The 55,639-nt window shown below is 69.7% G+C and carries 54 protein-coding genes (1 of these 54 only partly in view); 34 read left to right on the plus strand and 20 right to left on the minus strand.

Annotated features, from left to right (window positions below; all coding sequences use genetic code 11):
* The 3 genes in view from ACWIDW_RS06330 to ACWIDW_RS06340 are tightly spaced (at most 43 nt apart) and all read left to right on the plus strand, a layout consistent with a single transcriptional unit that may run on beyond the window.
* Positions 1–48: the final stretch of a DUF4407 domain-containing protein gene (locus ACWIDW_RS06330; RefSeq protein WP_454123844.1), read on the plus strand. Its footprint begins 1,545 nt before the window's first position; only the last 48 of its 1,593 coding nucleotides appear in the window; its start codon lies beyond the left edge, outside the window; the stop codon is at positions 46–48.
* Positions 49–60: 12 nt separating this feature from the next.
* Complete coding sequence (locus tag ACWIDW_RS06335) at positions 61–540, plus strand: hypothetical protein (protein ID WP_454123846.1); 480 nt, start codon at positions 61–63, stop codon at positions 538–540.
* Positions 541–583: 43 nt separating this feature from the next.
* The gene (locus tag ACWIDW_RS06340; RefSeq protein ID WP_454123848.1) at positions 584–1,597 is read left to right on the plus strand and encodes an aldo/keto reductase family protein; all 1,014 of its coding nucleotides are present in this window, start codon (positions 584–586) and stop codon (positions 1,595–1,597) included.
* Between the two features lie 80 nt (positions 1,598–1,677).
* Here the strand turns inward: ACWIDW_RS06340 and ACWIDW_RS06345 are convergent, their stop codons facing one another.
* The 4 genes from ACWIDW_RS06345 to ACWIDW_RS06360 all read right to left on the minus strand — a co-directional run bounded on the left by ACWIDW_RS06345 (position 1,678) and on the right by ACWIDW_RS06360 (position 6,039).
* Positions 1,678–2,187, minus strand: coding sequence for a glycine cleavage system protein R (locus ACWIDW_RS06345; protein WP_454123849.1), 510 nt, complete (start codon positions 2,185–2,187; stop codon positions 1,678–1,680).
* An 18-nt stretch (positions 2,188–2,205) separates the two neighbouring features.
* Complete coding sequence (locus tag ACWIDW_RS06350; protein WP_454123851.1) at positions 2,206–3,255, minus strand: PLP-dependent cysteine synthase family protein; 1,050 nt, start codon at positions 3,253–3,255, stop codon at positions 2,206–2,208.
* Positions 3,256–3,310: 55 nt separating this feature from the next.
* Positions 3,311–3,991, minus strand: a complete 681-nt coding sequence (locus ACWIDW_RS06355; RefSeq protein ID WP_454123853.1) for a FadR/GntR family transcriptional regulator — start codon at positions 3,989–3,991, stop codon at positions 3,311–3,313.
* A 125-nt stretch (positions 3,992–4,116) separates the two neighbouring features.
* Positions 4,117–6,039: a DUF2264 domain-containing protein gene (locus ACWIDW_RS06360; protein ID WP_454123854.1), complete on the minus strand. Its 1,923-nt coding sequence runs from the start codon at positions 6,037–6,039 to the stop codon at positions 4,117–4,119.
* Between the two features lie 126 nt (positions 6,040–6,165).
* Between ACWIDW_RS06360 and ACWIDW_RS06365 the strand changes: the two genes are divergently transcribed.
* Entirely contained in the window at positions 6,166–7,614 is a 1,449-nt protein-coding gene (locus tag ACWIDW_RS06365; protein ID WP_454123855.1) for a sulfatase family protein, read from the plus strand.
* Here ACWIDW_RS06365 and ACWIDW_RS06370 read toward each other — a convergent pair.
* The 4 genes from ACWIDW_RS06370 to ACWIDW_RS06385 are packed head-to-tail and all read right to left on the minus strand — an operon-like array spanning position 7,547 to position 12,524.
* Positions 7,547–8,980, minus strand: a complete 1,434-nt coding sequence (locus tag ACWIDW_RS06370) for a sulfatase family protein (RefSeq protein ID WP_454123857.1) — start codon at positions 8,978–8,980, stop codon at positions 7,547–7,549. The genes ACWIDW_RS06365 and ACWIDW_RS06370 overlap by 68 nt on opposite strands.
* Positions 8,977–10,392, minus strand: a complete 1,416-nt coding sequence (locus ACWIDW_RS06375; protein WP_454123859.1) for a sulfatase family protein — start codon at positions 10,390–10,392, stop codon at positions 8,977–8,979. The genes ACWIDW_RS06370 and ACWIDW_RS06375 overlap by 4 nt, the downstream gene beginning before the upstream one ends.
* On the minus strand, positions 10,389–11,384 hold the full coding sequence (locus ACWIDW_RS06380) for a Gfo/Idh/MocA family protein (RefSeq protein ID WP_454123861.1): 996 nt from the start codon (positions 11,382–11,384) through the stop codon (positions 10,389–10,391). The genes ACWIDW_RS06375 and ACWIDW_RS06380 overlap by 4 nt, the downstream gene beginning before the upstream one ends.
* A 15-nt stretch (positions 11,385–11,399) precedes the next feature.
* Positions 11,400–12,524, minus strand: a complete 1,125-nt coding sequence (locus ACWIDW_RS06385; RefSeq protein WP_454123862.1) for a GntR family transcriptional regulator — start codon at positions 12,522–12,524, stop codon at positions 11,400–11,402.
* A gap of 230 nt (positions 12,525–12,754) precedes the next feature.
* Between ACWIDW_RS06385 and ACWIDW_RS06390 the strand changes: the two genes are divergently transcribed.
* The 6 genes from ACWIDW_RS06390 (at position 12,755) to ACWIDW_RS06415 (ending at position 18,717) form a co-directional block, all read left to right on the plus strand.
* The gene (locus ACWIDW_RS06390) at positions 12,755–14,047 is read left to right on the plus strand and encodes an ABC transporter substrate-binding protein (protein WP_454123863.1); all 1,293 of its coding nucleotides are present in this window, start codon (positions 12,755–12,757) and stop codon (positions 14,045–14,047) included.
* Entirely contained in the window at positions 14,044–15,003 is a 960-nt protein-coding gene (locus ACWIDW_RS06395; protein WP_454123864.1) for a carbohydrate ABC transporter permease, read from the plus strand. The genes ACWIDW_RS06390 and ACWIDW_RS06395 overlap by 4 nt, the downstream gene beginning before the upstream one ends.
* Positions 15,004–15,011: 8 nt before the next feature.
* Positions 15,012–15,935 (plus strand): carbohydrate ABC transporter permease, encoded by a 924-nt coding sequence (locus ACWIDW_RS06400; protein ID WP_454123866.1) that lies wholly within the window; start codon positions 15,012–15,014, stop codon positions 15,933–15,935.
* Positions 15,935–17,278 (plus strand): sulfatase family protein, encoded by a 1,344-nt coding sequence (locus ACWIDW_RS06405; RefSeq protein WP_454123868.1) that lies wholly within the window; start codon positions 15,935–15,937, stop codon positions 17,276–17,278. Before ACWIDW_RS06400 ends, ACWIDW_RS06405 begins: the two co-directional genes overlap by 1 nt.
* Positions 17,279–17,349: 71 nt before the next feature.
* Positions 17,350–17,709, plus strand: a complete 360-nt coding sequence (locus ACWIDW_RS06410; RefSeq protein WP_454123869.1) for a VOC family protein — start codon at positions 17,350–17,352, stop codon at positions 17,707–17,709.
* Between the two features lie 39 nt (positions 17,710–17,748).
* Complete coding sequence (locus ACWIDW_RS06415) at positions 17,749–18,717, plus strand: EamA family transporter (protein WP_454123870.1); 969 nt, start codon at positions 17,749–17,751, stop codon at positions 18,715–18,717.
* Positions 18,718–18,780: 63 nt separating this feature from the next.
* Here ACWIDW_RS06415 and ACWIDW_RS06420 read toward each other — a convergent pair whose 3' ends face one another.
* From ACWIDW_RS06420 to ACWIDW_RS06435, 4 genes are read right to left on the minus strand one after another with little or no spacing between them, the layout of a single operon-like run.
* Positions 18,781–19,548, minus strand: coding sequence for an ABC transporter permease (locus ACWIDW_RS06420; protein WP_454123872.1), 768 nt, complete (start codon positions 19,546–19,548; stop codon positions 18,781–18,783).
* Positions 19,545–20,312: an ABC transporter ATP-binding protein gene (locus tag ACWIDW_RS06425; RefSeq protein WP_454123873.1), complete on the minus strand. Its 768-nt coding sequence runs from the start codon at positions 20,310–20,312 to the stop codon at positions 19,545–19,547. The genes ACWIDW_RS06420 and ACWIDW_RS06425 overlap by 4 nt, the downstream gene beginning before the upstream one ends.
* Complete coding sequence (locus ACWIDW_RS06430) at positions 20,309–20,683, minus strand: DUF1048 domain-containing protein (RefSeq protein ID WP_454123875.1); 375 nt, start codon at positions 20,681–20,683, stop codon at positions 20,309–20,311. The genes ACWIDW_RS06425 and ACWIDW_RS06430 overlap by 4 nt, the downstream gene beginning before the upstream one ends.
* Before the next feature lies 1 nt (position 20,684).
* Positions 20,685–21,041 carry a PadR family transcriptional regulator gene (locus tag ACWIDW_RS06435; protein ID WP_454123877.1) on the minus strand — a complete coding sequence of 119 codons (357 nt, stop codon included), beginning with the start codon at positions 21,039–21,041 and terminating at the stop codon, positions 20,685–20,687.
* A gap of 170 nt (positions 21,042–21,211) precedes the next feature.
* Here ACWIDW_RS06435 and ACWIDW_RS06440 point away from each other — a divergent pair, with 170 nt between their 5' ends.
* Positions 21,212–22,564, plus strand: coding sequence for an MFS transporter (locus ACWIDW_RS06440; protein ID WP_454123879.1), 1,353 nt, complete (start codon positions 21,212–21,214; stop codon positions 22,562–22,564).
* Between the two features lie 74 nt (positions 22,565–22,638).
* On the opposite strand, the gene ACWIDW_RS06445 is transcribed toward ACWIDW_RS06440, so the two are convergent.
* Positions 22,639–23,976, minus strand: coding sequence for an MFS transporter (locus tag ACWIDW_RS06445; RefSeq protein WP_454123881.1), 1,338 nt, complete (start codon positions 23,974–23,976; stop codon positions 22,639–22,641).
* Between the two features lie 32 nt (positions 23,977–24,008).
* On the opposite strand from ACWIDW_RS06445, the gene ACWIDW_RS06450 reads away from it, so the two are divergent.
* The 5 genes from ACWIDW_RS06450 to ACWIDW_RS06470 all read left to right on the plus strand — a co-directional run bounded on the left by ACWIDW_RS06450 (position 24,009) and on the right by ACWIDW_RS06470 (position 29,025).
* Positions 24,009–24,641: a GntR family transcriptional regulator gene (locus tag ACWIDW_RS06450; RefSeq protein WP_454123883.1), complete on the plus strand. Its 633-nt coding sequence runs from the start codon at positions 24,009–24,011 to the stop codon at positions 24,639–24,641.
* A 103-nt stretch (positions 24,642–24,744) separates the two neighbouring features.
* Positions 24,745–25,404, plus strand: a complete 660-nt coding sequence (locus ACWIDW_RS06455; protein WP_454123885.1) for a GntR family transcriptional regulator — start codon at positions 24,745–24,747, stop codon at positions 25,402–25,404.
* Entirely contained in the window at positions 25,401–26,927 is a 1,527-nt protein-coding gene (locus ACWIDW_RS06460) for an MmgE/PrpD family protein (protein ID WP_454123887.1), read from the plus strand. The genes ACWIDW_RS06455 and ACWIDW_RS06460 overlap by 4 nt, the downstream gene beginning before the upstream one ends.
* Positions 26,927–27,838, plus strand: coding sequence for a methylisocitrate lyase (gene prpB / locus ACWIDW_RS06465; RefSeq protein ID WP_454123889.1), 912 nt, complete (start codon positions 26,927–26,929; stop codon positions 27,836–27,838). The genes ACWIDW_RS06460 and prpB overlap by 1 nt, the downstream gene beginning before the upstream one ends.
* Positions 27,835–29,025: a bifunctional 2-methylcitrate synthase/citrate synthase gene (locus ACWIDW_RS06470; protein WP_454123891.1), complete on the plus strand. Its 1,191-nt coding sequence runs from the start codon at positions 27,835–27,837 to the stop codon at positions 29,023–29,025. The genes prpB and ACWIDW_RS06470 overlap by 4 nt, the downstream gene beginning before the upstream one ends.
* A gap of 112 nt (positions 29,026–29,137) precedes the next feature.
* On the opposite strand, the gene ACWIDW_RS06475 is transcribed toward ACWIDW_RS06470, so the two are convergent.
* Together ACWIDW_RS06475 and ACWIDW_RS06480 are read right to left on the minus strand one after the other, a co-directional pair.
* Positions 29,138–29,983, minus strand: a complete 846-nt coding sequence (locus tag ACWIDW_RS06475; RefSeq protein ID WP_454123893.1) for an NAD-dependent epimerase/dehydratase family protein — start codon at positions 29,981–29,983, stop codon at positions 29,138–29,140.
* 73 nt (positions 29,984–30,056) lie between these two features.
* Positions 30,057–30,875 (minus strand): aldo/keto reductase, encoded by an 819-nt coding sequence (locus ACWIDW_RS06480; RefSeq protein ID WP_454123895.1) that lies wholly within the window; start codon positions 30,873–30,875, stop codon positions 30,057–30,059.
* A gap of 53 nt (positions 30,876–30,928) precedes the next feature.
* Between ACWIDW_RS06480 and ACWIDW_RS06485 the strand changes: the two genes are divergently transcribed.
* Both ACWIDW_RS06485 and ACWIDW_RS06490 read left to right on the plus strand, forming a co-directional pair.
* The gene (locus tag ACWIDW_RS06485) at positions 30,929–32,107 is read left to right on the plus strand and encodes a thiolase family protein (RefSeq protein WP_454123897.1); all 1,179 of its coding nucleotides are present in this window, start codon (positions 30,929–30,931) and stop codon (positions 32,105–32,107) included.
* 191 nt (positions 32,108–32,298) lie between these two features.
* Complete coding sequence (locus tag ACWIDW_RS06490; RefSeq protein WP_454123899.1) at positions 32,299–33,375, plus strand: ScyD/ScyE family protein; 1,077 nt, start codon at positions 32,299–32,301, stop codon at positions 33,373–33,375.
* 328 nt (positions 33,376–33,703) lie between these two features.
* Here ACWIDW_RS06490 and ACWIDW_RS06495 read toward each other — a convergent pair whose 3' ends face one another.
* The gene (locus tag ACWIDW_RS06495; protein WP_454123901.1) at positions 33,704–36,481 is read right to left on the minus strand and encodes an immune inhibitor A domain-containing protein; all 2,778 of its coding nucleotides are present in this window, start codon (positions 36,479–36,481) and stop codon (positions 33,704–33,706) included.
* A 281-nt stretch (positions 36,482–36,762) separates the two neighbouring features.
* Here ACWIDW_RS06495 and ACWIDW_RS06500 point away from each other — a divergent pair, with 281 nt between their 5' ends.
* The 5 genes from ACWIDW_RS06500 to ACWIDW_RS06520 all read left to right on the plus strand — a co-directional run bounded on the left by ACWIDW_RS06500 (position 36,763) and on the right by ACWIDW_RS06520 (position 41,948).
* The gene (locus tag ACWIDW_RS06500; protein WP_454123903.1) at positions 36,763–38,286 is read left to right on the plus strand and encodes a CoA-acylating methylmalonate-semialdehyde dehydrogenase; all 1,524 of its coding nucleotides are present in this window, start codon (positions 36,763–36,765) and stop codon (positions 38,284–38,286) included.
* An 11-nt stretch (positions 38,287–38,297) separates the two neighbouring features.
* Complete coding sequence (locus tag ACWIDW_RS06505; protein WP_454123905.1) at positions 38,298–39,488, plus strand: acyl-CoA dehydrogenase family protein; 1,191 nt, start codon at positions 38,298–38,300, stop codon at positions 39,486–39,488.
* Complete coding sequence (mmsB, locus tag ACWIDW_RS06510) at positions 39,485–40,372, plus strand: 3-hydroxyisobutyrate dehydrogenase (protein WP_454123907.1); 888 nt, start codon at positions 39,485–39,487, stop codon at positions 40,370–40,372. Before ACWIDW_RS06505 ends, mmsB begins: the two co-directional genes overlap by 4 nt.
* 353 nt (positions 40,373–40,725) lie before the next feature.
* Positions 40,726–41,502, plus strand: coding sequence for an enoyl-CoA hydratase-related protein (locus tag ACWIDW_RS06515; protein ID WP_454123908.1), 777 nt, complete (start codon positions 40,726–40,728; stop codon positions 41,500–41,502).
* 8 nt (positions 41,503–41,510) lie between these two features.
* Positions 41,511–41,948: a putative immunity protein gene (locus ACWIDW_RS06520; protein ID WP_454123910.1), complete on the plus strand. Its 438-nt coding sequence runs from the start codon at positions 41,511–41,513 to the stop codon at positions 41,946–41,948.
* Positions 41,949–42,120: 172 nt separating this feature from the next.
* Here the strand turns inward: ACWIDW_RS06520 and ACWIDW_RS06525 are convergent, their stop codons facing one another.
* Genes ACWIDW_RS06525 through ACWIDW_RS06535 form a run of 3 tightly spaced genes read right to left on the minus strand, consistent with a single transcriptional unit; the run spans position 42,121 to position 43,579 of the window.
* Entirely contained in the window at positions 42,121–42,570 is a 450-nt protein-coding gene (locus tag ACWIDW_RS06525) for a YdeI/OmpD-associated family protein (protein WP_454123912.1), read from the minus strand.
* Positions 42,571–42,575: 5 nt separating this feature from the next.
* A complete protein-coding gene (locus ACWIDW_RS06530; protein ID WP_454123913.1) occupies positions 42,576–43,043 on the minus strand; it encodes an SRPBCC family protein in 468 nt (155 codons plus the stop codon).
* On the minus strand, positions 43,043–43,579 hold the full coding sequence (locus ACWIDW_RS06535; RefSeq protein ID WP_313355916.1) for a MarR family winged helix-turn-helix transcriptional regulator: 537 nt from the start codon (positions 43,577–43,579) through the stop codon (positions 43,043–43,045). Before ACWIDW_RS06535 ends, ACWIDW_RS06530 begins: the two co-directional genes overlap by 1 nt.
* Positions 43,580–43,694: 115 nt before the next feature.
* Between ACWIDW_RS06535 and ACWIDW_RS06540 the strand changes: the two genes are divergently transcribed.
* From ACWIDW_RS06540 to pntB, 5 genes are all read left to right on the plus strand, one after another.
* Positions 43,695–44,471 carry an electron transfer flavoprotein subunit beta/FixA family protein gene (locus ACWIDW_RS06540; RefSeq protein WP_454123914.1) on the plus strand — a complete coding sequence of 259 codons (777 nt, stop codon included), beginning with the start codon at positions 43,695–43,697 and terminating at the stop codon, positions 44,469–44,471.
* A 1-nt stretch (position 44,472) separates the two neighbouring features.
* The gene (locus ACWIDW_RS06545) at positions 44,473–45,444 is read left to right on the plus strand and encodes an electron transfer flavoprotein subunit alpha/FixB family protein (protein WP_454123915.1); all 972 of its coding nucleotides are present in this window, start codon (positions 44,473–44,475) and stop codon (positions 45,442–45,444) included.
* A gap of 2 nt (positions 45,445–45,446) precedes the next feature.
* The gene (locus ACWIDW_RS06550) at positions 45,447–47,108 is read left to right on the plus strand and encodes a cytochrome b/b6 domain-containing protein (protein ID WP_454123916.1); all 1,662 of its coding nucleotides are present in this window, start codon (positions 45,447–45,449) and stop codon (positions 47,106–47,108) included.
* 134 nt (positions 47,109–47,242) lie between these two features.
* On the plus strand, positions 47,243–48,796 hold the full coding sequence (locus tag ACWIDW_RS06555) for a Re/Si-specific NAD(P)(+) transhydrogenase subunit alpha (protein WP_454123917.1): 1,554 nt from the start codon (positions 47,243–47,245) through the stop codon (positions 48,794–48,796).
* Positions 48,793–50,193 (plus strand): Re/Si-specific NAD(P)(+) transhydrogenase subunit beta, encoded by a 1,401-nt coding sequence (gene pntB / locus ACWIDW_RS06560; RefSeq protein ID WP_454123919.1) that lies wholly within the window; start codon positions 48,793–48,795, stop codon positions 50,191–50,193. The genes ACWIDW_RS06555 and pntB overlap by 4 nt, the downstream gene beginning before the upstream one ends.
* 128 nt (positions 50,194–50,321) lie before the next feature.
* Here pntB and ACWIDW_RS06565 read toward each other — a convergent pair whose 3' ends face one another.
* A complete protein-coding gene (locus ACWIDW_RS06565; protein WP_454123921.1) occupies positions 50,322–50,831 on the minus strand; it encodes an N-acetyltransferase family protein in 510 nt (169 codons plus the stop codon).
* 120 nt (positions 50,832–50,951) lie between these two features.
* Here ACWIDW_RS06565 and ACWIDW_RS06570 point away from each other — a divergent pair, with 120 nt between their 5' ends.
* From ACWIDW_RS06570 to rocD, 6 genes are all read left to right on the plus strand, one after another.
* Positions 50,952–51,512, plus strand: coding sequence for an acyl-CoA thioesterase (locus tag ACWIDW_RS06570; RefSeq protein WP_454123923.1), 561 nt, complete (start codon positions 50,952–50,954; stop codon positions 51,510–51,512).
* A 92-nt stretch (positions 51,513–51,604) separates the two neighbouring features.
* Positions 51,605–52,039, plus strand: coding sequence for a hypothetical protein (locus ACWIDW_RS06575; protein ID WP_454123925.1), 435 nt, complete (start codon positions 51,605–51,607; stop codon positions 52,037–52,039).
* Positions 52,039–52,254, plus strand: coding sequence for a helix-turn-helix transcriptional regulator (locus ACWIDW_RS06580; protein WP_454123927.1), 216 nt, complete (start codon positions 52,039–52,041; stop codon positions 52,252–52,254). Before ACWIDW_RS06575 ends, ACWIDW_RS06580 begins: the two co-directional genes overlap by 1 nt.
* Position 52,255: 1 nt before the next feature.
* Positions 52,256–53,239: an NAD(P)-dependent alcohol dehydrogenase gene (locus tag ACWIDW_RS06585; RefSeq protein WP_454123929.1), complete on the plus strand. Its 984-nt coding sequence runs from the start codon at positions 52,256–52,258 to the stop codon at positions 53,237–53,239.
* A 169-nt stretch (positions 53,240–53,408) separates the two neighbouring features.
* The gene (gene ddaH / locus ACWIDW_RS06590) at positions 53,409–54,305 is read left to right on the plus strand and encodes a dimethylargininase (RefSeq protein ID WP_454123931.1); all 897 of its coding nucleotides are present in this window, start codon (positions 53,409–53,411) and stop codon (positions 54,303–54,305) included.
* A gap of 11 nt (positions 54,306–54,316) precedes the next feature.
* Entirely contained in the window at positions 54,317–55,594 is a 1,278-nt protein-coding gene (gene rocD, locus ACWIDW_RS06595; RefSeq protein ID WP_454123933.1) for an ornithine--oxo-acid transaminase, read from the plus strand.
* The last annotated feature ends 45 nt before the right edge of the window (positions 55,595–55,639 follow it).

Genomic DNA, 55,639 nt, shown 5'->3' on the forward strand with positions numbered 1-55,639 from the left:
ACTCAGCCCATCACCCGCGCCGACATCCGCGAGACGGCGTCGGTCTGACATGATGGCGCCATGAGAGGCACCCGCGTGACCGTCGCCGTCGGCGTCATCGCCGTGATCGTGTACGCCGCGCTCGCCGCACTGCAGATCCTGGTGCTCAACCCCGTGGCGGCCGTGCCGGGCTCATCTCTCGCCGCCATCTACGCCGAGATGGATGCCGCCGGCGAGACCATGCCGGTGACGATGCCGCTGCTGATCCTCGGCTTCGGCGTCGCGGCGGCGATCGTGGTGGCCGTGCTCAGCATCCGGTCGCGGCTGGAGCCCGCGCACAGCGCGCTGCTCTTCCTGCTGCTGCTCGTGCTGGGCGCGCCGGGGTACTTCGTCGCCTCGTTCGGCCCCGGGATGAACCTGGCCGACACGTTCATGATCGGCGGGGGCGACTACAGCAGGTGGTCGCTGGTGCTCTTCGCGGTGAGCCTCGCCGCGGCCGCCGCGGCGGTGATGCTCGCGCTGCGGATGAGAGGGCCGCACCCGGCTGTTGTCAAGGCCTGACCCCACGCTCGGCGACCGCCCCGATGCCGGATAACGTGTGATCATGGTCAACTATCGCTATCTCGGAAACAGCGGACTCAAGGTCTCGGAGATCACCTACGGCAACTGGGTGACGCACGCCTCGCAGGTGGAGGACGACGCGGCGATCGCGACGGTGCACGCCGCGCTGGATGCCGGGATCACCACCTTCGACACCGCCGACACCTACGCGAACACCGCCGCCGAGGTCGTGCTCGGCAAGGCGCTCGCCGGTCAGCGTCGTGCCGGACTCGAGATCTTCACGAAGGTGTACTTCCCGACCGGGCCGAAGGGCCCCAACGACACCGGCCTCAGCCGCAAGCACATCTTCGAATCGATCGACGGCTCGCTGCAGCGTCTGGGCACCGACTACGTCGATCTGTACCAGGCGCATCGCTACGACTACGAGACTCCGCTCGAAGAGACGATGCAGGCGTTCGCCGATGTCGTCCGTCAGGGCAAGGCGCTGTACATCGGCGTCTCGGAGTGGACCGCGGAGCAGCTGCGCGAGGGGCACGCACTGTCGCGTCAGCTCGGATTCCAGCTGATCTCGAACCAGCCGCAGTACTCGATGCTGCACCGGGTGATCGAGGGCAAGGTCGTGCCGACCTCCGAGAGCCTCGGCATCTCGCAGATCGTCTGGTCGCCGATGGCGCAGGGCGTGCTGAGCGGCAAGTATCTGCCCGGTCAGCCCGTGCCCGACGGCTCGCGCGCCACCGACCCGCACTCGGGGTCGCACTTCATCAAGGAGCTGCTGCGCGACGACATCCTCGCCGCGGTGCAGAAGCTGAAGCCGATCGCGGCTGACGCGGGTCTGACGATGCCGCAGCTCGCGATCGCGTGGGTGCTGCAGAACCCGAACGTCGCCGCCGCCCTGGTGGGCGCGTCGCGCCCCGAACAGCTCGCCGAGACCGTGAAGGCCTCGGGCGTGCGCCTCGGCGCCGATGTGATGACCGCGATCGACGACGCGCTCGGTGACGTGGCGAACACCGATCCGCAGGACACCTACGACGTGTCGCCGAAGACCCGCCTGGTCTGAGCCCGGCGCTGCGGGCGGTGCGCAGGATCCCGTGAGCACCGCCCGCGCGGCTGCGGCCGCCGCGCAGGACGCGCCGCGGATCAGAGCGTCGTGATGTCGACCTGCAGGTCGTGGGTGAGCCGTTCGATGTCGGCGCGCAGCGCCTCGAGATCCGCCGACGGCGGCAGCGTCGCCGTGACCGACGACTCGAACAGCCGCCCGCCCGCCATCGCTGCATCCCGGGTCTGGGTGGTCATGCGCTCGATGCTCAGGGCGTGAGAGCTCAGCACCCCCGAGATCTCGCGCACGATGCCCGCCCGGTCGTTGCCGAGCACGCTGATCGAGATGCGCTGTGCGGTGTCGGATGCCGAGGCGCCGGCGCCCGCGCGGACGGTGATCGCGAGCATCCCGTCGAGCGCGTCGAGGTCGCCGCGCAGGGCATCCACGCGCTCGTCGGCGACCGAGATCTCGATAACCCCGGCGAAGGTGCCGGCGAGCTCGGCGAGCTGGCTGTTCTCCCAGTTGCCGCCGCGCGCCGCGACGATGTCGGCGACGGCGGACACCAGCCCGGGTCGATCCGCTCCCGCGACCGTGAGGATGAGCGTGGTCATGCGCTCAGCGTAGCGCGCTCACCACGCGCCGCCATCGAGGAAGCGCTGCATCCGCTCGCGATGCGGAGCCAGATCCCAGCCTTGAGCCGCGACCCAGTCGTCGTCGTAGTAGGTCTGCGTGTACCGGATGCCGCTGTCGCAGATCAGCGTGACGACGCTGCCCGTCTCACCGGCATCGCGCATGCGGCCGATCAGCTCGAACGCGCCGTAGAGGTTGGTGCCGGTCGAACCGCCCGCGAGGTGCAGCGTCCGCTCGCGCAGCAGGCGGATCGCGGCGACGGACGCCGCATCGGGAACGGGGATCATCTCGTCGATGACGCTCGGCACGAACGACGGCTCCATGCGAGGCCGGCCGATGCCCTCGATCATCGAGGGCTCGCCCGTGGCATCCGGATCGCCCCGCCAGGCGGCGTAGAACGCCGAGCCCTCGGGGTCGACGACCGCCACCTCGGTCGGATGCCGGCGGTAGCGCACATAGCGGCCGAAGGTGGCGCTGGTGCCGCCGGTGCCGGCGCCGACGACGATCCAGCGGGGGACGGGATGCCGCTCCAGCGACAGCTGGCTGAACACGCTCTCGGCGATGTTGTTGTTGCCGCGCCAGTCGGTCGCCCGCTCGGCGAAGGTGAACTGGTCGAGGTAGTGGCCGTGGCATCCGGCGGCGAGGCGCCGCGCTTCGGGCGAGATCTCCTCGGCGTGGTCGACGAAGTGGCACAGGCCCCCGTAGAACTCGATGAGGTCGATCTTCTCCTGGCTCGTCGAGCGCGGCACCACCGTGATGAACTTCAGTCCGAGCATCCGGGCGAAGTAGGCCTCGGAGACCGCGGTGGACCCGCTCGACGATTCGACGAGCGTGGTGTCTTCATCGATCAGGCCGTTGACGAGCCCGTAGAGGATGAGCGAGCGAGCCAGGCGGTGTTTGAGGGAGCCGGTGGGGTGCACCGACTCGTCTTTCAGGTACAGGTCGATGCCCCAGCTCGTCGGCAGGGGGAAAAGATGCAGGTGGGTGTCGGCCGAGCGGTTGGCGTCGGCCTCGAGCACCTGGATGGCGGAACTGACCCATTCGCTCATGATTCTCGAGCGTAGCGTTGGGTGACGCGGTTCCCGACTCCGGTTTCTGCGGCGGTCAGGGCGAGATCGCCTGGCGCAGCCAGCGCTCGATCCCGGCGACGTGGGCCATGGCGAGCGAGGTGGCCAGGGCGGAGTCGTGCTGAGCGATCGCCTCGGCGATGGCGCGGTGCTCCGACAGCGTGCGGTCGACGTCGCCCTGCTCGGTGAGTCCTCGCCACACCCGGGCCCGGATCGTCTGGCTGCCGAGCCCGTCGAGCAGGCTGGCGAGGTAGCCGTTGCCGGTGAGGCGAGCGATGTCGCCGTGAAAGCGCACGTCGTGCGCGACGAGGTCGTCGATCGAGACGCGCACCGGATCGACAGAGGACACCTCGTCGACCAGCGCCTGCGCCTGCTCGGCGGTCGCGACGCCGGCCGCAAGACCCGTCGCCTGCGACTCGAGCATGCGCCGCACGGCGAACAGCTCGAGCAGCGAATCGTCGTCGTGCAGATCGACGACGAAGCTGATCGCCTCGAGCAGCAGGTGGGGCTCGAGGCTGGTGACGTAGGTGCCGTCACCGCGGCGCACGTCGAGCACCCGGATGACCTCGAGCGCCTTCACCGCCTCGCGCATCGAGTTGCGGGAGAGCCCGAGACGCTCGGAGAGCTCCTTCTCGGGCGGAAGTCGATCGCCGGGGCGCAGCTCACCGGCGACGATCATCGCCTTGATCTTCTCGATCGCCTCATCGGTGACAGCCATGCCGCCATCTTCGCGTAGTGGTCGGATGTTTCGGGCAGGATGTGAGCATGCGCGTCGTCGACTCCCACCTGCATCTCTGGGATCCCCAGGTCCTGGACTGACCGCAGCAATTCACGCCCCGCCAATCACGGCTGCCGGATCAGCTGCGCTTCGACGTCGGCGGCGAAAGGCTCGGCGAGCGACCAGCGGAACACGAGCCGCTCGTCGTCGGCCGTCACCGTGACGTGATCGTCGACAACGGCAAGGTCGCGCACACCGATCGCGGGTGGCGGGGCGGTGCCCAGCGAGGTCTGCCAGACGATGAGCACGTCGGCGGGCAGCGGGCCCAGGCGCACGGCCGGGCACGCCAGCACGTCGGCACCGTCACGGATCTCGTCGACCACCGGCTCCGGAGTGAGGGCGACCGCTCGCGGGACGTCGCACGGCTGCATCGACCAGGCGCCGAGCAGCCGCACGCTGCTGATCAGTCCGCTCGCGATGGCCGAGGTGCTGGTGACGGATGCCGTCACGGCATCCGTCCCGCCCCGCCCGAAGACGAGCGCCGCGCCGCTCACCCGGCCCGTGAGGCCGACCGCCCCGGTGAGGCGGCCGACATGCAGGGTGACGTCGCCGACGATCTTCGTCGCCACCCGCGAGACGACGTGCCGGCCGCCCGCGTCGAGGGCCCGGGTCACCGCGCCGCCACGCACGCCGACCGTCGCGCGGGTCGCCGCGCGGTGCGACGCCCCCTCGATCGTCAGGTCGCTGTCGCGCAGGACGCCGCCCGAGACCGGCCGGGTGGCGGAGGTGAACTGCAGCCGGCGGTACAGGGGGTCGTCGCGGGTCGGGTGCCCGTCGCTGCCGAAGTTGTGCAGCCGCACGATGCCGTCGTCGCGACGAGCGTCGATCAGCCAGCGCGGGCCGTCGAGCACCCGGCGCACGTCGTGCTGCTCGATATGCAGCGCCGTCTCCCGCGCCGTCCACACCGGGTCGTCGGCGGGGAACGCGAGACCCAGGAAGCCCTTCGCCGCCCAATACGGCGACCCCGGCCCGCTGTACGACTGCACCATGCTCGGGATCGGCTCCCGCTGCCAGCCCAGCGACAGCACGCCGTCGTCGAGGCTGCCGCCGTCGACGAAGTGCTTCAGGATGCCGCTGGTCAGCCGCCGGGTGCGCGACGCGTCGAGCACCTCGAGACCCTCGCGGCGCGCCATCCAGAACGGCGCCGCCGTCGCCCAGCGGTAGATCAGCGAGCGCCCCTGGAACACCGGCGCGCACCGCGCGTCGAACAGATGCTGATAGCCGTCGACGAACGCGGCCAGGCGCTCGCGGTGCAGGGAACGCCGATCGTCGAAGCCGGCGCCCATCATCTCGTCGACGAAGAACGGGTACCAGTGGAACGCGAAGGCGTTGTAGTGGTCGAAGCGCCGGCCGTCACCGTCGGTGTACCAGCCGTCGGCCCGGTGCCAGTCGTCCATCCGGTCGAGCGCGTTCTCGACCGTGTCGCGGCCGTCGGTGAATCCGTCGGCGTGGGTGAACGCCGCCAGGGTGGCACCCAGCAGCACGTGGTTGTTGTCGGCGCACCACGTGCCGCGCGCCTGCGCGAACCAGGTGTGCACAGCCTCACGGGTCACCTCGTCGAGTGCGGCCCAGACGGTGTCGCGCGTGAGATGCAGCGCGATCGCGATGGATGCCGCTTCGACCGTGGCCTGGCTGTGGTCGGTGAGAGCGGGCCAGATGCGCTGCGCGACCGCATGCTGCACGGCCTCGGCGTACTGCGCGATCAGTGGCGCGGAGCCTTCGGTGCCGTCCGGGTCACCGGCGATGCGCAGGGCCGCGAGCAGGAAGGTGCGCGCGAACCCCTCGAGCCGGTCCATCGGAGAGCCCGCGGCGGCATCCGCCGCGCCCGCTCGCGCGGCGAAGTCCACCATCGCTCCGCCGTGCGTCGACCGCTGCCGTGCCGCGTCGAGGATCCGGTCGGCGGCGGCCACCCAGTGCGCACGGGTGTACCCCGTGTGCGGGGCGGAGAGCGGGTCGGCGGGCGGCATCCAGGCGGCGGTCGCGGGCATGCCTCGATCGTGTCGACAGGGGAGGAGAGGATTCAAGGGGCGGCGGTCGCGCGTCTCGATCGTCGCCTCTTGAATCCTCTCCTCCCGACCGCGTTGACTGGCGGGCATCCGAGCCAGGAGGCCGCTTTGCCGCATCGTCCGAACATCCTCGTCGTCATGGCCGACCAGTTCCGTGCCGCCTCCCTCGGCGTCGCCGGGGAGGACCCGGTGCACACCCCGCACCTCGACGCCCTCGCCGAGAGCGGGCGGGTCATGCGTCAGGCGGTGAGCGGGTACCCGGTGTGCAGCCCGCATCGTGCGATGTTCCTCACGGGCATGCGGCCGCAGGTGAACGGCGTGACCGTGAACGTGAACTCCGAGAGCGCGCAGGACGGCGTCGGCCTGCGCGACGGACTGCCCACCTGGGCCAGCGCGCTGCGGGATGCCGGGTGGCGCACCGGTTACATCGGCAAGTGGCATCTCGAGCCCCCGGTCGCCGACGACGAGCGGTTCGGTGAAGGGCGCCGAGAGGACGGCAAGGTGTGGGACGCCTGGTCGCCCCCGCACCGTCGCTTCGGCTTCGAGTACTGGTACTCGTACGGTGCGGCCGACCGACACCTCGCACCGCACTACTGGACCACCGACGCGGGCCGGGAGCAGCGGGTGGACGTGGACCAGTGGTCGGCCGAGCACGAGATCGACGTCGCGATCGAGTTCGTGCGGGATGCCGGCGACGAGCCCTACGCGCTGATGGTCTCGCTCAACCCGCCGCACCAGCCCTTCGACCAGGTGCCCGACCGCTACCGCGCCCGCTACGCCGGCCTCGACGAAGGCACCCTGCTGAACCGCCCGAACGTGCCGCACGGCACCGCCCTCGCGGCCGAGGCCGCGGCGGTCGCCCGCGACTACTTCGCTGCGATCACGGGTGTCGACGAGCAGATCGGCCGACTGGCATCCGCCGTCGCCGCACAGGCCGCGACCCGGCCGACGGTGATCCTGTTCACCTCCGACCACGGGATGCAGCTGGGCAGTCACGGACTGATGTACAAGAACGTCGCCTACGAGGAGTCGATGCGCCTGCCGCTCATCGTGCACGCGCCCGGGCTGATCCCGGCGGGGGAGTCGCACACCGTGGTGGACTCGCTCGACTTCGCGCCCACCATCCTGGGCCTCGCGGGTGTCACCGCGCGCGACGAGCGCGTCGCCGGCCGCGACCGCTCGGATGCGCTGCGCGGCGTGCCCGATGCTCCGGCATCCGCCGACGACGACGCGACGCTCTACACCCGCTTCGCCTCGCGGTCGGATGCGAGCAGCGTGCGCGGGCTGCGCACGCGCACGGCGAAGGTCGTCGCGACCTGGCATCCTGCCTCGGGTCTGACGATGCAGTTCTTCGACCTCGTCGCCGATCCCTACGAGCTCGACGACCGCCCCGACGACCCGCGCGCCGCCGCGCTCGCCGGACGACTGTGCGACGATCTCGAGCGCGCGGGCGACGAATGGGAGGGCGCGGCAGCGCTCGCCGACCGGCTCAGCCCTCGTGCGCCTCGTCGACCGGCAGCCCCACCCGCTCACGCCAGCGCTCGTGCGCGCGGGTGAGCTGAGCGACCAGCCGCGGGCGGCGTGAGGCGAGATTGTCGCGCTCACCGGGGTCACCGGAGAGATCCGTGAGGATCAGCCCGTCGCCGGTGCTGGTGTGCTCGACGTGGCGCACGTACTCGGCGGTCGGGCTGTCGCCGGTCACCGAGAGCAGCTTCCAGTCGCCACGGCGCACCGCCCACTGCCAGCCGCAGTCCCAGTGCAGCTCGCGGACGCCGCTCGTCGCGTCGTCGGACGTCTCGGCGCCGGGCGCCTCGCTGTCGGCCTCACCCGCGAGCAGCGGGCGCAGGTCGCGTCCGTCGTCGTCGGCGTCGGCGGGAAGCCCCGCGGCGGCGGCGAACGTGGCCGCGAGATCCAGCGCGCTCACCGGCTCGCCCACTACGGTGCGCGCCGCGGCGACGCCGGGCCAGCGCACGAGGAACGGCACCCGGATGCCGCCCTCCCACAGCGTGTACTTCGTGCCGCGCAGCGCGCCGTTGTCGCCGTAGTTGCACTGCGACCCACCGTTGTCGGTGAGGTAGACGACGATCGTGTCGTCGGCGACGCCCGAGGCGTCGAGGCTGTCGAGCAGGCGACCGATCGCACGATCCATCAGCTCGAGCTGCGCGAGGTAGAACGCCCGCCCGTCGGGCAGGTTCGGGCTGATCGCCCCGTCGTACCAGTCGAGATATTCGGACGCGCCCGGATGCCAGTCGCCGGGGCTGTCCAGGCCGCGCGCGGCCAGTTCGTCATCGGGCAGCTGCCAGCAGAAGTTGTGCACGGCGTTGAACGCGACCATCGCGAAGAACGGCTGCTCGCCGGCGCGGCGCTCGATGAACGCCCCCGCCCGGTCGGCGATCTCGTCGGTCGTGAACCCGTCGAATTCGACCGGCTCCTCGCCCGACCAGAACGGCTGCACCCCCATCGCCTCGGCGGCCTCGCCGTACTCGGCGACCGCGTCTTCGCTGTGGCGCAGGTAGTGCAGGCGCCCCATCGACTGACCGGCGAGGCCGTAGAACGACTCGTCGAAGCCGTGGTGCGGCGGTGCGCCGCGATCGGCGGCCGTCTCGTCGCCGTAGTGCACCTTGCCGAAGTACCCGGTCGCGTAGCCCGCGTCGCGCAGCCGCTCGGCGATGGTGGGCACGCTGCCGATGTGCGCCGAGTCGAACCACAGGCCGCCCCAGCGCTGCTGGTACTGCCCGGTGATGAGACCGGCGCGCGAGGGAGAGCAGATCGGCGCGGTCACGTACGCGTCGGTGCAGGTCGCGCCCTCGGTCGCCAGGCGGTCGAGCACGGGCGTTCGCACCCCGGGGGTGCCCTCGGCGGAGCGATCGGCGTACCCGTGGTCGTCCGAGACGATCAGCAGGATGTTCGGGCGGCGGGTCATGGGGCTCCATCCCATCCGGGCGGTGCGAAGGCACCGAGGGGGTCGTCGTCGAGGGGGCGGATCTGTCCGGCGCCGAAGACCGGCAGCCCGCGGCCGTCCGCATGCGGGTCCGCGTGCTCAGCGAACCACAGATCCAGCATCCGGCGCATCCGGGCGAGCTCGGCGGCGTGCGCCGGATCGTCGGCGAGATTCACCCGCTCGCGCGGGTCGGCGACGAGGTCGTACAGCTCGTGAGGGCCGTACGGATGCCGGTGCACGTACTTGTGCTCGGCGGTGCGGATCATGCGGACGGGGCCGTACTCGCTGTGCACGACGACCGGGCGCTGCGGGCTCGGGGCGCGTTCCCCGCGCAGCGCCGGGGCGAAGCTGCGCCCCGGGCCCTGCTCGAACGGCTCGGGGTCGAATCCGAGCAGCTCGAGCAGGGTCGCCGGCAGGTCGTACGCGCTGCGCAGCTCGTCGTGCACCTCGCCCTCGGGCCGCACTCCGGGGCCCGCGACGATGAACGGCACCATGACCGACTCGTCGTACATGTTCATCGGGAAGGTGCCGTTGCCCTTGCCCCAGAAGCCGTGCTGACCGCAGCTGAACCCGTTGTCGCTGAGGAACACGACCACGGTGTCGTCGACGATGCCGTGCGCATCCAGCCGGTCGAGCACTCGGCCGATGGCCGCGTCCATCGCCGTCACGGCGGCGAAGTAGCCGATCAGCGCCTCGCGGGTGTCGGCTTCGCCGCCGATCGGCGCGCCGTCGAGGGTCTGCAGCCAGGGATGCGGCTGCTCCTGCGGGCAGGTCTCGAACGCGCAGTCGCGGTAGAGGTCGGTGAACTCCGCAGGATGCTGACCGGCGAACGGCTTGTGCGGCGCGGTGAAGTTCAGGGCCAGGAAGAACGGGGCGTCGTGCTGCTGCTCGGCGTCGAGGAACGCGATCGCATCGTCGGCGATCACATCGGTGAGGTAGTCGGTGACGTGCTCGGTGCGGCCGTCGCCGGTGTGCATCACCGCGTCGTGGTACGGGCTGCCGCCCCCGTCGAGGGCGTACCAGTGCACGAAACCGCGACGCGGCACGTCACTGGCGCCCAGGTGCCACTTGCCCGACAGGCCGAGGCGGTAGCCCGCGTCGGCGAGCGCGTCGGTGAGGGTCGGCATCCCGGCGAGGTGATCGCGGCTGCCGGGGCCCGAATGGGATCCGTCGAGGTAGTCGTGCACACCGTGCGCGGACGGGATCCGACCGGTGAGCAGGCTGGCGCGGGCCGGCGAGCACACCGGTGACGCGCAGAAGAAGCGGTCGAGGCGGATGCCGCGCGCGGCCAGCCCGTCGAGGACGGGCGTGCGGATCTCGGCGTTGCCGGCGGCGCCCAGCGCCCACGGGCCCTGGTCGTCGCTGACGATGAGGACGAGGTTCGGCCGGGTCATGTCAGCGCATCGGCGTCGGCGAGCAGCAGCGCGGAGCCGTCTTCGGCAGAGCGGTACGCCGCGAGGACGAGCTCGACCACGTGCCGGGCATGTGCGATCGGCACGGTGGGCTCGGCCCCCTGCACCACGCGCTGGAAGTCCGCGAGCTGCGCGGTGAAGGCGCTCTGGATGTCGTCCGGGTGGGTGCGGTGCACCAGCTGCGAGCGGCCGTCGGCGTGCACGGTGGTGCCGTGCCGCGGATCGACCTCGATGACGCCGCGGTCGCACACGATGGTCAGCAGGTCGCCGCGGGTGGCCGGGTCGCTGAGCACGACGATGCTCACGGCGACTCCGTTGTCGAGGCGCAGCATCATCGCACCGTCGGTCTCGACCGGCGAGCCGAAGCGGTTGACCGTGGTGGCGAGCATCTCCACGGCGCGTCCGCCGCCGAACCACAGCGAGCGGTCGATGCAGTGTCCGCCGATGTTCATCAGCGCCCCGCCGCCGGCGACGTCGGGTGAGAAGAACCACGGCGAACGGGTGCCGGGGCGGTAGTCGGTGCTGCGGTTGTCGCGCACCATCCGCACCGCACCCAGCTCGCCCGAAGCGAGCACCTTCTCGGCGGCGACCTTCTCGGGCAGGTAGTGCTGGATGTGCCCCACGGTCAGGGCGACGCCCGCGCTCTCGCACGCGCCGATCAGGCGGTCGCAGTCCTCGAGCGTGGTGGCCATGGGCTTCTCGACCAGCACGTGCGCGCCGGCGGCCGCGGCGTGCACCGCGATCGGCAGGTGCGTGGAATGCGGGGTGTTCACGATGACGGCATCCACCGTTCCCGAGTGCAGCATCGTCCGATGATCGGTGAAGACGGCCGCGTCAGGGCATCCGGAGGCCACCCTGCGGGCGGCGGCCTCGTCGATGTCGCAGACGGCGGCGAGCTCGATGCCGTCGAGCGCCGCCGCTGCGGCGCAGTGGTACGGGGCGACCGCCCCGGCTCCGATCAATCCGATCCGCACGTGTGTCTCCCTCTATCAATCCTGGTGAAGTGCGCTCGCGCCGCACGAGCGACGGATGACGATGCGCGGCCGCAGCCGGATCTGGTGCAGCGGGCATTCGTCGCCCTCCACCAGCCGGCGCAGCATGACGTCAGCGGCCATGCGGCCGATGCGGTACTTGGGTGGGGCGACGGCGGTGAGGGGCACCTCCGCGAGGTCGGCCACCTCGTCGTCGTACGAGACGAGGGCGATGTCGTCGGGGATGCGCACCCCCGCCCTGCGCGCCGCGCCCTCGAGCAGGGCGGCCTCCCGATCGCCGAACACGAGCGCGGCGGTGGCCGTGAACTCGCGCAGTGCGGTGAAGGCCGAGGAACCGGAATCGGACTCCCACTCCTGCTTCGTCTGCGCGAACTCGAGCCCCGCAGGCAGTCCGAGGTCGGCGATGGCGCGGTGGTAGCCGCGCACGATGCCGAACTCGGTGACGGTGGCCGAGCGCGTGAGAAGGGCGATGCGCGAGTGGCCGAGGCGGGCGAGGTGGGCGATCGCGTCGTAGGCGCCGCCGGCGTGATCCGAGCAGACGTGCTCGGTGGTGTCGGCGGGCCCGCCGTCGGCCAGACTGCGCTCGACGAGCACGACCGGGACGGGCAGCGCCATGAGCTCGTGGGCGCGGGCGAGAGGGTCGTCGAGCCCGGTGAGGGTGGGCGCCAGGATGAGGCCGTCGACGCCGGCATCCAGCAGCGACGCGATCGCGTCGTCTTCACGCTCGGGCTGATACCTGTACGTGGCCAGCTGCAGCGAGGCGCCGGCCGCCTGCAGCGATTCGTCGATGCCCTGCAGCACCCGCGGGTAGTACAGCTGAGTGTCGGGCAGCAGCACGCCGATGCGTCGGCGGGTGCGCTCCTCCCGCGGTCGCATGTGCGCGACGAAGCTGCCGGCGCCCTGGCGGCGCACGACGATCCGCTCGGCCACCAGCTCGTCGAACGCGCGACGCACGGTGGTCAGCGACAGGCCCGTCTCCTTCGACAGCTCCTGCTCGGTGGGCAGCTTCTGGCCCGCGGTCCAGGTGCCGGCGAGAATGCCGCGACGCAGCTGGTCGGCGAGGAGCTCGAACTTCAACCCTCGCGATTCCGCGTCGCGCACCGCTGCGCGCTTTCCGGCCATGCCGATCCCCTCCGTCGTTCTTCCTTTGATTCTTCGGCGTTTGAAGAGAGGAATAAAGACGTATTTCTCGATTCCTCTTCTCTGTCTCCGGCGTCCTGGGCTCGTGTCTCCGCTCCGGAAGGGAGTGAAACCGAAACCGATCTCGAAATACTCCTTGAATACTCTGGTATCGAGGGGCGAAAGTCGACCCATGCAGGCAACGATGCCGCGCACAGACGAAAGGAAATCCGATGGCGAAGATCCGTAAGGTCTCAGCACTTGCCCTCATCGGCGCGGTCGCGCTCACCGCCGCCGGATGCTCGTCCGCATCAAGCGGCGGATCCAGCGACTCCGGGGAGTTCACCTACTGGGCGATGTGGAAAGAAGGCGAAGCGCAGCAGAAGGTGGTCGCCCAGGCCATCGCCGACTTCGAGAAGGAGACCGGAATCGAGGTGAACGTCCAGTGGCAGGGGCGCGACAACCTCAAGAAGACCGTTCCCACGCTGAACACCAACAAGGTGCCCGACCTCGTCGACGGCTCGTTCGCGAAGACCGCGCCCGTGCTGGCCGAGACCGGGCAGGCGAAGCCCCTCACCGAGGCGTACGCCGCCGAGGTCGACGGCGACACGGTGTCGTCGCTGATCCCCGAGGCGTATCTCGAAGACGACGTGCTCACGGTGAAGGGCGAGGACGCGCCGTGGATGCTGCCCTACTCGCTCACCAGTGACGCGATCTGGTTCAACAAGGCCGCGCACCCCGAGCTCGTCGACAACGCCCCGCAGACCTGGGACGACTTCCTCGCGACCATGGACGAGATGAAGGCGGCGGGCGAGACGCCGATCGCCATCGACGGCGACGTGGCCGGGTACAACGCCTACTGGTACACCTCGGCGATGGTCGGCCTGGCCGGCCCCGGCTCGCTGCGCGAGATGGCCGCCGACAAGACCGGCAAGGCGTGGGACGCCCCCGAGGCGCTCGAAGCCGCGCAGATGATCGAGGAGCTCGTCAAGGGCGACTACTTCGTCGACGGGTACAACGCCAGCAAGTGGCCGGCGCAGCAGCAGGTGTGGGCCGACGACAAGGCCGTGATGCTCTTCAACGGCACGTGGATCCCCACCGAGACCGGCCCGTACGCCGCCGACGGCTTCGAGTACTCGTCGTTCCCGTTCCCGACGCTGGGTGACAGCGCGCGCGCCGACTTCGTCGGATTCGCCGTGCCGGCCCGCGCCAAGAACGCCGAGAACGCGCAGAAGTTCGCCGCGTTCTTCCTGAACAAGAAGTACCAGGACGCCCTGGGCAGCGACGCCAAGATCATCCCGATCCGCTCCGACGCCACCGTGAGCGAGGAGATGTCGACCGTCAAGGAGGCGCTCGACGCCGCGGACTCGTACTACATGCAGAACGACGGCATCAGCTTCCCCGGCTACACCGAGAAGCTGCTGTGGCCCGCGCTGAGCGACCTCGTGCTGGGCAAGACCGACGCGAAGACGTTCGTCGAGACGATGAAGACGGGTCAGATCGACTACTGGGAGCAGAACTCGTGACCGACATCGCCCTGGCGCCTGCCGCACCCCTCCCCGCCGCCCGTCGCGGGCGGCGGGGAGGGGGCAGCACGATCGATCAGGCGCGCCGCCGCCTGTTCGTGCCGTTCGTCGGCCCCGCCTTCGTGCTGTACACGATCCTGTTCGTCGTCCCCTCGGTGTACGCGATCTGGATCAGCTTCAACAAGTGGGCCGGTGCCGGCCCCATGGAGTTCGTCGGATGGGGCAACTACGTCCGGCTGTTCAACGACAAGCTGTTCCTGCGCTCGTTCGGCAACACCCTGCTGCTGCTCTTCGTCGTCGGGCTCGCGATCTTCGTGATCGCCTTCGCGCTCACGCTGGTGCTGCGCGACATGGCGGGCAAGAAGATCGCCCGCTCGGTGATCTTCTTCCCCCACCTGGTCAACGCGATGATCTTCGGTGTTCTCGCCGGGTTCATCTTCAACCCCGGCGGCCTGGTCAACACGCTGCTCGGCGCCTTCGGTGTCACCGATCCGCCCGCCTGGCTCTCGCAGGACAATCTGTTCCCGCTGATCATGGTGATGATGACGTGGATCACCACGGGATACTTCACCACGATCCTCATGGCCGGCGTCGACCGCATCCCGCCGTACTACTACGAGGACTGCGCCCTCGCCGGGGCGAATGCGTGGCAGCGGCTGCGTCATGTCATCCTGCCGCTGACCTGGGACGTGTTCGGCACCTGCGCCGTGCTGTGGACGATCTCGTCGGTGAAGATCTTCGAGATCATCTGGATCTTCGGCGGCTCGACCGGTGCGGGAATGCCGCCCACGCAGACCTGGACCACCGCGGTGTACACGTACGTCACCGCCTTCTCCGGCGAATCCGTGCCCGCCTACGGTGCCGCATCCGCCTCGGCCGTGCTGTCGCTCGCCCTCGTGTCGGTGCTCGTGCTGCTGCTGCGCCGCGTGATGAAGCGCGAAGCGATCGAATTCTAGGAGACATCGTGACTGCGACACTCACCGAAGACACCACCCGCACCATCGTGGTGCCTCCCGAGCACCGCCGCCCGCGCCGCCGCAGCGGAGCCGCGATCGGAAACGACCGCAGCGTGATCCGCGGGATCGGCCTGGTGCTGCTGTGGGCCTTCGTCGTGCTCAACGTGGCGTGGATGGTGTGGATGGTCATCCAGGCCTTCCGCGACACCCGCTCGATCCTCGCCGAGCCGTGGGGACTGCCCACCTCGCTCGACCCGGTGAACTTCGTCACCGCCTGGACCGTCGGCGACTTCGCGACGGCGACGATGAACAGCGTCGTGACCACCCTCGTCTCGTCGTTCCTCACCGTCGCGCTCGCCGCTCCCGCGGCGTACTACCTGAGCCGCGTCGAGAACCGGCTCACCAACTCGCTCACGATGTACTTCGTGCTCGGACTCGGCATCCCGGCCCAGGTGATCGTCATCCCGTTGTTCGTCATGCTGAACGAGGTCTACCTCACCGACAGCCTGATCGGTCTGAACCTCGTGTACATCGGCGTCTCGATGCCGTTCACCGTGTTCCTGCTCACGGCGTTCTTCCGCTCGCTGCCGATCGAGATGGAGGAGGCCGCCGCCCTCGACGGCACGACCGCCTTCGGCACCTTCTGGCGCATCACGCTGCCGCTGGCCAAGGGAGGCATCCTCACCGCCTTCGTGCTGCAGGTCATCTCGCACTGGAACGAGACCCTCCTGGCGCTCACGCTGCTGCAGTCCACCGAGAAGTACACCCTGCCCGTGGCGCTGATCTCGTTCATCCAGCAGCAGACGTACTCCGGCGCCGACTGGGGCGGGCTGTTCGCCGGACTGTGCATCGTCGTGCTGCCGATGCTGGCGATCTACCTCTGGCTGGGTCGTCGCCTCACCGAGGGGCTCACCCTGGGCATGGGCAAGTGATGACGGCCGCGGTGCGCCCGAACCTGCTGGTGGTGATGGCCGACCAGCTCGGCGCGCACGTCATCGACCGCGATGAAGGCTGGGTCGACACTCCGCACCTCGATCGGCTGCGCCGATCGGGGGCGGAGTTCACCCGCGCCGCCGTCACCTTCCCCCTGTGCGTGCCCTCGCGTGCGTCGCTTCTGACCGGGCGGATGCCGCACGAGCTCGGCGTCGTCGGCAACCGGAGTGGGGCGGCGGCTGAGGAGCCGGGCGCCCGCCCCGACAGCATGGGGCACCTGCTCGCCGCGGCCGGCTACGACTGCGCCTACGCCGGCAAGTGGCACGCGATCTCGCCCAGCGCACCGCCCGACGCCGGCTTCGACGTGCTGCACCCGTTCGGCGATCGCGGTCTCGGCGACGCGGCGGTGGACTGGCTGCGAGGCCGGACGGATGCGTCGCGTCCCTTCCTGCTGTTCGCGTCGTTCGACGACCCGCACAGTGTCTGCGAGTACGCGCGCCACCAGCCCATGCCCTACGGCGACGTCGATCCCGGTGCGGTGCGCGACGCACCCCCGCTGCCGTCGAACTTCGACCCGGCGCCGTTCGAGCCCGAGGCGGTGCGCTTCGAGAAGCACGCCGCCCAGCAGATGTACGGAACGGCCGAGTACACCGCAGACGAGTGGCGGCTCTACCGTGCCGCCTACCGTCGGCTCGTCGAGCGGGCGGATGCCCAGCTGGGGCGGATCCTCGACGCCCTCGACGATGCCGGCCTCACCGACTCGACGCTGGTCGTCTTCACGAGCGATCACGGCGACGGCGACGCCGCGCACCGGTGGAATCAGAAGACGGCGCTCTTCGAGGAGTGCGTGCGGGTGCCCCTCGTCGTGAGCGGGCCCGGCGTGATGCCGGGGGCACGCATCGAGCCGGTCTCGGCCGGACTGGACGTGCTGCCGACCCTGCTCGAGGCGGCGGGAGCCGACCTGCCGGCGCATCTGCGCGGCAGGGCCCTGCCGCTCGGTGCGGGCGAGGAGGCATCCGACCGCGTCGTCGGCGTCGAGACCCGTTTCGAGCGCTCCGACCCGCCACTCACCCGGGGACGCGCGGTCTACCGCGGCCGGTTCAAGTACACGGTCTACAGCTGGGGTCGTCACCGCGAACAGCTGCATGATCTGGTCGCCGATCCGCTGGAGCAGCGCAACCTCGCCGTCGAGTCGGCGTTCGACGGGGTTCTCGAGGAGATGCGGGCGTGCCTGCTGACCTGGTGCGAGGAGACCGAGGATCGTGAGTTCCTGAAGCTTCTGGCGCTGCCCGCCGGCGCCGAGGCGGCCGTGCACGACGAGATCTTCGCGGTGCCGTACTGACCGTCGTCGCCCTTGTGGCGGGATGCGTCGAAGCGCAGAATTGCCCCGTCACCCGACGAGAGGACGAGGCCATGACACACGGCGACATCACGCACATCGACATCCCGGTGAACGACCTGGGCAGGGCGAGCGACTTCTACAGCAGGCTGTTCGGCTGGAAGATCGCCGAGCAGCCCGGGTTCGAGGGCTACCCGATGTGGCAGGCCCCGAACGGGATATCCGGCGGCGGGCTCGCCCCGCGCGACGGCGGGTTCACCCAGCCGCGGTCGTACGTCGAGGTCGACTCGATCGACGAGACGATCGCCGTCGCGAAGCAGGCGGGCGCCACGGTGCTGATGGAGAAGCAGCCCATCACCGACACGAGCGCCTGGGCGGTGATCAGCGACCCCGACGGGAACCACATCGGCCTGTACGAGGGCATGACGGACTGAGCGCGACCTCGGCCACGCCGCCGCGTACTGTCATGGATCATGAGCACATTGACCGATGACTCGCGCCGTACGAGTGTCAGCACCGGCCTGCTCGTCGCGGTCGGCGCGGCCTTCGCGTTCGGCATGTCGGGCGCGTGGGCGCGCGGGCTCATCGATGCGGGGTGGACACCCGGTGCCGCGGTCACCGCTCGGATCTGGGTCGCCGCCCTGGTGCTGCTCGTCCCGACCCTCGTGTCGCTTCGCGGCCGTTGGCGACTGGTGCGCAGGAACGCCGGCATGATCATCACCTACGGCCTGCTGGCGGTCACCGCCACGCAGCTGTTCTACTTCCAGGCCGTCGCGGTGATGGATGTCGGCATCGCCCTGCTCATCGAGTACACCGCGCCCGTCGCCGTCGTGCTGTGGCTCTGGATGCGTCGGGGCGAGCGGCCGAGCAAGCGCAGCATCCTCGGTGCCGTCGTCGCGTTCGCAGGTCTGGTGCTGATGCTCGACGTGCTCACCGGAGCGCGCCTCGACCCCGGCGGCATCCTGTGGGCGCTGGGGGCGATGGTGGGAGCCGCCGCGTACTTCGTGCTCTCGGGTCGTGGCGACACCGGCCTGCCGCCGATCGCCCTCGCCGGCCTCGGCCTCGTGCTCGGCGCCCTCGGTCTCAGCGTCGCCGGCCTCGTCGGCGTGCTGCCGATGACCTGGAGCACCGACGACGTCGCGTACCGCTTCGGGACGCTCCCGTGGTTCGTGCCCGTGCTCGCCATCGGCGTGCTGGCGACGGCCGTGGCCTACGTGCTCGGCATCGCGTCGACGCGGATGCTGGGATCGCGCCTCGCCTCGTTCGTGGCGCTGGCCGAGGTGGTCGCCGCGCTGCTGTTCGGGTGGATGCTGCTGGGCCAGCTGCCCGGGACCGTGCAGCTGATCGGAGGAGCGCTCGTGCTGGCCGGCGTCGTGCTCGTCAAGCTCGGCGAGCCCGCGACCCAGGAGCTCGTCGAGCCGCTGCCCGAGCCCGTGGTCTGAGCCGCCTTTTCGCCGACACCCCCGCGCATGGACGTCTGGAGGTAGGTGTGTGGATAGGCGGCGTCAGCCGAGGCGGCGGCGGTAGACGCGCATGGCGAACAGGTAGGCGACGACGAGGATGCCGAGGCACCACGCGAGGGCGATCCAGATCTCCGAACCCACCGCGCGCCCGGCGAACAGCGCCTGGATGGAGTTCACGATCGATGTGACCGGCTGGTTCTCGGCGAACCAGCGCACCGGCCCCGGCATGGTCGCGGTCGGCACGAACGCCGAGCTGATGAACGGCAGGAAGATGAGGGGGTACGAGAACGCACTCGCCCCGTCGACAGTCTTCGCCGTCAACCCGGCGATCACCGCGAGCCAGGTGAGGGCGAGGGTGAACAGCGCCAGGATGCCCAGCACCGCCAGCCACTCGAGCACGCCCGCCGAGGTGCGGAATCCCATCGCGAAGCCGACGCCGAGGATGATCCCGACGGTCACGCCGTTCGCCACGAGTGAGGTGAGCACGTGCGCCCACAGCACGCTCGACCGCGAGATCGGCATCGAGCGGAACCGCTCGACGATCCCGCCCTGCAGGTCGGTGAACAGCCGGAAGGCCGTGTAGGCGATACCGGACGCGATCGCGATGAGCAGGATGCCCGGAAGCAGGTAGTCGACGTAGTTCGCATCGCCGATGCTCTGGCGCAGCGCGCCGCCGAACACGTACGTGAACAGCAGCATCAGTGCGATCGGGGTGACGGCGGTGGTGATGATCGTGTCGGGACTGCGGAAGATGTGCCGCAGCGACCGGCCGGTCAGGGTGGCGGTGTCCGCCATGGCGTGTGCGCTCATGCCGCGTCCTTTCTTGTCACCGCGAGGAAGATCTCCTCGAGGGTGGGCTTCTTCTCGACGTACTCGACGGTCGTCGCGGGCAGCAGCCGCTTCAGCCCGTCCAGCGTGTCATCGGCGATGATGCGCCCGTCGTGCAGGATGGCGACGCGGTCGGCCAGGGTCTCCGCCTCGTCGAGGTACTGCGTGGTGAGCAGCACTGTGGTTCCCGCGTCGGCGAGGCGGCGCACGACATCCCAGACCTCGAGGCGCGCCTCGGGGTCGAGGCCCGTGGTCGGCTCGTCGAGGTAGATCACTGCGGGGTCGCCGACCAGGCTCATCGCGATGTCGAGGCGGCGGCGCATGCCGCCCGAGTAGGTCGCGGCGCGCCGGCCGCCGGCATCCGTCAGCCGGAATCGGGCGAGCAGGGCATCGGCCACCGAACCCGGATCGGGCAGATGGCGCAGCCGGGCGACGAGCACGAGGTTCTCGCGCCCGGTGAGCACCTCGTCGACGGCGGCGAACTGCCCGGTCAGGCTGATCGACTCGCGCACCCGCAGCGGTTCGGATGCCACATCGAAACCGCACACGGATGCCGTGCCGGCGTCTGCGGTGAGCAGCGTCGACAGGATCCGCACGAGGGTCGTCTTGCCCGCGCCGTTCGAGCCGAGCAGCGCGAGGATGCTGCCCTTCTCGACATCGAGGTCCACGCCGCGGAGCACGGTGACGTCGCCGTACGACTTCTGCATGCCGCGGACGCGGATGGCGGCGGCTCCCGTGCCGTTCATGATCGTTTTTCTTCTGCGCGACGCGCGGTCTCGATCGCCGCCGTGAGCCGGGCGCGCTCCTTGTCGATCCAGCGGGTGCCGGCGTACGACTGCGCGAAGGTCTCGGTGAAGTCCACCGGGTCGTCTCCGGTGATCTCGCCCACCGGGATGCCGTCGATCGCCGCCCGCTCCCAGAGATCGGCGAGGTCGACGAACATCTGCGTCAGGGTGTCGCCGTCGGTCACGCCGCCGTAGTACATCAGGTACCGATGCATCGCGCCGGCGGCGGTGCGGTGCGGTTCGGGCAGAGCGTCGATGCGGCCCTTGGCGTTCTTGTACTGCTTCTTCTGCTCGAGCGATCCGGTGAGCGCTTCGATCCATCTCGCGGCCATGTCAGTTCTCTCCTTCGGAGTCGGTTCGGTGTGCATCGGGGGAGCGGAGGTGGTCGATCCGCTCGGCGAGGAAGGCCCAGGTGCTCCAGAACTCGGCGAGCTCGTCGGTGCCCTTCGCGTTCAGCGTGAACACCTTGCGCGGCGGGCCCTTCTCGCTGGGCACCTTCTCGACGTCTACGAGACCCTTCTGCTCGATGCGCACGAGGAGCGCGTACACCGTTCCCTCGGCGATCTCGACGAAGCCCTGCTCGCGAAGCTGCGTGGTGATCTCGTATCCGTATGCCGGATGCCTGGCGAGCAGGGCGAGGACGATGCCTTCGAGCGTGCCCTTCAGCATCTCGGTCATCTGCTTGCCCATCGGACCTCCGCTACTCAGTGTCAGTGACTACTGGTACATAGTAACGCTGAGTACCGGGAGCGCAAGAGGCCGAGTGAAAACTTCGTGCTGTCAGACACCCCTAGGATTGTCATACAATCACCGAAGTGCATGACAATGAACGTCGCGCCTGAAGCTCAAAGGAGAAGCAGATGACCGTCGATCCGTCCGCCGTAGATGAGGAGACGCCCGATACCGGGCGAGATCCGGCCGCCGACTATCGAGCGCGCCATCCCGAGAAGTTCAGCAACTACCTGAGCCGCAGGAAGATCGTCTTCCTCGTGGCGTACGTGGGGTACATCTGCGCCTACTTCGTGCGCAACAACTTCAAGCTGCAGAGCGAGAACATCCGGCTGGAGGCCGGGTGGGAGCTCACGCAGGTGGGGCTGATCCTGACCGCCTTCACCATCACGTACGGAGTGTCCAAGTTCGTCATGGGTGCGGTCGCCGACAGGGTGAGTCTGCGGCGCATCTTCGCAGGATGCCTCGCCGCGTCGGCGGTGATCTGCATCGCGCTCGGATTCACGCGCGACTTCACCCTGCTCTTCGTGCTCATGCTCGCGCTCGGAGTGGTTCAGGGTGCGCTCGCGCCGTCGTCCATGGCGATGATCGCCAACTGGTACCCCAACCGCACGCGAGGCTCGGGCATCGCCATCTGGAACACGTCGCAGAACGCGGGCGGCGCGGGTCTGCCGCTGCTCATCACCTGGCTGGTGACGCTGACCGGTCCGGGCAACACCTGGATCGGCTTCCTGATCCCCGGGGCGCTCGTGCTCGCGCTGAGCTTCATCTTCTGGCGCAAGGGCGGCGACCGCCCCGAGACCGAAGGCTTCGATCGGCTCTCCGCCATGTACGGGTCGGCGGGCGAGCCGCAGGTGGAATCGGCGCCGGAGGACGGCTACCTGCGCGTCTTCGTGAAGTTCGTGCTCACCTCGCCCGTCGTCCTGCTCATCGGGCTCATCAACGCCATCCTCTACTTCCTGCGGTTCGGCATCACGAACTGGATTCCGGCGTTCCTCGGAACGGAGATGGGCTTCAGTGAGGCGGAGTATCTCTCGGCATTCTCGGTACTGGAATGGATCGCGATCCCGGGGTGCTTCGTCTTCGCCTGGATCGCGGTCAAGGCTCCGAACAAGCAGGCCGTCGTCGGATGCGTCGGACTGCTCCTGCTCGCCGGACTGATCTTCGTCTACATGGGCAACACGAGCTACCCCGTGCTGCTGATCGTGACCGGTCTGATGGGCGGTCTGATCTACGGGCCGCAGCTGATCGTGAACATCCTCACTCTGAACGTGGTGCCGCTGCGTGCAGCGGGAGTCGCGGTCGGCTTCGTCGGCCTCTTCGGCTACATCGTCGGCGAGCTGGCAGCGAACCTGGTGATGCCGATCCTCGCGCAGCATCTCAGCTGGGCGGCGAGCTTCACCGTGCTGTGCGCGATCGCCGTCATCGGCGCCGTGATCTACCTGCTGCTGAGCAGGTATGAGCGCCGGATCGTGAAGGCCTGACCGCCTGACCGCCCTTCATGCGGCGTCGTGCTCCCCGGGGGAGCGCGGCGCCGCATCTGCTGTCGCCGCGGGCCTCAGCTTCGGTACAGCCGCCGTTCGGCTGCGCGCAGGTTGAGGCACAGCACGATGCAGACGAGACACGCGATCGGCAGCGTCAGCGCGCTCAGCATCCAGTTGCTGGCAGCGGCGATGTGCGGGAGCGACACGTTCGCCGCCGCCGCACCCACGAGATAGCCGCCCAGCCCCACCCAGCCGATCGCGACGCCGACGGCACGCGGCGACACGAAGTTGAGCGTCAGCACATTCACGATCACCTGCGGGCCGTACACCAGCGCGCCGAGCGGCACGGCGATCGCGATGGTCACCTCGGGATCGTCCGCCACGGCGTACAGCACGATGAGCACCGCCAGCACCCCGATGGCGACGGCCGCCGCGCGGGTGGCGGCGCGCGGGCGTCGATGGCAGACCCAGGCGAAGAGGAGAGCGCCGGGGATGGCGCCCCACTCGAAGGCGGTCACCACCATCGACGCATCGGTGTACGTCAGATTGCGCTGCTCGGCCCCGGAGATCGGTATCCACGCCAGGATCCCGAAGCGGATGAAGTAGAGGATCGTGTTCAGCGCAGCCGGAGTGAAGAGGGTGCGATTGCCCAGCACGTGCACGCGGACGAGCCGTCCGTACGAGACATCCGGCGGGATGTTCAGCTGCGGCTGCGCGTCGGGTCCGAAGACGGTGCGCAGGGTGGGCATCCGCTCGCGCCAGGGACGATCGCCGCCGTAGCGCCCCACCAGCAGTGCGCACACCAGCGCGACCAGCGCCGGAAGCCAGAACCCGACCGACCACTCCCGCGGGCCGACGAGCGCGAGCCCGCCCGAGACGATGACCGACAGAAGGCCCGCCCCCACGTTCTGGGAGGTGTTCCAGACGGCCACCCGGGAAGCGCGCTCGAGCGGTGCGTACCAGGCTCCGAGCGTGGCCAGCGCAGCAGGAGCGCACGCGCCCTGCACGAGTCCGATCGCGGCGAGAAGGATCGTGAAGACCAGGGGGTCACGCTGCCAGGCCGTCACGAGACAGAGAACGGCAGACACCCCGAGCGCCCACGCGAAGGCGAAACGCAGCCGGAGGTGGTCGACGACGATTCCCATCACGAGCTTGCCCACGCCGTAGCTGATCGTGAAGGCGCTCAGCACGGCGCCGATCTGTATGGCTGTCCAGCCGAGCTCGGCGGTCATGATCTCGCTGACCACGATCAGGTTGTTCCGCACGAGGTAGCAGGCCGCATAGCCCACGTACGCCATCAGGAAGACGAGAGGGCGGCGAGCGAAGAAGCGGCTGACGTCCGCCCGAGGCCCGACCGCGAACTCGTCATTCACGCGACCGGGCACCCGCGAGTCCGCGTATCCTGAAGACAACGCGTGATGCTCGCGATCCACGGGGGGTGCACATGGGTACACGATCTCACATCCTCGCGGAGGAGCTCTCGGCCCATCTGCGCGAGCGGATTCTGTCGAACGAGTTCGAGCCCGGCGCATCGGTGACCGAGACGGGGGTGGCGACTGAGTACGGTGTGGCGCGTCCCACGGCTCGCTCGGCACTGGACCGGCTGGTGCAGGATGACCTGCTGGTGCGGCAGGCGCACGCATCACTCCGGGTCAAACGCGTCCTCGCCGAAGAGCTGCCCGACGTGCTGGATCTTCTCGAGTTCCTCGAAGGCCGCGCTCTCGCCCATGCCCTGGCGGTGCCCAGGGATCTGCGAGGTGTGCGTGCCGCCGCAGAAGAGAGTGTTCACAAGTTCCTGCATGCTCTCGTGCAGGCCGGCGAATCGGACCGACTGACCCGCTTTCATCGCCAGACGACGTTCGCGTTGCTTCTCGGCACCGCGCAAGGGTCGCAGGGCATCGCCCCCGATGTCCGCGCCTCGATGAGGTCTCTCGCAGACGCGGTGTTCCGCGCCGACGAGTCGGACGCGCGGACGACCCTGGGCGTGCTGCAGGCATCGCGTCGCGAGGCGACGAGACTCGCCGTGCCCGTCGCGGCATCCGCTCCGGGCGCGAGGGGCGGCGACCCCGCCGGTTGATGCGGGGTGCCGGACAGGCCACATATACGCGGCTTTGTATCCAAAAACACGGCGGTCTCCTGAATCGGCTCGCTGGCCACCCATTTGTGTATACACTGGCCCCATGGGGACCGTCGTCGAACGCATCCGCGCGAGTGATCGCGCGTACGAGACGCTGCTCGAGGAGATCCAGTCGGGCGCGCTCGCGCCCGGGGCCGTGCTCGCCGAGGTCGAGCAGGCCGTTCGTCTCGGCGTGAGCCGCACACCCCTGCGTGAGGCGCTTCGCCGCCTGGCCGCCGACGGCCTCGCGGTGCAGCAGTCGCCGCGCGTCACCGTGGTCGCGGGGCTGGACGCCGACGACATCCGCTCGCTGTTCGAGATCCGCCGGGCTCTCGAGGAGACCTCGGCCCGTCTCGCCGCACGGCGCGGGGATGCCGCTGCCTTCGCCGCTCTGGCCGACGAGTTCGGCCGTGTCGATCTCGCGAGGGCCGAGGGCCGTGACGCGTATTACGCACTCATCGCCCGACTCGACGCCGACCTCGACGCCGCCGTCGGCAACGACTACCTCAGCTCGGCGCTGCGTACCGTCCGCACGCACCTCGTGCGGGTGCGGCGCATGGCGCGCGACAAGCCCGAGCGCCTCGCCGCCTCGGCGGCCGAGCACCGGCTGATCGCCCGCGCCCTGGCATCCCGCGACGCCGACCTCGCCGCGCACGCCACCCACGTCCACCTGCACAACGCTCTCGAGAGCATCCTGCAGTCCCTCACGGAAGGAACACGATGACCGTCAACCACCACGTCCGCGTCTACCGCTCGGAAGAAGAGCTGCCCCGTGACCAGCAGCTCGCCTGGAAGATCGCCGAGGTCGCCGTCGACCCCGTCGAGGTCGAGCCCGAAGTCGTCGAGATGATCATCAACCGCGTGATCGACAACGCGGCGGTGGCCGCGGCATCCCTCACCCGCGCCCCGATCAACGCCGCCCGCGCACAGGCGTTCAGCCACCCCGTCTCGACCGGCGGCAAGGGCGGCACCGTGTTCGGCTGCCCGCTCGACCAGCGCACCAGCCCCGAGTGGGCGGCATGGGCGAACGGCGTCGCCGTGCGCGAGCTCGACTACCACGACACGTTCCTCGCGGCCGACTACTCGCACCCCGGCGACAACATCCCCCCGATCGTCGCCGTCGCGCAGCACGTCGGATCCGACGGGCACGCGCTCGTGCGCGCCCTCGCCACCGGCTACGAGATCCAGGTCGACCTCGTGAAGGCGATCTCGCTGCACAAGCACAAGATCGACCACGTCGCGCACCTGGGTCCGTCGGCCGCGGCCGGCATCGGCACCCTGCTCGGCCTCGCCCCCGAGACGATCTACCAGGCCGTCGGCCAGGCGCTGCACACCACCACCGCCACCCGCCAGAGCCGCAAGGGCGAGATCTCGACGTGGAAGGCGCACGCCCCCGCGTTCGCCGGGAAGATGGCCGTCGAAGCCGTCGACCGCGCGATGCGCGGGCAGACCTCGCCATCGCCGATCTACGAAGGCGAAGACGGTGTGATCGCGTGGATGCTCGACGGCAAGGACGCCTCGTACGAGGTGCCGCTGCCCGCGCCAGGCGAGCCGAAGCGGGCCATCCTCGACACGTACACCAAGGAGCACTCGGCGGAGTACCAGGCGCAGGCGATCATCGACCTCGCCCGCCGTCTCGGCACCGACGACCCCGCCCTGCGCGACCCGGCGAACATCGAGTCGATCGTGCTGCACACCAGCCACCACACGCACAACGTGATCGGCTCGGGCGCAGGCGACCCGCAGAAGTACGACCCCACGGCGTCGCGCGAGACGCTCGACCACTCGGTGCCGTACATCTTCGCCGTCGCCCTGCAGGACGGCACGTGGCACCACGTCGACTCGTACACGCCCGAGCGCGCGCAGCGCCCCGACACCGTCGAGCTGTGGCACAAGATCACCACGGTCGAGGACCCCGAGTGGACCCGCCGGTACCACTCGACCGACATCACCGAGAAGGCGTTCGGCGGCCGCGTGGAGATCACCATGACCGACGGCACGAAGATCGTCGACGAGATCGCCGTCGCCGACGCGCATCCGCTCGGCGCCCGTCCGTTCGAGCGTGAGAACTACATCCGCAAGTTCCGCGTGCTCGCCCAGCCCGTGCTCGACGCCGCCGAGATCGACCGGTTCCTCGAGCTGGTCCAGCGCCTTCCCGAGCTGACCGCCGACGAGGTGCAGCAGCTCTCGATCGTCGCGAAGAAGGGCGTCCTGGCATCCGCTGACGCCCCGACGGGGCTGTTCTGATGCTGTACGCCACCACGCCCGCCCACGAGAAGCGCCGCGCGTTCCGCGCGCGGCTCGCCAGCGGCGAGCTGCTGCGCTTCCCCGGTGCGTTCAACCCGCTCAGCGCGCGGCTCATCGAGCAGAAGGGCTTCGAGGGCGTCTACATCTCGGGCGCCGTCCTCTCGGCCGACCTCGGACTGCCCGACATCGGGCTGACGACGCTGACCGAGGTCGCCGGGCGCGGAGCGCAGATCGCCCGCGTGACCGAGCTGCCCGCGATCATCGACGCCGACACCGGGTTCGGTGAGCCGATGAACGTGGCCCGCACGATCCAGACGCTCGAGGACGCCGGTCTCGCCGGCGCCCACATCGAAGACCAGATCAACCCGAAGCGCTGCGGTCACCTCGACGGCAAGTCGGTGGTCGACGCGGACACGGCGGTCAAGCGCATCCGGGCCGCGGTCGACGCGCGTCGCGACGAGAACTTCCTCATCATGGCGCGCACCGACATCGCGGCCGTCGACGGGCTGGAGGCGGCGAAGGACCGCGCCAAGGCGCTGGCGGACGCCGGGGCCGACGCGATCTTCCCCGAGGCGATGCGGTCGCTGGAGGAGTTCGCCGCGATCCGGGATGCCGTGGACGTGCCGATCCTCGCCAACATGACCGAGTTCGGCAAGTCCGACCTCTTCTCGGTGGATCAGCTGCGCGATGTGGGCGTGAACATCGTGATCTGGCCGGTGTCGCTGCTGCGCATCGCCATGGGCGCCGCGGGCCGCGCGCTCGATACGCTGAACGCCGAGGGACACCTGACCTCGAAGCTCGGCGAGATGCAGCACCGCGCCGACCTCTATGATCTGATCGACTACGAGTCGTACAACCACTTCGACTCCGGAGTCTTCACCTTCACCATCGACCGAGGAGCGACACGATGAGCGAATCCGAGATCAGGAAGGGCCTCGCAGGCGTGATCGCCGATTCGACGGCGATCAGCAAGGTCAACCCCGAGACCAACAGCCTGCTCTACCGCGGATATCCGGTGCAGGAGCTCGCCGCGACGCAGCCGTTCGAAGCGGTCGCGTACCTGCTCTGGCACGGTGAACTGCCGACCGCAGCGCAGCTCGCCGAGTTCCGCGCCACCGAGCGGAAGCACCGCGCGCTGTCGACCGAGGTCAAGGCCGCGATCGACGCCCTGCCGCTGGATGCGCACCCGATGGACGAGGCGCGTACGGCTGTCAGCGTGATCGGCGCCTTCGAGACCGCCGGCACGGGTAACGTGCTCGACGCGGTCGGCACGCCCGAGCAGAACCTGCAGCGCAGCCTGCAGCTGTTCGCGGTGCTGCCTGCGGTCGTGTCGTACGGTCAGCGGCGGCGCCGCAGACAGGAGATCATCGAGTCGCGTGACGACCTCGACTACGCCGCCAACTTCCTCTGGCTGACCTTCGGTGAAGAGCCGCACGAGGCTGTCGTCGACGCGTTCAACCGCTCGATGATCCTGTACGCCGAGCACTCGTTCAACGCGTCCACCTTCACCGCACGGGTGATCACGTCGACGCTCAGCGACCTGTACTCGGCGGTGGTCGGCGCGATCGGCGCTCTCAAGGGGCCGCTGCACGGCGGCGCGAACGAGGCCGTCATGCACATCTTCGACGAGATCGGCTCGGCCGACCGCGTCGAGGAGTGGCTCGACGCGGCGCTCGCCGAGAAGCGCAAGATCATGGGCTTCGGGCACCGCGTGTACAAGCGCGGCGACTCCCGCGTGCCCACCATGAAGGCCGCCCTCGACACGCTGGTCGAGCACTACGACCGGCCTGAGGTGGCCGAGCTGTACGAGAAGCTCGAGAGCGAGTTCGTCGAGCGCAAGGGCATCTACCCGAACCTCGACTATCCGTCGGGTCCGGCGTACAACCTCATCGGCTACGACACGCTGACGTTCACCCCGCTGTTCATCGCCGCCCGGATCGTCGGCTGGACGGCGCACATCCTCGAGCAGCAGGCGTCGAACGCCCTGATCCGCCCGCTGTCGGCGTACAACGGCGTCGACGAGCGGCACATCGAGCAGTACGAGCCCGACACCGCCGCCATCGACGTGCAGGAGCGTCCGGAGGAAGCCGCCGGCTGAGCGGCATCCGCCCTCCCTTTTTCACGCGAGAAACCAGATCGGGCATGAGAAACCACGTGCGAACGTGGGTCTCATGCCCGATGTGGTTTCTCAGCGAAGCCGATCGCCGGGCTCAGACGTGGTCGCGCCAGGAATGCTGCGGGGTGAACCCGAGCACGTCCCGGGCATGGTCGATCGAGAGCAGCGTCTCGTTCGCGCCGACCTCGCGGGTCACCGGGACATCGGGGAAGACTTCGGCGATCAGCTCGGCATTCGGCCGTGACATGACCGTGTCGGCGGCCGCGATGATGAACCTGTCGAACCCCGGCCGGGCGACCTGAAGCGCGCGCTCGACCGCTTGCGCGCCGTCGCGGGCGTCGATGTAGCCCCACAGGTTCCACTTCCGCTTCAGAGCGTCATCGTCGAAGGAGGGGAACTCGGCGTAATCCTCCGGCACCATCACGTTCGAGAAGCGCAGCGCCGTGATCGACAGATCCGGATGCCAGCGCACCAGCTCCCGCGCCAGCTGCTCTTCGAGCGTCTTCACCAGCGAGTACACCGACTCGGGGCGGGCCGGATATTCCTCGTCGACCGGGATGTAGGGCGGCGGCACGTCAAACGGCAGACCCAGCACCGTCTCGCTGGATGCGTAGACGATGCGGCGGATGCCCAGGCGCGCGGCTGCCCAGAAGACGTTGAACGTCGCCGGCATGTTGTTGTGGAAGGTCGCGACGTCGCTGCGGACGCCCGGAGCCGGGATCGCTCCGAGATGCACGACGGCGTCGATGCCGTCGTGCCGATCGCCCACCGCGGTGAGCGCGTCGACGACCTGGCCGTAGTCGGTGAGGTCGACCTGCACGAAGTCGTCGGCCCGAGCGCCGACGGCGTCCATGCCGATGACGTCCCAGCCGTGCGCGCGCAGTTCGCGTGCGACGACCGTGCCGAGTTTGCCGGATGCTCCGGTCAGTGCGATGCGCATGCTCGCGGTCCTTCCGTCGGGGTGTCCTGCAACGCTATAGGTGGTGACACCGGGCTGGCCGCAGCGCGCCCGCCTACTGCCGGCCGCGCGGGTGGGTGCCGGTGCGCTCGCCGGTCTCGAGGGCGGCGATCGCCGCGAGGTCGTCGGCGTCGAGTGCGAAGTCGTCGAGATCGAGGTTCTGGCGCAGGCGCTCCGGAAGCACGGACTTGACCACCGCGGCTGCGCCGAGCTGCAGATGCCAGCGCAGGATGACCTGCGCCACCGAGACCGAGTGCTTCGCCGCGATGGTGAGCAGGGTCGGGTCCTCGAGCAGCCGGCCGCGGCCGAGCGGGCTCCACGCCTGCGTGACGATGCCGAGCTCGGCGTGCAGAGCGCGAAGCTCGTGCTGCGGCAGCCACGGATGCGACTCGACCTGGTTCAGCGCCGGTGCGACACCTGTCTCGTCGATGAGGCGTCGGAGATCGTCGGCCTCGAAGTTGGCGACGCCGATCGTGCGCACCCGCCCCGCCTGCTGCAGTTCGATGAACGCGCGCCACACGTCGACGAAGGAACCCCGCGTCGTACGCGGCCAGTGGATCATGTAGAGATCGAGCGGGCCGATGTCGAGATCGCGTTCGGAGTCTGCGAAGTCGGCGAGCGCCTGCTCGCCACTCTGCACCGGGTCACCCCAGAACTTCGAGGCGACCAGCAGCTCGTCGCGTCGCCCTGATGATCGGATCGCCTCGCCCAGCTCGCGCTCATTGCCGTAGAAGCGCGCGCCGTCGACCAGACGGTAGCCCGCGTCGATGGCGGCGAGCGTCACCTCGGCGGTCTGCTCGACCGGCACCTTGTACAGACCGAACCCGAGCGCCGGCAGCCGGCTTCCGTCGTTGAGGGCGAGCGTTCCTGGCATGCCGACATCCTGACACGGCCCAGGTGGGGCCGGGCCGGGGCAGGATGGATGCCATGAGCAGCGAAGCCGTGATCGTCGATGTCGTCCGCACCCCGGTGGGCCGGGGAAAGCCCGGGGGCATGCTGTCGGGCGTGCACCCCGTCGATCTCGCGGCAGGGGTGCTGCAGTCGATCCTCGAGCGCAACGGCCTCGAGTCGGGTCAGATCGACGACGTGCTGCTCGGCTGCGTGAGCCAGGTGGGCGATCAGGCCATGAACATCGCCCGTCAGGCCGTGCTCGCCGCGGGGTTCGACGAGACGGTTCCCGCGACGACCATCGACCGGCAGTGCGGCTCGAGTCAGCAGGCCGTGCACTTCGCCGCCGCCGGGATCACGGCGGGCGAGAACGACATCGTCATCGTCGGTGGTGTGGAATCGATGAGCCGGGTGCCGCTCGGCGCCTCCGCCACCGGCGGATCGCCGATGTCTCCCCGGCTGCGCGCGCGCTACCCGGACGGGCTGGTGAACCAGGGGATGAGCGCAGAGCTCATCGCGCGTCGCTGGAATCTCGGGCGTGACCGGCTCGACGCGTTCGCCGCCGAGTCGCACGCGCGCGCGGCCCAGGCCTGGCACGACGGATTCTTCGATCGCACCGTGCTGGCCGTGCCGGAGGCGCCGGATGCCCGCGTCGACGAGACCGTGCGCGAGGGCACCACGGTCGAGAAGCTCGCGGGGCTGCCGGCATCCTTCCGGACGGATGCGCTCGCCGCGCGCTTTCCGGATCTGGAGTGGTCGATCACGCCGGGCAACTCCTCTCCGCTCACCGACGGGGCATCCGCGGCGCTGATGATGAGCGCCGACCGCGCCGAGCAGCTCGGCCTCACCCCCCGCGCCCGCTTCCGCGCGTTCGACGTGATCGGCGACGATCCGATGCTCATGCTCACCGGTCCCATCCCCGCGACCCGCCGGGTGCTCGAACGGGCCGGGCTCACCATCGACGACCTCGACGCCTACGAGGTCAACGAGGCCTTCGCCTCGGTGCCGCTCGCGTGGGCCGCCGATCTCGGCGCGGACCCGGCGAAGCTCAACCCGCGCGGCGGGGCCATCGCCCTCGGACACGCCCTCGGCTCGTCGGGTACGCGGCTGCTGGGCACGCTGCTCGATCACCTGGAGACGACCGGCGGCCGGCTCGGTCTGCAGACGATGTGCGAGGGCGGCGGCATGGCGAACGCCCTCATCCTCGAGCGGCTCTGACGAGATCCCGGGGCGCGCCCGACCCCGCCCCGGCCCAGAGCACAGGCTCTTGAACTCGGATGAGTCGCGGAGGAGGATGTCGGCGAGTCGACATCGAAGTCGGCTCTTCGGCATCCGGACGTCTGCTGGGGAGGCTCCGCCCGGTTGAACACGGTTCGGGGTGGAAACCGGACCGGGAAATCGGAGGAATCATGCGCGTACCTCGTGCACTCATCGCAGCGAGCGCCCTGTCGGCTCTCGCTCTCACCACGCCGGCGCTCGCGTCGGCGGCAGACCGAAGTCCGGTGGTGAAGGAATGGTCGTCCCAGCTGGCGGCGCCGTTCAGCCTCGCCGTCGAAGGCCACCGGCTGCTGGTCGCCGATGGCGGCACAGGCACGGTGGGACAGCTGCAGCCGGACGGCACCATCGCCCCCATCGTCGAAGGCGTGCCGGGCCTCGCCGGTCTCGCCGTCCGGGGGTCGTGGATGGCCTACGGATCGTCCGTCGAAGACGACGCGACCGAGCCGCCGACCATCAGTGAGAGCGGCCTGAACATCCGCGACCCGCGCGGCGCGACGACGTACATCGACTTCCGCGCCTACGAAGACGCGAACAACCCCGACGCGGGCAACGCGTACGGCGTCACGGATCCCACGAGCTGCGCTGCGGGCACGGCCTACACCGGGCTGTACGACTCGCACGTCTACGGCGTCGCCGCATGGCACCGCGGCTGGCTGGTCGCCGACGCCGCATCCAACGCGGTGTACCAGGTCAGCGACAAGGGAGAGATCAGCACGCTCGCGGTGCTGCCACCGGTTCCGGTCACCCTCACCGCAGAGACGGCCGGGATGCTGGGGCTCGGGGACTGCGCGATCGGAGACGTCTACTACGCCGAACCGGTCCCGACCGGCGTCGCCGTCGGCCCGGGAGGCGCGATCTACGTGACCACGCTGCCCGGCTTCCCCGGGGAGTCGGCGTCTCTCGGCGCGCTCTGGCGGATCGACAGCCGCACCGGCGCGATCAGCCAGGTCGCCTCGGGCTTCTCCGGGGCCACCAGCCTGTCGATCGCCGCGAACCGGGTGTACGTCGCCGAGCTGTTCGGTGGGGAGATCTCGGTCGTCGACGGCGGGCAGGTGTCGCAGCTCGCCGCTCTGCCCGGCGCCGTGGGCGTCGCCGCCTCCGGCAATGGCACGGTCTGGGCGTCGACGCTCGACTTCGCCGGCGGACCGGGAACGCTGGTGAGCATCGCCAACGGCAAGGTGAAGGTGCAGGCGCACCTGCGCCGCTGAGTGCCTCGTACGCCCGTACTGGGGATGCAGAGAGACCCCCGCCGACCCGATTCGGCGGGGGTCTCGCGGTCTGCGACCGCGGTGGGAGCACAGTGCTCACCACGGCGCGGCTGAGTCAGGCACCCGATCCGGTCACGCTCTGTCGCCGCGCACCGACAGTTCTACGCGACCCGGGTGACGCCGAGGTGAACGAGAGGCCAACCTCCGGCATCCGCCTTCCGACCGCACGCGCCTTCCGACCGGCATCCGCATTCCGACCGCACGCGAAAGCGCCGGTCGACTCCGAGAGACGACCGGCGCTTTGCGGTGTGCGGTCAGCCCGCGACGGTCACTTCGCCTTGGGCGGGGTGACCGAGATGAGGGCTGCGGTGTCGTGCTGCATCGACTTCTTGACGGTGACCACAGTGCCGTAGCCGACCCCGGCGTCAGCGGGGTTGCCGCTGCCGAGCACGGTGCTGCCCAGGTTCAGGCCGTACAGGTCCGTCGCCGGGGAGCCGTCCGCGTTCACCACGCGCGTGGTGTACGGCGCGTCGCCGACCGAGGGAACCACGACCGAGGCGTCGCGCAGCCGGTAGTAGAGGTCCTCACCGCGAACCTCGATGCCCGGAACCCAGCCCTTGTCGTCGGTGAACGTGCTCACCGCCGGCTGCGGGGCGAACGTGGTGCACGCCTCGTTGTAGTTCGCGTCGACCGAGCAGTCCTTGAACGAGTACGTCGGCTGCGTGCCGAACGCGGCGTTCGAGCTCTGCGCGCGAGTCGAGACGTTCTTCAACGGCGACGGGTCCATCTCGGCCTGTGCGCCGGTGCGGCGCAGCGGGTCGAAGTGGCTGTCGACGAGAAGCAGGCCGCCCTTGGCGCCCCAGCTCGGCAGGGCCGTGTGGTTGGAGGCGACGTGGTTGGTGTCGCCGTAGGTGGTGTCGCGGTACCAGACCAGTGCGCCCGGTGCGTTGTACGGCACCTTCTCGACCTTCCACGCCTCGTCGCTGTACACCGTGGTGTAGCCGTACTTCAGACCCTCGTCGAAGCCGTCGAGGTTGCGCCACTCGACCAGGTAGTACTGCGCCTTGATCTGCGTGCCGCTGTCGTGGTGCCAGCCCGCGCCGGTCGTGTCGGTCCAGGTGCCGACCGCGGCCGTCCAGCCGTTGTCGCCGGACTCGACGTCATCGGTCCACACGGCGGTGCCGGCGCTGGTCAGCGCGAAATCGTCGGCGAACCAGCCGCGCTCCTCGAACGCCGCGTCGGTCGCCTGACGCAGTCGCACCTGGATGTCCTGGCCGGCGAACGCCGTCAGGTCGATGTAGTCGTGACGCCACCCGTCGCTGGAGCCGGTGAGCCCGTACTTCTTGCCGCCGAAGTCCTTGAGGCGACCGTTCGGGTCGGAGTAGCCGTCATCGGTCGAGACGAGCGCGCCCGCCTCGTCGAAGACCTTCTGCTCGGCCCAGGTCGCACCGCCGTCGGTCGACACCTCGACGAAGCCGAAGTCCCAGTCCTCCTCGATGACGTAGTCGTTCCACATCCAGAACCGCGCGTCTGCCGGCACGTCGGCGATCGAACGGGTGAGGGTGACGTCGGCCCAGCTCTGGTCGGCGCCGGAGTACCACATGTCGGCACCGCTGTGCGGGGTGGTCAGGACGATCTTCTTGTCGGGCAGGTTGATCTTGATGCCGTCCTCGGTGCCCTTCTTCGGGCGCGAGGACTGGCCGACCTTGACCGTGCTGGACCGGTCGCCGGGGTTCACGACCTTCGGGTCGACCCAGCCGAGCACCCACTTGTCCCAGAGGCCCATGTGGGTCGGCATCGACTGGAAGATCGGGCCGGAGTGCGAGCCCGAGCTCATCAGATCCCAGAAGTCGATGTCGGAGTTGCCGGCGTTCGACGTGTCGTACAGGTCGGGAAGTCCCAGATCGTGGCCGTACTCGTGGGCGAAGACGCCCACGCCCGAGTCCTCGGGCTGGACGATGTAGTTGGAGATCTTCAGGTCGGTGCCCGGGATCGATGCCCCGCCGGCGACAGCCGACGAGTGCGCCCAGATGGCGTAGGTGCCCTCGGTACCGCCGCCGCCGGACTTGTCGGCGCCCGCGTGCACGAGCACCACGTGGTCGATCACGCCGTCGGGCTCGAGCACGTCGCCGTCGCCGTCACGGTCGCCCTGATCCTCGATGTCGTAGTCGGCCCACGGGAAGGCCGGGTTCTGCGCCGCCACGGCGGCGACGGCGTCGATGGGCAGCTGGCCCGGCCCGAGCGGGTTGTCGGGGTGGCCCTGCATGTCCTGCATGGGCCCCGCCTCCCAAGCGCCGGCATCGTTCTTGTGGCAGACGGTCGCACCGTAGTAGCCCTCGGAATGCGGCACGGTGACCCACTCGGTGGCGGAGCCGCTGAGCGAGTATCCGCCGCGCGACATCTCCTCGTACATGTTCTTCATCGTGTAGCCCGAGATGTCGAAGCCGGGCTTGCCGTCAGGACCGGTGAGATCCGTGCGCACGCGCTCGGTGATGCCCTCGTCGGTGAACAGCATCTTGTTGAAGTGCTCACTCGAGAAGTCCGGCACCCACATCGAGTTGTTGTCGAGATGCGCGGTGTCGGCCGGGTTCGGGATGTTGTTGTGCAGGGTCGGCCCCTGCAGGCTGCCCGGCTTGCAGTCGGTGGCGCCGAACTCCGTCGGCACGTACAGATCGCTGAAATCGTCGGTGCCGTCGAACTCGACGAGGATCGTGAGCAGCTTCGCCTGCTGCGTGCTCTTCGCCTTCTTCAGCTGTTTCGGGCTCTTGCCCGTCTTCAGGGACTTCGCCTCGGTCTTCGCCAGCTGCGCTGCGGCCTTCGGGTTGCCCTGGGCGAACTTCTGGTCGTGCGCGGCGGCCCGCTCGAGGGCCTTTCCGCTCACCGAGCGCTTCTGCTGCCCGCTGGTGTCGGCGATGGGCGTGTCGGCGGGCACCTCGACGATGCTGTCGGTGCGCGGAGCGACATAGTTCATGTAGTACTCGCCGGCTCCGATCTCGGGCGCCGCCGTCGGCGTCCCGCTGTCGGACGATGGGGCCGCCGTCGCGCTCGCGCCGCCGAAGGCCGTGAGGCCCGCGGCTGCGATCACGAAGGCGGACGTCGCGGCCACCGCGCGTCGTCGCGCTGGGGCAGTCCGTTGTGACATTGCTTCTCCCTCCGGACACCGTCGCGCAGGGGTCGCGCAACGGTGCGAATGACGCGCCCCGGTTGGAGCGCCATATACGGGTTTACCTGTCGAAATGCTGAGAGGGAAGAGGAAACGCAAGAAATCTTGAGCCGACGCAAAGCTGAGGCTCGGCTCGAGCGCGTTAGTAGGAAGCCCTAGTAATTGTTTGGACGGCCGCGTATCGTTGTCACTGTGCCAAAGACGGCGCAGAGGAGTGTCTCACAATGACTCGGATCATCCCCCACTTCATAGGCGGAAAGCACGTCGAACCCAGCGGCGGCCGCATGGCCGACGTCTTCGAGCCGAGCACGGGTGCCGTGCAGGCCCGGGTGCCGCTCGCCTCGTCCGACGAGGTACGCGCGGCGATCGACGTCGCCGAGGCCGCGCAGCCCGCCTGGGCCGCCGCGAATCCGCAGAAGCGAGCGCGCGTGCTCATGCGCTTCGTCGATCTCGTGAACCGCGACATGGACGAGATCGCCCGCCTGCTCTCGAGCGAGCACGGCAAGACCTTCGACGACGCCAAGGGCGACGTGCAGCGCGGGCTCGAGGTCATCGAGTTCTGCATCGGCGCTCCGCACCTGCTCAAGGGCGAGTACTCCACCGGCGTCGGCACCGGCATCGACGTCTACTCGATGCGCCAGCCGCTGGGCGTCGTCGCGGGCATCACCCCGTTCAACTTCCCGGCCATGATCCCGCTGTGGAAGGCCGGCCCCGCCCTGGCATCCGGCAACAGCTACGTGCTCAAGCCGAGCGAGCGCGATCCCTCCGTGCCGGTGAAGCTGGCCGAGCTGTTCCTCGAGGCGGGCCTTCCGGCCGGCGTCTTCAACGTCGTGCACGGCGACAAGGAGGCGGTGGATGCCCTGATCACCGATCCCCGCATCCAGGCCGTGGGTTTCGTCGGATCCACCCCGATCGCCGAGTACATCTACACGACCGCGACCGCGAACGGCAAGCGCGCGCAGTGCTTCGGCGGGGCGAAGAACCACCTCATCGTCATGCCGGATGCCGACCTCGATCAGGTCGCCGACGCGCTGATCGGTGCCGGGTTCGGGTCGGCGGGCGAGCGCTGCATGGCGATCTCGGTCGCGGTGCCGGTGGGGGAGGAGACCGCGGATGCCCTCGCCGCCACGCTCACCGAGCGCGTCGCCGAGCTGAAGGTCGGGCCCTCGCTCGCCGAGGGCGTGGACTACGGCCCCCTGATCACGCGCGACGCCGTGAACCGTGTCACCGGGTACATCCAGCAGGGCATCGACGAGGGCGCCACACTGCTCGCGGATGGCCGGGGGTTCTCCGTCGACGGCCACCAGGAGGGCTTCTACCTCGGCCCGACCCTGTTCGACCACGTCACGACCGACATGGCGATCTATCGCGAGGAGATCTTCGGCCCGGTGCTGGTGATCGTGCGCGCCGCCGACTACGAAGAGGCGCTGGCCATGGCATCTGAGCACGAATACGGGAACGGGGTGTCGATCTTCACCCGCGACGGCGACGCCGCGCGTGACTTCACCGCCCGCGTGAACGTGGGCATGGTGGGCGTGAACGTGCCGATTCCCGTGCCGATCGCGTACTTCACCTTCGGCGGCTGGAAGCGCAGCGGGTTCGGCGACCTCAACCAGCACGGCACCGACGCGTTCCGCTTCTACACGAAGACCAAGACGGTGACGAGCCGCTGGCCCTCCCACGGCGCCCTTCGACAGGCTCAGGGGCCCAGCGACGGTGCGAGCTTCGTCATCCCCACGATGTCCTAGGAGCCGGAGCCATGACCATGATCGAACCGACCACCGTCACCGCCGAGGAGCGCGAGGCGATCCTCGGCGCCGTGCGCGAGTACGCCGAGACCGAGCTCGCCCCGCACGCCGCCGAGCGCGACGAGAAGCACATCTTCCCGCGCGAGTCGCTGCAGCGCGGCGGAGAGCTGGGCCTGGGCGGCATCTACGTCGGCGAGGAGTTCGGCGGTTCCGCGCTGAGCCGCACCGACACCGTCGCCATCTTCGAAGAGCTCGCGAAGGGCGACCCTGCGGTCGCCGCGTACATCTCCATCCACAACATGGTGGCGTGGATGATCGACACCTACGGCGACGACGACCAGCGTGCGCAGTGGCTGCCCGGGCTGACCGCCATGCAGCAGTTCGGCGGCTACTGCCTGACCGAGCCCGGCGTCGGCTCCGACGCCGCGAACCTCGCCACCAGCGCCGTTCGCGACGGTGACGACTACGTGCTCACCGGGGTGAAGCAGTTCATCTCGGGCGCCGGCGAGGCCGCGGTGTACGTGGTGATGGCGCGCACGGGTGAGGCCGGCTCGGGAGCGAAGGGCATCTCGGCGTTCCTCGTGCCGGGCGACGCAGAGAACCTCAGCTTCGGCGCGGAAGAGAAAAAGATGGGCTGGCACGCGCAGCCCACCCGTCAGGTGATCTTCGACGGGGTGCGTGTTCCGGCATCCGCCCTGCTCGGCGACGAGGGGCGCGGCTTCGCGATCGCCATGTCCGCGCTCAACGGGGGCCGGCTGAACATCGCGGCCTGCTCGCTGGGCGGCGCGCAGTGGGCGATCGAGAAGGCGGTGCAGTACGTGCACGAGCGGGTCGCCTTCGGCGAGCCGCTGGCCGAGAAGCAGTCGATCCTGTTCGCGATCGCCGACATGCGCACCGAGCTGCAGGCGGCCCGGCTGATGGTGCGCGACGGCGCGCAGGCGGTCGACGAGAAGGCTCCGGATGCCACGATGCGGTGCGCCATGGCGAAGCGCTTCGCCACCGACGCGGGCTTCGAGGTCGCCAACCGGGCCCTTCAGCTGCACGGCGGCTACGGCTACCTGCAGGACTACGGCCTCGAGCGGGTGGTGCGCGATCTGCGCGTGCACCAGATCCTGGAGGGGACGAACGAGATCATGCGGCTCATCGTCGGACGCGAGATGCTGCGCCCGGCGGGGTCGGCGTCGATGCGGAGCGCATCATGACCCGCATCGCCTTCCTCGGTCTCGGACACATGGGCCTGCCGATGGCCGTGAATCTGGTGAAAGCCGGGCACGAGGTGCACGGGTTCGACCTCGTGCCGGCCGCGATCGACGCGGCGCGCGCGGCGGGCATCCCGGTCGCCTCCAGCGGCGCCGCGGCGGTGGCGGATGCCGAGGTCGTGATCACCATGTTCCCCGCCGGGAAGCACGTGATCGCCGCCTACCAGGATGAGCTGCTGGCCGCGGCGCGGCCGGGCACGCTGTTCATCGAGTCGTCGACGATCGCCGTCGACGAGGCGCGCACCGCGCACGAGCTGGCGATCGCCGCCGGGCATCGCAACATCGACGCACCCGTCTCGGGCGGAGTGGTCGGCGCCGAGAACGGCACCCTGGCGTTCATGGTCGGCGGGTCCGACGACGACTTCGCCGCGGCGCTGCCGCTGCTCGAGGTCATGGGCAAGCGCATCGTGCACTGCGGCGGTCCGGGGCTCGGCCAGGCCGCGAAGGTGTGCAACAACATGATCCTCGCCGTGTCGCAGATCGCCGTCGCCGAGGCCTTCGTGCTCGGCGAGCGGCTCGGGCTCGAGCATCAGGCACTGTTCGACGTCGTCTCTCAGGCATCCGGTCAGTGCTGGTCGATCACGACCAACTGCCCCGTTCCCGGGCCCGTGCCCACGAGTCCCGCCAACCGTGACTACCAGCCCGGATTCGCCGGAGCGCTCATGGCGAAGGATCTCGGTCTCGCGCTGCAGGCGATCGAGCAGACCGGAACGGATGCCAGGATGGGCCGCCTCGCGCAGCAGCTGTACGCCGCGTTCGCCGACGGCGCGGGGGCGACGCGTGATTTCTCGGGCATCATCACCGACATCCGCGAGGGCACGGTCTGAGGCAGCTGTCGACTGGGCCCATATGGTCGCCTCGTCCGCGGGGATGCAGCCATTCGGGACCAGTCGCCGCCCGGGCTGGCGGGGCGCACCCCGCGGGCTCGGCGTCCAGGGTGCCAGCTGGGCCTATATGGCCGCCTCGTCCGCGAGGAGGCAGCCATTCGGGACCAGTCGCAGCAGGGGCGCGCGGGGCGCACCTCACGGGCTCGGCGTCCAGGGTGCCAGCTGGGCCTATGGCCGCCTCGTCCGCGAGGAGGCAGCCATTCGGGACCACCGCCGGGCAGTTCGAAGGCGGCGACGTCGGACCGACCTGAGATACTGGAGGCGCCGCGACGTGGCGGCGGGAGGGGAGCGACATGTCCGAGTACGAGACGATCCTTGTCGAACAGCGAGGACGGGTGGGCTGGATCACCCTCAACCGGCCCGAGGCGCTGAACGCGCTGAACGGCCAGGTCTCCGAGGAGGTCGCGGCCGCGGCATCCGGCTTCGATGCTGACGACGGCGTCGGCGCGATCGTGGTGACCGGCTCCGAGAAGGCGTTCGCCGCGGGCGCCGACATCAAGGAGATGGAGTCCAAGACCGGCGCCGAGATGCTCGATACCGACCACTTCGGCGCGTGGACCCGTTTCGCCGCGGTGCGGACCCCCGTGATCGCCGCCGTATCGGGCTACGCGCTCGGCGGCGGCTGCGAGCTGGCGATGATGTGCGACATCATCCTCGCCGCCGACACCGCCACGTTCGGCCAGCCCGAGATCAACCTCGGCGTCGTGCCGGGCATGGGCGGCACGCAGCGGCTCATCCGCGCGGTCGGCTACTACAAGGCAGCCGAGCTCATCCTGTCGGGTCGACTGATCAAGGCCGACGAGGCCGAGCGCATCGGACTCGTCTCGCGCGTGGTTCCCGCGGCCGACCTGCTCGATGAAGCCACCACGCTCGCCGAGACGATTGCCTCGAAGTCGCTGCCGTCGCTGTACGCGGCCAAGGCGACGCTGGATGCCGCGATGGAGACCACCCTCGCAGCCGGCCTCGACGTCGAGAAGCGTCAGTTCGCCGCGCTGTTCGACACGGCGGATCAGAAGGAGGGGATGGCCGCGTTCCGCGAGAAGCGCCCCCCTCATTTCCAGCACCGATGAGTATCGCCATGGAAGCACTGCCTGACGACGACGACCTGACCCTCTCCGAGGCCGACCGGCGCGAGCTCGTGCAGTGGACGGTGGCGTGCGCCGAGCGGATGCTGCCGCTGTTCCTCGCCGAGCGTCCACACGACAGCCGGCCGCGTGATGCTCTCGACGCGGCGCAGGCCTTCCTGCGCGGCGAGCTCGGCATCGACGAGGTGCGCGAGCGGGCGTTCGCCTGCCATGCCGCCGCCCGGGAATCGACCGATCCGAACGCCATCGCCGCCGCGCGCGTGTGCGGGCAGGCGGCGGCCGTCGCGCACATGGCCGGGCACGCCCGGCAGGTGCCCCGCTACACGGCGAAGGCGTTTCCGGGCGACCGCTCGCGTCGCGACGAGGAGCTCGCCTGGCAGCGGATGCGTGTGCCCGAGCGCTTCGACCACTACGTCTACGAGGGTGACTGAGCGCACGCATCGCGCGCCGGGCGATTCTCGCGAGACTTGCTTTCCAGCACGAGACGGCGCCTCTGGAGCACTGTTTCATGCTGGAACCCAAGTTTCGCGGGCTGGGGCCGGCGCGGCTGCGGGGTGCGGTGGCGGGCGCGGCCGGGCACGAGTAGCAGGCGGCCGAACGAGGTCAGACCGCGGTGCGCAGCTCGGCGAGGGTCTTCTCGAGGCGGCGCTGGCGCGTGGCATCCTGCTTCGCCTCGGCGATCGAGCGGGCGATCTCCTTCCGCCGCGTGTACGACAGGCCCTCGAAGGCGGCCCGCGCGACGGGGTCGGCATCCAGCGCGGCGGCCAGCACGTCGGGAACGTCGACTGTTCGCTCATCGGCATCCGGGGCGATGATCACGTCGAACTCGTCGCCGAGGTCGACGCCCATCTCGGCGCGCACCGCCTTGCTGAACCCGATGAGGTTCCTGCCGCCCATGCGGGCGAGGCGCAGTCGGGCCGATCGATCGCCGATCGTCACCACGACCGGAAACGCCTTGGCATCGCTCAACGCCGCCACCTGCTCGTCGTCGAGCACGATGGCTCCGGCCGGGCCCATCGGCTCGAGAACGGTGTGCAGCGTCAGCTCGCTCATGCCGGTCATCCTAGGAAAGGTGCGGCTCCTGCGAAATGGGCGCTCATCGCGTCGTTGCGCTCGGTGATCACCCGGATCAGGTGCCGGCGCATGGCCATGGCATCCACGACTCGCCCCAGCGGGCCGAGCGGAGAGCGGAAGTCGATCGTGTCGCGCATGAGAGTGGCGCCGTCGAGAGGCACGAACTCGTGCGTGTGCACGAACGACCCGAACGGTCCGCGAACCTGACGGTCACGGAAGCGACGAGGGCGATCGACGTCGAACACGAGCGAGGTCATCCGGAACCGCAGGCCGAAGTGCCGGGCGCTCCAGGTGATCTGCTCACCCTCCTCGAGGCGGCCCGACGTGCGTCCCGATGCGACGCGCTCGCCGTGCGAGCGCTGCGACGCGAGGTGCAGGCCCACGTCGAGCGAGACGTCGAACACGTCCTCCGGCGGCGCGGGGATGACGCGCTCGAGAGTGAACGACGGCATCAGAGCGGGTCGGGCAGCGGGCGCGGATCGGTGAAGTCGCCGGCGTTCTTGCGCAGCCGGGCGACGATGCCGACCAGGGATGCCGCATCATCGGCGTCGAGGCCGGGGGAGGAGAACACCTCGGTGTTCAGCGCCGCCGTGGCGCGCTCGACGAGGTCGCGACCGGACTCGGTGAGGGTCAGCAGCGCGGCGCGTCCGTCATGCGGATGCGGGTCGCGACGCACCAGGCCGTCGCGCACCAGGCGCTCGGCGGTGCTGGTGACGCTCGTCGCGTGCACCTGCAGACGGGCCACGACGCTCGACAGCGGCAGGGTGCCGGTGCGGCTGAATGCGAGCAGGCGCAGCACCTCGTAGCGGGCGAAGGTGACCTCGAAGGGCTTGAGAGCTGCATCCACTCGCGCCAGCAGCAGCTGCTGCGCGCGCATGACCGACGTGACCACGGCCATGCCCTCGGCGGCGTCGGTCCAGCCGTGCGCGAGCCACTGCCTCTTCGCCTCGGCGAGCGGGTCGATGGGAAGCGGTCGGGGACGGGCCATGCGTCAACGCTATCGGCAGCCGACCCACACCAGCGCGAGACTGAGTATCATTAGATGTGACACCTGATTCCAGAAGATCGCGCGGGTAGGATCGAACCTGCGTGAGGGAGGTTCGATGAAGATCTACGTCCTGGTGAAGGAAGTGCCCGACACCTACGGAGACCGCAAGCTCGATCTCGAGACCGGCCTGGCCGATCGAGCGGCCGGAGACGTCGTGCTCGACGAGATCACCGAGCGTGCGCTCGAGGTCGCGCTGTCGTACGCCGACAAGAACCCCGGAACCGAGGTCGTGAGCCTGTCGATGGCCCCCGAATCGGCCACGGCATCCGTGCGCCGGTCGCTCGCGATCGGCGCAGGCTCGGCGGTCCACGTCGTCGACGAAGAGCTGCGCGGAGCCGACCTGACCCTCACGGCGGAGGTGCTGGCCGCCGCGATCCGTCGCGGCGAGCCCGACCTGGTCATCACCGGCAACCTCTCCACCGACGGCGTCGGCGGAGTCATCCCCGCGATGCTCGCCGAGCACCTCGGCTGGGCGCAGGCGACCGCGCTCAGCGCGGTCGAGATCGGTGACGGGCAGCTGACCGGCACCCGCACGGGCGACGCCGGTACGCAGGACGTCACTGTGCCGCTGCCGGCCGTCATCTCGATCACCGAGGCGCTTCCGGATGCCCGGTTCCCCAACTTCAAGGGCATCATGGCCGCCAAGAAGAAGCCCCTCGAGGTGCTCTCGCTGGCCGACCTCGGTGTCTCGGCGGACCCGGCGCTCGCCCCCCGCACGATCATGACGAGTGTCGCCGAGAAGCCGGCGCGCGCCGCCGGAGTCAAGATCACCGACGAGGGCGACGCGGCGGCGCAGCTCGTCGAATTCCTCGCGCAGAACAGGCTGGTGTGACATGGCGTACCCCGAGAAGTCGATCCTCGTCCTCGTCGATGTCGACCCGTCCGGCGCGGCCGCCAGCAGCACCGCGGCACTGATCGGCGCCGCCTCGACGATCGGAGCGCCGGTGGCGCTCATCGTCGGTGGCAGCCAGGCGGCGACCGACGCCGCAGCGGCAGCCGGCGCGCAGGTCGTGCTCACGGCGCCGGGCGACACCTCGTCGCTGACCGTGCCGGCCGTCGATGCCCTGCAGAGCGCCTACCGTCAGGTGCAGCCGGATGCCGTGCTCATCTCGAACTCGATCGCCGGTCGCGATGTCGCGGGCCGCTTCGCCGTGCGCGAGAAGCTCGCCCTCTCGGTCGACGCGGTCGGCGTCTCGCGCGACGACGAGGGCGTGACCGCGCAGCACTCCGTCTACGGCGGCTCGTATCTCACCGACTCCGCGCCCACCTTCGGCACCCCCGTGGTCACCATCCGTCAGGGCGCCGTGGACGCGCGCGCCGAGGCGGTCGCCTCGCCCGTGATCGAGGAGCTGGCGGTCACGGCATCCGGCGCGGTCGCCGCCGCCGCAGGCGAGATCGCCGCCGAGGAGAAGACCTCGTCGCGGCCCGAGCTGCGCGGAGCCACCCGGGTCGTCTCGGGCGGCCGCGGACTGGGCTCGAAGGAGAAGTTCGTGCTCGTCGAGCAGCTGGCCGACGCGCTCGGCGCGGCTGTCGGCGCGTCGCGCGCCGCGGTGGATGCCGGATACATCCCCTACGCGCACCAGGTCGGGCAGACCGGCGTCTCGGTCTCGCCGCAGCTGTACGTCGCGCTCGGCATCTCGGGCGCGATCCAGCACCGCGCCGGCATGCAGACCGCGAAGACCATCGTGGCGATCAACAAGGACGGCGACGCTCCGATCTTCGACGTCGCCGACTTCGGCATCGTCGGTGACGTGTTCACCGTGGTGCCGCAGCTGATCGAGGCGCTCGAAGCCCGGAAGAAGTGACCATGGCCGCAACCATCCGCCGCGGCCTTCCGCGGGTGAAGGGCGGCGAGCCGTGGCCTCCCGCCACCGAGGTCGAACCCCCTGCTCCCACCGAACCCGCCGAGCCGCCCACCGCGTCGACAGCACGGGACCTCGCCGAGGGTACGGCTCCTTCGCGTGAACAGGGCGTGCAGTCGTCGACGTCCCATGCTCTCGACGAGGGGGGTCCGGATGCCCAGGGGTCGGCGCGCGTGCGCCTGCGGCGGGGGCTTCCTCGTGTAGCGGGCGGTGAGCCGTGGCCTCCTGCGGACGCCGCGTCCGTGGCATCCGCCGACGCCGCCCCCGCGGCCGCGGCCGCAGCCGGCGCCGCAGCCGGCGCGTCGAGTGAACGGGACCTCGCCGAGAGCACGGCTCCTTCGCGTGAAGAAGCCGCTCGGTCGGCGACGTCCCGTGCTGTCGGCGGGCCTGCGGCGTCCGCAGCGTCGGCACCGGTCCGACGCGGGCTGCCACGCGTCGCGGGAGGGGAGCCGTGGCCGCCGGTCGGAATCGTTCCCGTGATCGCAGACGCCGGCGCACCCGCCGCGACCATCGACGAGGCCGTGCATCATGACGAAGCGGCGACCGAGGTCACCGGCGTCCCCGTCAGCCAGGAGGTCGCGGTCGCCGCGGCATCCCGTCCTGATGTCTCCACCCCGCTGTCGTTCCCGCGCACGGTGTGGCCGGGCCGCGCCCCGCGGCACGCGGCCGCGCCGCTGCCCGAATCCTCGCCGCTGCGGCCCACCTGGCCGCAGGCCATCGGCGGACTGCTGGGTCTGGCATCCCTCGGGCTGCTGGCCCTCGCCGCGGTGTTCCTCACACGCGCCTTCCTCAGCATGCCGTTCATGCAGGACTTCCTCGCGACCTACCCGGGTGAGTACCACCCCGCCGTCGCCGTCGAGCCGGGATTCGCCCCGTGGGCGAACTGGGCGCACTTCTTCAACATCTTCCTGATGGTGCTGATCATCCGCTCGGGCCTGCGCGTGCGCACCGAGAAGCGACCCACCGTGTTCTGGACGCCGCGCGGCAACAGTAAGGGCAAGATCAGCCTGACGCTGTGGTTCCACCAGGCGCTCGACCTGCTGTGGATCATCAACGGCGTCATCTTCGTCGTGCTGCTGTTCACCACGGGTCACTGGGCGCGCATCGTGCCGACGAGCTGGGAGGTCTTCCCGAACGCGCTGTCGGCCGGGCTGCAGTATGTCTCGTTCGACTGGCCGACCGACAACGGCTGGGTGAACTACAACAGCCTGCAGCAGCTGGCCTACTTCGTCACGGTGTTCATCGCCGCGCCTCTCGCCATCGTCACCGGATTCCGGATGTCGGGGCTGTGGCCGAAGAACGCCGAGAAGCTCTCGAAGGCGTACCCGGTCGAGTGGGCTCGCGCGCTGCACTTCCCGGTGATGCTGTACTTCGTCGCGTTCATCATCGTGCACGTCGCGCTCGTGTTCCTCACCGGGGCGCTGCGCAACCTCAACCACATGTTCGCCGCGCAGGGATCGGTCGACGGCATCGCGTACGCGGATGTCTGGACCGGGTTCTGGGTGTTCGTGGGCGCGATGGCGGTCGTCGCCGCCGGCTGGTTCGCCGCCCGTCCGCTGGTGCTCGCGCCGATCGCCAAGCTGTTCGGGCAGGTGTCCGGCCGCTGATCCGGTGGGGATTGCGTCTCGGCGCAAGAACCGGGTTTCTTGATCGTCCACAGAGCGGAATGCGCCCTCGTTCCTTCCGTCGCGCTCAGTAGTGTGAGCGCAGCCGGCGAAGTCGCCGGAGGGAGAGGATCGCGATGTCGCGGATCGGAATCGTGCAGGAGCAGCCGGGTGAGGCGCGGGTCGCCGCGACCCCGGCGACCGTGCAGACGTTGAGGAAGCTCGGCCACGAGGTGGTCGTCGAAAAGGGTGCCGGCGCGCGCGCCTCGTACCCCGACGAGGAGTATGTGCGCGCGGGCGCCCGCCTGGTCTCCCAGGCTGAGGCCTGGGAGAGCGAGGTGGTGCTGAAGGTCAACCCGCCGACGGATGCCGAGATCGCCCGCCTCAGCGACGACGCCACCCTCATCGGGCTGCTCTCGCCGGCGCTGCGTCCCGAGCTCGTCGAGTCACTCGCGCAGCGGGGCATCACCGCCCTGGCGCTCGACGCCGTGCCGCGCATCTCGCGCGCGCAGTCGATGGACGTGCTCAGCTCGATGGCGAACATCGCCGGCTATCGCGCGGTCGTCGAGGCGGCGCACGAGTTCGGGCGCTTCTTCACCGGCCAGGTCACGGCAGCGGGCAAGGTTCCTCCGGCGAAGGTGCTCGTCGCGGGCGCCGGCGTCGCGGGTCTCGCCGCGATCGGAGCGGCGTCCAGCCTCGGCGCGATCGTGCGCGCCACCGACCCGCGTCCCGAGGTCGCCGACCAGGTGCGGTCGGTCGGCGGCACGTATCTCGCCGTCGACGTGCAGGTCGAGAAGTCGACCGACGGGTACGCGAAGGCCACCAGTGCCGACTACGACCGTCGCGCGGCGGAGATCTACACCGAGCAGGCCGCCGACGTCGACATCATCATCACCACCGCGCTCATCCCCGGGCGGGCGGCGCCCCGGCTGATCACCGCCGCAGACGTCGCGCTCATGACACCCGGCAGCGTCATCGTCGACATGGCGGCCGCCCAGGGCGGCAACGTCGAGGGGTCTGTCGCCGGCGAACGGGTCGTGACCGAGAACGGCGTGATCATCCTGGGATACACCGACCTGGCATCGCGCCTGGCGACCCAGGCATCCCAGCTCTACGGCACCAACGTCGCCAACCTCGTCGCCCTGCTCACCCCGAACAAGGACGGCGCACTCACGATCGACTTCGACGACGTCGTGCAGCGCTCGGTCACCGTCGTGCGAGACGGCCAGATCACGTGGCCACCGCCTGCGGTGCAGGTCGCGGCGGCGCCCGCGGCATCCGCTCCGAAGGCCGAACCCGCACCCGTCCCCGAGAAGAAGCCGATGACCGCCGGGAAGAAGGCCGGTCTCATCGTCGCTGGCATCGCCGCGCTGTTCCTCGTGAACGCGTTCGCGCCCGCACCGCTGCCGCAGCACTTCACCGTGCTCATGCTCTCGGTCGTGATCGGCTTCTACGTCATCGGCAAGGTGCACCACGCGCTGCACACGCCGCTCATGTCGGTCACCAACGCCATCTCCGGCGTCATCATCGTCGGCGCGATGCTGCAGATCACCGACGCCAACCCCGTCGTGCAGGTGGTCGCGGCCGTCGCGGTGCTGGTCGCCAGCATCAACATCTTCGGAGGCTTCGCGGTGACCCGACGGATGCTCAGCATGTTCACCCTCGGAGCGACGAAGGGAGCCGGCAAGTGAGCGTCGCCGCCTTCGCCGCCGCCGCGTACATCGTGGCGGCACTGCTCTTCATTCTCAGCCTCGCCGGTCTCAGCCGGCACGAATCCGCGCGCGCGGGCGTGATCTACGGCATCGCCGGGATGGCGATCGCGCTGGGCGCGACCCTGGCGCTCACTCTTGCCGACGCCTGGGGTGAGCCCGGGGCGACCCTCGGTCTCGGCCTGCTCGGCGCGGGCGTGCTGATCGGTGCGGCGATCGGGCTGTGGCGCGCCGAGGTCGTGCAGATGACCGAGATGCCCGAGCTGATCGCCCTGCTGCACAGCTTCGTCGGCCTGGCCGCGGTGCTCGTCGGCTGGAACGGGCACCTCGCGCACGCGCCGATCCCGCCGCAGCTGGTCGACATCCACAACGCCGAGGTGTTCATCGGCGTCTTCATCGGCGGTGTCACCTTCACCGGGTCGATCGTGGCGTACCTGAAGCTGTCGGCGAAGATGTCGTCACGCCCGCTGATGCTGCCCGGCAAGAACGTGCTGAACGTCGGCGCGCTCGTCGCCTTCGTCGCGCTCACCGTCTGGTTCGTCGTCGACCAGCAGCTCTGGCTGCTCATCGCCGTGACCGTGCTGGCGTTCGCGCTCGGGTGGCACCTGGTCGCCTCCATCGGCGGCGGCGACATGCCCGTCGTCGTGTCGATGCTGAACAGCTACTCGGGATGGGCGGCGGCCGCCGCCGGCTTCCTGCTGAACAACGACCTGCTCATCGTCACCGGTGCCCTGGTCGGATCGTCTGGTGCGTACCTGTCGTACATCATGTGCAAGGCGATGAACCGCTCGTTCCTGTCGGTCATCGCCGGCGGCTTCGGCATCGTCGCCTCCGCCTCCTCGGACGACGAGCACGGCGAATACCGGGAGATCACCGCGGCAGCCGCCGCGTCGATGCTCTCGACGGCCACCAGCGTCATCATCACCCCCGGGTACGGCATGGCCGTCGCGCAGGCGCAGTACCCCGTCGCCGACCTCGTCGCGCGGCTGCGCGAGCGCGGCGTCGAGGTGCGCTTCGGCATCCATCCCGTCGCCGGGCGTCTGCCCGGCCACATGAACGTGCTGCTGGCCGAGGCGAAGGTGCCGTACGACATCGTGCTCGGCATGGACGAGATCAACGACGACTTCGCGTCGACCTCGGTCGTGCTCGTGATCGGCGCGAACGACACGGTGAATCCGGCCGCGGCGGAGGACCCGGGAAGTCCGATCGCCGGGATGCCTGTGCTGCACGTCTGGGAGGCCGAGAACGTCATCGTGTTCAAGCGCTCGATGGCGGCCGGCTACGCGGGCGTGCAGAACCCGCTGTTCTTCCGCGACAACGCGCAGATGCTGTTCGGCGACGCGAAGGAGCGGGTGGAGGACATCATCCGCGCCCTCTGACCCGGCCGCCCCCGCCCGGACGCCCCTACGCCGACACCCCCGGTTGTAGCCGAGGCCCCCAGCTGTGAACGTCCACAGCCAGGGGTCTCGGCACGAACCCGGGGTCTCGGTGAAGAAAAGGCAGGCCGTCAGGCTCGCACGAAGCGCACCTCGGTGAGCTGCTCGCCCAGGAACGGCTCGGTGTGGCTCTCGCCGTCGAGGGTGAACCCGTTGCGCTGGTAGAACCGGTGCGCGCGGGGGTTGTCTTCGGCCACCCACAGGTAGCACGGCTCGTTCTCGTAGACGGCGGCATCGAACAGCTTCTGCCCGATTCCGGTGCCGTGGTGCTCGTCGAGCAGGTAGATGAAGTACAGCTCGCGCAGTGCCGGGGCATCTTTGTCGCGAGCCGGACCCGAGCCGACGAAGCCGACGATCTCGCCGTCGACCAGAGCCGCGCTCATGCGGAAGTCGTCGCCCTGGCGAGCCCAGTTCGTCCACAGCTCGGCCATGCGGCGAGGGGAGATGCGCTCGAGAGCGGCCTTGCTGATCAGGTGGTCGTAGGTCTCGTGCCAGCACTGCGCGTGGACGCGACCCAGGGCCTCCGCATCGACATCGCGGACGGGTCGGACGATGATCTCGGTATGGGCTTCGGTGCTCATGTGCGTGACTCTACGCGCCGCCGTCGCGGAGGTGAAATCGGCGACAGACACATGCGCGCGCATGTCGTGATCAGCCAATGAAGTTGGGTGATCCCTCGTGGATCACTACTATCGCCCCTTGTGAACGTGATCTGGCGCACCCTCCTCGTCATCCTCCAGGCGCGGCGGCGCACGCGCCGCGGCGGCGCCCTCGAGCCCTCGGCGGTCAGCCGCATCCGGCTCACCACGCTGCCGACCGACATCGACATCCTGCGTCACATGAACAACGGCCGCTATCTGTCGCTGTTCGACCTCGGTCGGTGGGACCTGCTGATCCGCACCGGCCTGTTCGACGCGATGAAGGATCGCGGCTGGTACGCGGTCGTCTCGAGCGAGACGGTCACCTTTCGCAAGTCGCTGGAGCTGTGGCAGCGCTTCGACGTCGAGTCGCGCTTCGTCGGTCACGACGACAAGGCGGTCTTCCTCGAGCACCGCGCCGTGGTGGACGGCGAGGTGTACGCGCGGGTGATCGTGAGCTCTCGGATGCTGCGCCGCAGCGGCGGCACCGTGACCAACGAGGAGCTGTTCGCGGCCGTCGGCAAGCCGTCCGGCCTGCCCGAGGTCGAGCCGTGGATCCACGACTGGGCGTCGGCGTCGGCGCTGCCGTCGACGAGGAAGCCCGCGCCCAGCATCTGGCGCTGAGCAATCCCCGCGGCAATGTAAAGAATTCTTGACATCGCGGCCGTTCGGGCCTTACTCTCCATGTAAAGAATCTTTGACATGGAGGTGCGGTCATGGTCTATCACGAACGCGTGGCGTGGGCGCAGCTCATCGCGTCGGTCATCACGATCACGGGCTACGTCGTCATCGTGCTCGTGCAGGCCGGCGGCGGCGATATCAGCACGGTTGACTGGTTGCCTCTGATGCTGTGGACGATCGGCGCGGGCATCGCGCTGAGCATCCTGATCAGTGTCGCGTGGGGCATCGTCGCCGGAGTCCGCGATCTGCAATCGGCGACCGCCTCCGACATCCGCGACCGCGACATCAGCCGGCTCGGCGGTCGTGTCGAGCACGCCTTTCTAGTGATCGCCGGACTCGGTGTGATCGCGCTGTGCGCCGTCGGCGCCGAGCTGTTCTGGGTCGCGCAGACGATGTTCGCCGGGTTCGCCGTCTCGGCATTCGTCGGCGGCATCGCACGGGTGACCGCCTACCGTCGCGGGCTGGTCTGATGGTCAAGCCCACGCTCGTCACCAACACGATCCGTGCGTGGCGTGAGCAGACCGGGATGACCCAGGCCGAGCTCGCTGCTCGGATCGGCGTCACCAGGCAGACGCTCATCGCGATCGAGCAGGGGAAGTACTCGCCCTCGCTCGAACTCGCCTTCCAGATCGCCCACGCGTTCGACGTGGGAATCGACGACGTCTTCCAGTATCCGGAGGCATGACATGGCCGAGACGATGAACGCGTGGGAGCAGGACCAGTACGGGCCCGCGTCGGGGGTGCGCCCCGCGCAGCGCCCGATCCCGCAACCCGGCAGGAACGAGGTGCTGCTGGCGGTGCGGGAGACCGCCCTCAACGCGGCAGACGTGCACCTCATGACCGGCGAACCGCTGCTGCTGCGGCTCGTGTACGGCATCCGTCGCCCGCGCAACCCCGTGCGCGGCATGGACGTCGCGGGCACGGTCGTCGCCGTGGGCGCGGGGGTCGCCTCGGCGCGCGTCGGCGACGAGGTCGTGGTCGAGCTGCCCGGCGGGGGAGGACTCGCCGTGTACGCGGTCGCCCCCGTCTCGCGGCTCGCGCACCGGCCGCCGACGGTGAGCGCGGTCGACGCCGCCACCCTGCCGATGGCAGGCGGGACGGCGTGGCAGGCGCTGGATGCCGCGGCGGTCGGCGACGGCCATCGCGTGCTCGTGCTCGGAGCATCCGGCGGTGTCGGCACCTTCGCCGTGCAGCTCGCGGCCATACGCGGAGCGCGGGTCGACGCGACCTGCGCTGCGCGCAATCGCGACGTGCTCGAGAAGCTCGGCGCCACCGCGATCGACCGCAGCACACCCGCGGTGCAGCTGCCCGCCGACACCTACGACGCCGTGATCGAGATCGCCGGCCGGGCTCCGCTGCGAGCGCTGCGCCGGCTCGTGCGCGACGGCGGGACGGTGGTGCTGGTCGGGGGTGACGACGGACGGGTGCTCGGCCCCGTGCCCCGGATGCTGAGGGCGGCGCTGCTCTCACTCGGCTCGCGCCGGCGCATCCGGTCGCTGGCCGCGACGGCCCGGCCGGAGATCCTGCGGCGGCTTCTCGAGCTGGCCGCCGCCGGCAGGCTGCATCCCGTGATCGAGCGCGGGTTCCCGTTCTCGGATGCCGGCTGCGCGCTCGCCCACGTCGAGGCGGGCCACACGGTCGGGAAGGTCGTCGTGCACGGCGGGGAGTGACGGCGTCGGTCGCGGCGGTCGGGCACGGAGGGTGGCGGCATCCAGCATCCGGATGCAAAAATGGAGGTGGCGTGCCTGTGTCGCATCTTCCCCGTGCTCCCATCGAGGAGCGGGTCGAACTTCCGCCAGGCCCCTGGACAGCGTCCGCCGCACCTTGTGAGGAGCACTCATGTCCATGCCCGAAACCGCCACCCTTCGACAGGCTCAGGGGCCCAGTCACGTGGCCACCCGCACCGCGCACCACCGCCGTTACCTGATGTGCCGGCCCGAGCACTTCACGGTCAACTACTCCATCAACCCGTGGATGGAGCCCGCGCGACCCACAGATACCGCCAACGCCGTCGCGCAGTGGCAGAAGCTGTACGACCTGTACCTCGAGCTGGGCCACGAGGTCGAGCTCATCGAGCCGCTCGCCGGCTACCCCGACATGGTCTACACCGCCAACGGCGGATTCGTGATCGGCGGGCGCGCCTACGTGCCCGAGTTCCGGTTCGTCGAGCGCCAGGGCGAGGCGCCCGCCTTCGCCGACTGGTTCCGCGCCAACGGCTTCGACACCGTCATGCCGCAAGAGGTCAACGAGGGCGAGGGCGACTTCCTGCTCGTCGGCGACGTGATCCTGGCCGGAACCGGCTTCCGCTCCACCGGCGACAGCCACCGCGAAGTGGGCGAGGTCTTCGGCCGCGAGGTCGTCTCGCTCACCCTGACCGACCCGCGGTTCTACCACCTCGACACGGCCATCGCGGTGCTCGACCCGGTGCAGGGCGTCGAGAACGGCGGACCCGAGCGCGCGAACATCGCGTACCTCCCCGGCGCGTTCGACGACGCCAGCCGCGCGATCCTCGAGGAGCGCTTCCCGGATGCGATCCTCGTCAGTGACGAGGACGGCGCGGTGTTCGGCCTGAACTCCGCCAGCGACGGCTACAACGTGATCATCTCGCCGCGGGCGACCGGCTTCGAGAAGCAGCTGCGCGAGCGCGGCTACAACCCGATCACTGTCGATCTGTCGGAGCTGCTGCTCGGCGGGGGCGGCATCAAGTGCTGCACTCTCGAACTGCGGGGTGCATGATGAGCGGCGTGATGGATCGCCCTTCGACAGGCTCAGGGGCCCAGGTGGGCTCAGGGGCCCAGGCAGGCTCAGGGGCCACGGTGGGCTCAGGGGCCCAGGTGGGCTCAGCGTCGAGCCCCGAGCCGCACGTCGCCGAGAACTACCACCCGCTGCCCGTCGTCGTCGCCGAGGGCGACGGCGTGTGGGTGACGGATGCTGACGGCAAGCGCTACCTCGACCTGCTCGCCGCCTACTCGGCCGTGAACTTCGGCCACCGGCATCCGGCGATCGTCGAAGCGCTCGTCGCGCAGCTGGGCCGCGTCACGCTCACCAGCCGCGCCTTCATGAACGACCAGCTCGAGCCGTTCGCCGCCGCGCTCGCCGAGCTGTGCGGCAAAGACCTCGTGCTGCCGATGAACACCGGCGCCGAAGCGGTCGAGACCGGCATCAAGGTCGCGCGCGCGTGGGGCTACCGGGTCAAGGGCATCGCCGAGGGCAGGGCGCGCATCATCGTCGCGGCCGGCAACTTCCACGGCCGCACGACCACGATCATCAGCTTCAGCGACGACGAGCAGGCGCGCGACGACTTCGGCCCGTACACGCCCGGTTTCGACACGGTGCCGTACGGGGATGCGGATGCGATCGCCGCCGCGATCACCGATGACACCGCCGCGGTGCTCATCGAGCCGATCCAGGGCGAGGGCGGGGTGATCATCCCGCCTGAGGGCTACCTGCGCCGGGTGCGCGAGATCTGCGACGAGAAGAACGTGCTGTTCATCGCCGACGAGATCCAGTCGGGACTCGGCCGGGTCGGCGAGACCTTCGCGTGCGACCGCGAGGGGGTCGTTCCCGACCTGTACCTGCTCGGCAAGGCCCTCGGCGGCGGCATCCTGCCCGTCTCGGCCGTCGTAGGCGATCGCGACGTGCTGGGCGTCATTCGCCCCGGCGAGCACGGCTCGACCTTCGGCGGCAACCCGCTGGCGGCAGCGGTCGGCCGGAAGGTCGTCGAGATGCTGAGCACCGGCGGGTTCCAGGAGCGGGCCCGCAAGCTGGGGGCTCACCTGGCGACCGACCTCGAGCCGCTCATCGGCCACGGCGTCACCGCGGTGCGCATCGCCGGACTTTGGGCGGGCGTCGACATCGACCCGGCCTTCGGCACAGGTCGCGAGGTCGCCGAGAAGCTGCGCGAGCGGGGCGTGCTCGTCAAGGACACGCACGGTCAGACGATCCGCATCGCGCCGCCGCTCGTGATCCGGGCGACCGAGCTCGACTGGGCCGTCGAGCAGCTGCGCCTCGTGCTCGCGGGCTGACACCCCGCCCGCACCCCGCCCGCACTGAGAAACCACTTTCGGCAT

It is taken from the genome of Microbacterium sp. NPDC055312 (assembly GCF_053645675.1).

Bases quoted from the DNA above. Each gene is read 5' to 3' on its own strand.
- ACWIDW_RS06335 (WP_454123846.1), top strand. From the start codon at position 61: ATGAGAGGCACCCGCGTGACCGTCGCCGTCGGCGTCATCGCCGTGATC.
- ACWIDW_RS06565 (WP_454123921.1), bottom strand. From the start codon at position 50,831: ATGAGCACCGAAGCCCATACCGAGATCATCGTCCGACCCGTCCGCGAT.
- ACWIDW_RS06340 (WP_454123848.1), top strand. From the start codon at position 584: ATGGTCAACTATCGCTATCTCGGAAACAGCGGACTCAAGGTCTCGGAG.
- ACWIDW_RS06435 (WP_454123877.1), bottom strand. From the start codon at position 21,041: ATGGGCAAGCAGATGACCGAGATGCTGAAGGGCACGCTCGAAGGCATC.
- prpB (WP_454123889.1), top strand. From the start codon at position 26,927: ATGCTGTACGCCACCACGCCCGCCCACGAGAAGCGCCGCGCGTTCCGC.
- ACWIDW_RS06375 (WP_454123859.1), bottom strand. From the start codon at position 10,392: ATGACCCGGCCGAACCTCGTCCTCATCGTCAGCGACGACCAGGGCCCG.
- ACWIDW_RS06525 (WP_454123912.1), bottom strand. From the start codon at position 42,570: ATGAGCGAGCTGACGCTGCACACCGTTCTCGAGCCGATGGGCCCGGCC.
- ACWIDW_RS06545 (WP_454123915.1), top strand. From the start codon at position 44,473: ATGGCGTACCCCGAGAAGTCGATCCTCGTCCTCGTCGATGTCGACCCG.
- ACWIDW_RS06470 (WP_454123891.1), top strand. From the start codon at position 27,835: ATGAGCGAATCCGAGATCAGGAAGGGCCTCGCAGGCGTGATCGCCGAT.
- ACWIDW_RS06455 (WP_454123885.1), top strand. From the start codon at position 24,745: ATGGGGACCGTCGTCGAACGCATCCGCGCGAGTGATCGCGCGTACGAG.
- ACWIDW_RS06540 (WP_454123914.1), top strand. From the start codon at position 43,695: ATGAAGATCTACGTCCTGGTGAAGGAAGTGCCCGACACCTACGGAGAC.
- ACWIDW_RS06350 (WP_454123851.1), bottom strand. From the start codon at position 3,255: ATGAGCGAATGGGTCAGTTCCGCCATCCAGGTGCTCGAGGCCGACGCC.
- rocD (WP_454123933.1), top strand. From the start codon at position 54,317: ATGGATCGCCCTTCGACAGGCTCAGGGGCCCAGGTGGGCTCAGGGGCC.
- ACWIDW_RS06515 (WP_454123908.1), top strand. From the start codon at position 40,726: ATGTCCGAGTACGAGACGATCCTTGTCGAACAGCGAGGACGGGTGGGC.
- mmsB (WP_454123907.1), top strand. From the start codon at position 39,485: ATGACCCGCATCGCCTTCCTCGGTCTCGGACACATGGGCCTGCCGATG.
- ACWIDW_RS06530 (WP_454123913.1), bottom strand. From the start codon at position 43,043: ATGCCGTCGTTCACTCTCGAGCGCGTCATCCCCGCGCCGCCGGAGGAC.
- ACWIDW_RS06345 (WP_454123849.1), bottom strand. From the start codon at position 2,187: ATGACCACGCTCATCCTCACGGTCGCGGGAGCGGATCGACCCGGGCTG.
- ACWIDW_RS06490 (WP_454123899.1), top strand. From the start codon at position 32,299: ATGCGCGTACCTCGTGCACTCATCGCAGCGAGCGCCCTGTCGGCTCTC.
- ACWIDW_RS06385 (WP_454123862.1), bottom strand. From the start codon at position 12,524: ATGGCCGGAAAGCGCGCAGCGGTGCGCGACGCGGAATCGCGAGGGTTG.
- ACWIDW_RS06475 (WP_454123893.1), bottom strand. From the start codon at position 29,983: ATGCGCATCGCACTGACCGGAGCATCCGGCAAACTCGGCACGGTCGTC.
- ACWIDW_RS06555 (WP_454123917.1), top strand. From the start codon at position 47,243: ATGTCGCGGATCGGAATCGTGCAGGAGCAGCCGGGTGAGGCGCGGGTC.
- ACWIDW_RS06440 (WP_454123879.1), top strand. From the start codon at position 21,212: ATGACCGTCGATCCGTCCGCCGTAGATGAGGAGACGCCCGATACCGGG.
- ACWIDW_RS06485 (WP_454123897.1), top strand. From the start codon at position 30,929: ATGAGCAGCGAAGCCGTGATCGTCGATGTCGTCCGCACCCCGGTGGGC.
- ACWIDW_RS06580 (WP_454123927.1), top strand. From the start codon at position 52,039: ATGGTCAAGCCCACGCTCGTCACCAACACGATCCGTGCGTGGCGTGAG.
- ACWIDW_RS06480 (WP_454123895.1), bottom strand. From the start codon at position 30,875: ATGCCAGGAACGCTCGCCCTCAACGACGGAAGCCGGCTGCCGGCGCTC.
- ACWIDW_RS06420 (WP_454123872.1), bottom strand. From the start codon at position 19,548: ATGAGCGCACACGCCATGGCGGACACCGCCACCCTGACCGGCCGGTCG.
- ddaH (WP_454123931.1), top strand. From the start codon at position 53,409: ATGTCCATGCCCGAAACCGCCACCCTTCGACAGGCTCAGGGGCCCAGT.
- ACWIDW_RS06370 (WP_454123857.1), bottom strand. From the start codon at position 8,980: ATGACCCGCCGCCCGAACATCCTGCTGATCGTCTCGGACGACCACGGG.
- ACWIDW_RS06585 (WP_454123929.1), top strand. From the start codon at position 52,256: ATGGCCGAGACGATGAACGCGTGGGAGCAGGACCAGTACGGGCCCGCG.
- ACWIDW_RS06450 (WP_454123883.1), top strand. From the start codon at position 24,009: ATGGGTACACGATCTCACATCCTCGCGGAGGAGCTCTCGGCCCATCTG.
- ACWIDW_RS06410 (WP_454123869.1), top strand. From the start codon at position 17,350: ATGACACACGGCGACATCACGCACATCGACATCCCGGTGAACGACCTG.
- ACWIDW_RS06355 (WP_454123853.1), bottom strand. From the start codon at position 3,991: ATGGCTGTCACCGATGAGGCGATCGAGAAGATCAAGGCGATGATCGTC.
- ACWIDW_RS06425 (WP_454123873.1), bottom strand. From the start codon at position 20,312: ATGAACGGCACGGGAGCCGCCGCCATCCGCGTCCGCGGCATGCAGAAG.
- ACWIDW_RS06535 (WP_313355916.1), bottom strand. From the start codon at position 43,579: ATGGCCCGTCCCCGACCGCTTCCCATCGACCCGCTCGCCGAGGCGAAG.
- ACWIDW_RS06505 (WP_454123905.1), top strand. From the start codon at position 38,298: ATGACCATGATCGAACCGACCACCGTCACCGCCGAGGAGCGCGAGGCG.
- ACWIDW_RS06430 (WP_454123875.1), bottom strand. From the start codon at position 20,683: ATGGCCGCGAGATGGATCGAAGCGCTCACCGGATCGCTCGAGCAGAAG.
- ACWIDW_RS06575 (WP_454123925.1), top strand. From the start codon at position 51,605: ATGGTCTATCACGAACGCGTGGCGTGGGCGCAGCTCATCGCGTCGGTC.
- ACWIDW_RS06520 (WP_454123910.1), top strand. From the start codon at position 41,511: ATGGAAGCACTGCCTGACGACGACGACCTGACCCTCTCCGAGGCCGAC.
- ACWIDW_RS06390 (WP_454123863.1), top strand. From the start codon at position 12,755: ATGGCGAAGATCCGTAAGGTCTCAGCACTTGCCCTCATCGGCGCGGTC.
- ACWIDW_RS06550 (WP_454123916.1), top strand. From the start codon at position 45,447: ATGGCCGCAACCATCCGCCGCGGCCTTCCGCGGGTGAAGGGCGGCGAG.
- ACWIDW_RS06360 (WP_454123854.1), bottom strand. From the start codon at position 6,039: ATGCCCGCGACCGCCGCCTGGATGCCGCCCGCCGACCCGCTCTCCGCC.
- ACWIDW_RS06405 (WP_454123868.1), top strand. From the start codon at position 15,935: ATGACGGCCGCGGTGCGCCCGAACCTGCTGGTGGTGATGGCCGACCAG.
- ACWIDW_RS06460 (WP_454123887.1), top strand. From the start codon at position 25,401: ATGACCGTCAACCACCACGTCCGCGTCTACCGCTCGGAAGAAGAGCTG.
- ACWIDW_RS06500 (WP_454123903.1), top strand. From the start codon at position 36,763: ATGACTCGGATCATCCCCCACTTCATAGGCGGAAAGCACGTCGAACCC.
- ACWIDW_RS06415 (WP_454123870.1), top strand. From the start codon at position 17,749: ATGAGCACATTGACCGATGACTCGCGCCGTACGAGTGTCAGCACCGGC.